The organism is Mucilaginibacter arboris, from assembly GCF_009754915.1.
Classification (GTDB): Bacteria; Bacteroidota; Bacteroidia; order Sphingobacteriales; family Sphingobacteriaceae; genus Mucilaginibacter_A; species Mucilaginibacter_A arboris.
Genome location: NZ_WPIK01000018.1, coordinates 1 through 57671, shown reverse-complemented (window position 1 = coordinate 57671; position 57671 = coordinate 1). Strand labels below are relative to the sequence as shown.

The 57671-nt window shown below is 38.9% G+C and carries 51 protein-coding genes, 1 tRNA gene, 1 pseudogene and 1 riboswitch; of the genes and pseudogenes, 29 read left to right on the top strand and 24 right to left on the bottom strand.

Annotated elements, in window-relative coordinates; translation table 11 throughout:
* Positions 1–94: 94 nt before the first annotated feature.
* From moeB to gloA2, 3 genes are all read left to right on the top strand, one after another.
* Entirely contained in the window at positions 95–1147 is a 1053-nt protein-coding gene (moeB, locus tag GO621_RS16555; protein ID WP_157569074.1) for a molybdopterin-synthase adenylyltransferase MoeB, read from the top strand.
* Between the two features lie 230 nt (positions 1148–1377).
* Positions 1378–3600 (top strand): phosphoribosylformylglycinamidine synthase subunit PurL, encoded by a 2223-nt coding sequence (gene purL, locus GO621_RS16550; RefSeq protein ID WP_157569072.1) that lies wholly within the window; start codon positions 1378–1380, stop codon positions 3598–3600.
* Between the two features lie 279 nt (positions 3601–3879).
* Complete coding sequence (gene gloA2, locus GO621_RS16545) at positions 3880–4269, top strand: SMU1112c/YaeR family gloxylase I-like metalloprotein (RefSeq protein ID WP_157569070.1); 390 nt, start codon at positions 3880–3882, stop codon at positions 4267–4269.
* An 83-nt stretch (positions 4270–4352) separates the two neighbouring features.
* Here the strand turns inward: gloA2 and GO621_RS16540 are convergent, their stop codons facing one another.
* On the bottom strand, positions 4353–5456 hold the full coding sequence (locus tag GO621_RS16540; RefSeq protein WP_157569068.1) for a glycosyl hydrolase: 1104 nt from the start codon (positions 5454–5456) through the stop codon (positions 4353–4355).
* A gap of 199 nt (positions 5457–5655) precedes the next feature.
* On the opposite strand from GO621_RS16540, the gene GO621_RS16535 reads away from it, so the two are divergent.
* The 3 genes from GO621_RS16535 (at position 5656) to fbp (ending at position 7947) form a co-directional block, all read left to right on the top strand.
* Positions 5656–6312 (top strand): tRNA1(Val) (adenine(37)-N6)-methyltransferase, encoded by a 657-nt coding sequence (locus GO621_RS16535; protein ID WP_232335689.1) that lies wholly within the window; start codon positions 5656–5658, stop codon positions 6310–6312.
* Positions 6313–6381: 69 nt separating this feature from the next.
* Positions 6382–6876: a metallophosphoesterase family protein gene (locus GO621_RS16530; RefSeq protein ID WP_157569064.1), complete on the top strand. Its 495-nt coding sequence runs from the start codon at positions 6382–6384 to the stop codon at positions 6874–6876.
* 21 nt (positions 6877–6897) lie between these two features.
* On the top strand, positions 6898–7947 hold the full coding sequence (fbp, locus tag GO621_RS16525) for a class 1 fructose-bisphosphatase (protein WP_157569062.1): 1050 nt from the start codon (positions 6898–6900) through the stop codon (positions 7945–7947).
* Between the two features lie 45 nt (positions 7948–7992).
* Here fbp and rnhA read toward each other — a convergent pair whose 3' ends face one another.
* A complete protein-coding gene (rnhA, locus tag GO621_RS16520) occupies positions 7993–8463 on the bottom strand; it encodes a ribonuclease HI (RefSeq protein ID WP_157569060.1) in 471 nt (156 codons plus the stop codon).
* Between the two features lie 115 nt (positions 8464–8578).
* On the opposite strand from rnhA, the gene GO621_RS16515 reads away from it, so the two are divergent.
* Positions 8579–8652, top strand: a tRNA-His gene (locus GO621_RS16515).
* 188 nt (positions 8653–8840) lie between these two features.
* Here the strand turns inward: GO621_RS16515 and GO621_RS16510 are convergent.
* From GO621_RS16510 to GO621_RS16500, 3 genes are all read right to left on the bottom strand, one after another.
* Positions 8841–12173 (bottom strand): TonB-dependent receptor, encoded by a 3333-nt coding sequence (locus GO621_RS16510; RefSeq protein ID WP_157569058.1) that lies wholly within the window; start codon positions 12171–12173, stop codon positions 8841–8843.
* A 315-nt stretch (positions 12174–12488) separates the two neighbouring features.
* The gene (locus GO621_RS16505; RefSeq protein ID WP_157569055.1) at positions 12489–13520 is read right to left on the bottom strand and encodes a PorP/SprF family type IX secretion system membrane protein; all 1032 of its coding nucleotides are present in this window, start codon (positions 13518–13520) and stop codon (positions 12489–12491) included.
* 101 nt (positions 13521–13621) lie between these two features.
* Complete coding sequence (locus tag GO621_RS16500) at positions 13622–14860, bottom strand: nucleoside recognition domain-containing protein (protein ID WP_157569053.1); 1239 nt, start codon at positions 14858–14860, stop codon at positions 13622–13624.
* 312 nt (positions 14861–15172) lie between these two features.
* Here GO621_RS16500 and GO621_RS16495 point away from each other — a divergent pair, with 312 nt between their 5' ends.
* Genes GO621_RS16495 through GO621_RS16485 form a run of 3 tightly spaced genes read left to right on the top strand, consistent with a single transcriptional unit; the run spans position 15173 to position 18975 of the window.
* Positions 15173–16537: a 3-keto-disaccharide hydrolase gene (locus tag GO621_RS16495; RefSeq protein WP_157569051.1), complete on the top strand. Its 1365-nt coding sequence runs from the start codon at positions 15173–15175 to the stop codon at positions 16535–16537.
* 14 nt (positions 16538–16551) lie between these two features.
* Complete coding sequence (locus tag GO621_RS16490) at positions 16552–17907, top strand: Gfo/Idh/MocA family protein (protein WP_157569049.1); 1356 nt, start codon at positions 16552–16554, stop codon at positions 17905–17907.
* Positions 17908–17925: 18 nt separating this feature from the next.
* Positions 17926–18975, top strand: a complete 1050-nt coding sequence (locus tag GO621_RS16485; RefSeq protein ID WP_157569047.1) for a DUF6807 domain-containing protein — start codon at positions 17926–17928, stop codon at positions 18973–18975.
* A 34-nt stretch (positions 18976–19009) separates the two neighbouring features.
* On the opposite strand, the gene GO621_RS16480 is transcribed toward GO621_RS16485, so the two are convergent.
* The gene (locus tag GO621_RS16480) at positions 19010–19471 is read right to left on the bottom strand and encodes a cupin domain-containing protein (protein ID WP_157569045.1); all 462 of its coding nucleotides are present in this window, start codon (positions 19469–19471) and stop codon (positions 19010–19012) included.
* Positions 19472–19718: 247 nt separating this feature from the next.
* Between GO621_RS16480 and GO621_RS16475 the strand changes: the two genes are divergently transcribed.
* Genes GO621_RS16475 through GO621_RS16465 form a run of 3 tightly spaced genes read left to right on the top strand, consistent with a single transcriptional unit; the run spans position 19719 to position 21419 of the window.
* A complete protein-coding gene (locus GO621_RS16475) occupies positions 19719–19973 on the top strand; it encodes a hypothetical protein (protein WP_157569043.1) in 255 nt (84 codons plus the stop codon).
* A 47-nt stretch (positions 19974–20020) separates the two neighbouring features.
* A complete protein-coding gene (locus GO621_RS16470) occupies positions 20021–20722 on the top strand; it encodes a DUF421 domain-containing protein (protein WP_157569041.1) in 702 nt (233 codons plus the stop codon).
* Between the two features lie 7 nt (positions 20723–20729).
* Entirely contained in the window at positions 20730–21419 is a 690-nt protein-coding gene (locus GO621_RS16465; RefSeq protein WP_157569039.1) for a YetF domain-containing protein, read from the top strand.
* A gap of 114 nt (positions 21420–21533) precedes the next feature.
* Here the strand turns inward: GO621_RS16465 and guaB are convergent, their stop codons facing one another.
* Entirely contained in the window at positions 21534–23003 is a 1470-nt protein-coding gene (guaB, locus tag GO621_RS16460) for an IMP dehydrogenase (RefSeq protein WP_157569037.1), read from the bottom strand.
* A gap of 722 nt (positions 23004–23725) precedes the next feature.
* On the opposite strand from guaB, the gene GO621_RS16455 reads away from it, so the two are divergent.
* The 14 genes from GO621_RS16455 to GO621_RS16390 all read left to right on the top strand — a co-directional run bounded on the left by GO621_RS16455 (position 23726) and on the right by GO621_RS16390 (position 42285).
* Positions 23726–24376, top strand: coding sequence for a PAS domain-containing protein (locus tag GO621_RS16455; protein ID WP_157569035.1), 651 nt, complete (start codon positions 23726–23728; stop codon positions 24374–24376).
* Between the two features lie 42 nt (positions 24377–24418).
* Positions 24419–24796: an SRPBCC domain-containing protein gene (locus GO621_RS16450; protein WP_157569033.1), complete on the top strand. Its 378-nt coding sequence runs from the start codon at positions 24419–24421 to the stop codon at positions 24794–24796.
* A gap of 74 nt (positions 24797–24870) precedes the next feature.
* On the top strand, positions 24871–26118 hold the full coding sequence (locus GO621_RS16445; protein ID WP_157569031.1) for a BamA/TamA family outer membrane protein: 1248 nt from the start codon (positions 24871–24873) through the stop codon (positions 26116–26118).
* Between the two features lie 166 nt (positions 26119–26284).
* Positions 26285–27535: a diaminopimelate decarboxylase gene (gene lysA / locus GO621_RS16440; RefSeq protein ID WP_157569029.1), complete on the top strand. Its 1251-nt coding sequence runs from the start codon at positions 26285–26287 to the stop codon at positions 27533–27535.
* 107 nt (positions 27536–27642) lie between these two features.
* Positions 27643–28746: an AAA family ATPase gene (locus GO621_RS16435; protein ID WP_157569027.1), complete on the top strand. Its 1104-nt coding sequence runs from the start codon at positions 27643–27645 to the stop codon at positions 28744–28746.
* A 130-nt stretch (positions 28747–28876) separates the two neighbouring features.
* Positions 28877–29422, top strand: coding sequence for a DUF4276 family protein (locus GO621_RS16430; protein ID WP_394350191.1), 546 nt, complete (start codon positions 28877–28879; stop codon positions 29420–29422).
* 66 nt (positions 29423–29488) lie between these two features.
* Positions 29489–29848, top strand: coding sequence for a dihydroneopterin aldolase (folB, locus tag GO621_RS16425; RefSeq protein ID WP_157569025.1), 360 nt, complete (start codon positions 29489–29491; stop codon positions 29846–29848).
* Positions 29845–31242 carry an FAD-binding oxidoreductase gene (locus tag GO621_RS16420; protein WP_157569023.1) on the top strand — a complete coding sequence of 466 codons (1398 nt, stop codon included), beginning with the start codon at positions 29845–29847 and terminating at the stop codon, positions 31240–31242. Before folB ends, GO621_RS16420 begins: the two co-directional genes overlap by 4 nt.
* A 40-nt stretch (positions 31243–31282) precedes the next feature.
* Complete coding sequence (locus GO621_RS16415) at positions 31283–31813, top strand: O-acetyl-ADP-ribose deacetylase (protein WP_198170290.1); 531 nt, start codon at positions 31283–31285, stop codon at positions 31811–31813.
* 845 nt (positions 31814–32658) lie between these two features.
* Positions 32659–34008 (top strand): TolC family protein, encoded by a 1350-nt coding sequence (locus GO621_RS16410; RefSeq protein WP_157569021.1) that lies wholly within the window; start codon positions 32659–32661, stop codon positions 34006–34008.
* Between the two features lie 14 nt (positions 34009–34022).
* Positions 34023–35159, top strand: coding sequence for an efflux RND transporter periplasmic adaptor subunit (locus GO621_RS16405; protein WP_157569019.1), 1137 nt, complete (start codon positions 34023–34025; stop codon positions 35157–35159).
* Positions 35160–35187: 28 nt separating this feature from the next.
* Positions 35188–38373 carry an efflux RND transporter permease subunit gene (locus tag GO621_RS16400; RefSeq protein ID WP_157569017.1) on the top strand — a complete coding sequence of 1062 codons (3186 nt, stop codon included), beginning with the start codon at positions 35188–35190 and terminating at the stop codon, positions 38371–38373.
* Positions 38374–38538: 165 nt separating this feature from the next.
* Complete coding sequence (locus tag GO621_RS16395; RefSeq protein ID WP_157569015.1) at positions 38539–40701, top strand: gliding motility-associated C-terminal domain-containing protein; 2163 nt, start codon at positions 38539–38541, stop codon at positions 40699–40701.
* A 195-nt stretch (positions 40702–40896) separates the two neighbouring features.
* A riboswitch (Fluoride riboswitch) is annotated at positions 40897–40963 on the top strand.
* A gap of 35 nt (positions 40964–40998) precedes the next feature.
* Positions 40999–42285 carry a voltage-gated chloride channel family protein gene (locus tag GO621_RS16390; protein ID WP_157569013.1) on the top strand — a complete coding sequence of 429 codons (1287 nt, stop codon included), beginning with the start codon at positions 40999–41001 and terminating at the stop codon, positions 42283–42285.
* A gap of 24 nt (positions 42286–42309) precedes the next feature.
* Here the strand turns inward: GO621_RS16390 and GO621_RS18930 are convergent, their stop codons facing one another.
* The 6 genes and pseudogenes from GO621_RS18930 to GO621_RS16365 form a co-directional block, all read right to left on the bottom strand.
* Entirely contained in the window at positions 42310–42465 is a 156-nt protein-coding gene (locus GO621_RS18930) for a hypothetical protein (RefSeq protein WP_198170289.1), read from the bottom strand.
* Positions 42429–42590: a HepT-like ribonuclease domain-containing protein gene (locus tag GO621_RS19440; protein ID WP_394350190.1), complete on the bottom strand. Its 162-nt coding sequence runs from the start codon at positions 42588–42590 to the stop codon at positions 42429–42431. The genes GO621_RS18930 and GO621_RS19440 overlap by 37 nt, the downstream gene beginning before the upstream one ends.
* A gap of 73 nt (positions 42591–42663) precedes the next feature.
* Positions 42664–42849, bottom strand: a pseudogene (locus GO621_RS19435) (nucleotidyltransferase family protein); the annotation flags it as partial.
* 155 nt (positions 42850–43004) lie between these two features.
* Entirely contained in the window at positions 43005–44024 is a 1020-nt protein-coding gene (locus GO621_RS16375; protein ID WP_157569009.1) for an endonuclease NucS domain-containing protein, read from the bottom strand.
* Positions 44025–44110: 86 nt separating this feature from the next.
* On the bottom strand, positions 44111–44929 hold the full coding sequence (locus GO621_RS16370) for an SGNH/GDSL hydrolase family protein (protein WP_232335687.1): 819 nt from the start codon (positions 44927–44929) through the stop codon (positions 44111–44113).
* 105 nt (positions 44930–45034) lie between these two features.
* Positions 45035–46111, bottom strand: coding sequence for an SGNH/GDSL hydrolase family protein (locus GO621_RS16365; protein WP_157569007.1), 1077 nt, complete (start codon positions 46109–46111; stop codon positions 45035–45037).
* Between the two features lie 251 nt (positions 46112–46362).
* Between GO621_RS16365 and GO621_RS16360 the strand changes: the two genes are divergently transcribed.
* Positions 46363–47109, top strand: coding sequence for an acyl-CoA desaturase (locus GO621_RS16360; protein WP_157569005.1), 747 nt, complete (start codon positions 46363–46365; stop codon positions 47107–47109).
* A gap of 122 nt (positions 47110–47231) precedes the next feature.
* Here GO621_RS16360 and GO621_RS16355 read toward each other — a convergent pair whose 3' ends face one another.
* The 6 genes from GO621_RS16355 to GO621_RS16330 are packed head-to-tail and all read right to left on the bottom strand — an operon-like array spanning position 47232 to position 51020.
* Complete coding sequence (locus GO621_RS16355; RefSeq protein ID WP_157569003.1) at positions 47232–48242, bottom strand: YihY/virulence factor BrkB family protein; 1011 nt, start codon at positions 48240–48242, stop codon at positions 47232–47234.
* Between the two features lie 9 nt (positions 48243–48251).
* Complete coding sequence (locus tag GO621_RS16350) at positions 48252–48659, bottom strand: acyl-CoA thioesterase (RefSeq protein ID WP_157569001.1); 408 nt, start codon at positions 48657–48659, stop codon at positions 48252–48254.
* A gap of 1 nt (position 48660) precedes the next feature.
* Positions 48661–49725: an endolytic transglycosylase MltG gene (gene mltG, locus GO621_RS16345; protein WP_157568999.1), complete on the bottom strand. Its 1065-nt coding sequence runs from the start codon at positions 49723–49725 to the stop codon at positions 48661–48663.
* A 12-nt stretch (positions 49726–49737) separates the two neighbouring features.
* Entirely contained in the window at positions 49738–50043 is a 306-nt protein-coding gene (locus tag GO621_RS16340; RefSeq protein ID WP_157568996.1) for a rhodanese-like domain-containing protein, read from the bottom strand.
* A gap of 2 nt (positions 50044–50045) precedes the next feature.
* Positions 50046–50831: a PASTA domain-containing protein gene (locus GO621_RS16335; RefSeq protein ID WP_157568994.1), complete on the bottom strand. Its 786-nt coding sequence runs from the start codon at positions 50829–50831 to the stop codon at positions 50046–50048.
* A gap of 42 nt (positions 50832–50873) precedes the next feature.
* The gene (locus GO621_RS16330; protein WP_157568992.1) at positions 50874–51020 is read right to left on the bottom strand and encodes a hypothetical protein; all 147 of its coding nucleotides are present in this window, start codon (positions 51018–51020) and stop codon (positions 50874–50876) included.
* Between the two features lie 14 nt (positions 51021–51034).
* Here GO621_RS16330 and GO621_RS16325 point away from each other — a divergent pair, with 14 nt between their 5' ends.
* Positions 51035–52039, top strand: coding sequence for a D-alanine--D-alanine ligase (locus GO621_RS16325; protein ID WP_157568990.1), 1005 nt, complete (start codon positions 51035–51037; stop codon positions 52037–52039).
* 81 nt (positions 52040–52120) lie between these two features.
* Here the strand turns inward: GO621_RS16325 and GO621_RS16320 are convergent, their stop codons facing one another.
* From GO621_RS16320 to GO621_RS16300, 5 genes are all read right to left on the bottom strand, one after another.
* A complete protein-coding gene (locus GO621_RS16320; protein WP_157568988.1) occupies positions 52121–52537 on the bottom strand; it encodes an acyl-CoA thioesterase in 417 nt (138 codons plus the stop codon).
* Positions 52538–52675: 138 nt separating this feature from the next.
* Positions 52676–54118 (bottom strand): capsule assembly Wzi family protein, encoded by a 1443-nt coding sequence (locus tag GO621_RS16315; RefSeq protein WP_157568986.1) that lies wholly within the window; start codon positions 54116–54118, stop codon positions 52676–52678.
* Positions 54119–54338: 220 nt separating this feature from the next.
* The gene (locus tag GO621_RS16310; protein WP_157568984.1) at positions 54339–54770 is read right to left on the bottom strand and encodes a DUF1810 domain-containing protein; all 432 of its coding nucleotides are present in this window, start codon (positions 54768–54770) and stop codon (positions 54339–54341) included.
* Positions 54771–55105: 335 nt separating this feature from the next.
* Positions 55106–56296 (bottom strand): glycine C-acetyltransferase, encoded by a 1191-nt coding sequence (kbl, locus tag GO621_RS16305; protein WP_157568982.1) that lies wholly within the window; start codon positions 56294–56296, stop codon positions 55106–55108.
* A gap of 171 nt (positions 56297–56467) precedes the next feature.
* A complete protein-coding gene (locus GO621_RS16300) occupies positions 56468–57427 on the bottom strand; it encodes an NAD-dependent epimerase/dehydratase family protein (RefSeq protein ID WP_157568980.1) in 960 nt (319 codons plus the stop codon).
* Positions 57428–57671 lie beyond the last annotated feature (244 nt).

Below are 57671 nucleotides of genomic sequence, written 5' to 3'. Positions count from 1 at the left end.
ACCCTAAAAGACAGCTTTAAGCAAATTGTATTAAAGCTGTTTTTTTATGTTCAGTTTTTATCCTAAACTTTGCTTATCAAGCATAATCAACAGGATGTTAACACGCGAAGAATTGAAACGGTATCACCGCCAGATGATCTTACCGGAAATAGGATTATCAGGCCAGCAAAAGCTAAAAGCAGCCAAAGTGCTGATGATTGGCGCAGGCGGCTTAGGCTGTCCGGTTTTGCAATATCTGGCTGCTGCAGGCGTAAGCGAAATTGGAGTTGTAGATGACGATGTGGTAGATGAAAGCAATTTGCACCGGCAAGTTTTGTATTCCCCAGCAGATGTTGGAAAAGCCAAAGCAATGGTTGCGGCTGAAAAGCTAAGGATCATGAACCCTTTTGTTGAATTAAAGGCATATCATGAACGTTTAAAACCAGAAAATGCAGAAATGTTAATCGGGGCATATCATTTAATTATTGATGGTTCTGATAATTTCCCAACACGTTATCTCGTAAACGATACTTGTGTTCAGCTAAACAAACCCTTGGTTTTTGGTTCGATTTTTAAGTTTGAAGGAAACGTTTCCGTTTTTAACTATCAAAACGGGCCTCAATACCGCGATATTTTCCCCGAAGCTCCTGCTGATAACGATGTTCCTAATTGCGCTGAGATTGGCGTTTTAGGCGTTCTTCCCGGAATAGTGGGTTTATATATGGCAAACGAAGCCATCAAAATTATTTGTGAAACCGGAGAAATACTTTCAGGAAAACTGATGACGGTTAATGCTTTGGATAACTCCGTCAGTGTATTTAAGTTCGGAAAACAAGCTCATGCAAAACCAGTAACAGAAAAACAAAAGGTTCAGGTTAAAGAAGATAATAATCAGGAAATCAGCCTAAAAGAATTAGAAAACTGGCTGGAAAAAACACCGGAAGAAGTTTATTTGGTTGATGTTCGGGAAGAGTACGAGTTTGAGGATTATAACATCGGCGGCATCAATATCCCGTTTGATGAACTCGCTGATAAGTTAGATGCCCTTCCTCAAAATAAAAAAATAGTGTTTTGCTGCCGCAGCGGCCAGCGGAGCAAAATGGCAGTAGCCTTATTACAACCGGCTTTTAAAGGAGCAATGTATAACCTCAAAAACGGTATTTACTAATGCTTCTTTTACCGGCATAAAATCATTACCCGGAAAAAAGGTAAAGTAAACACCAATTTTTACCTGGTAAAAGAAGCATCGTTTTATTAAAGCCTCTTTTTTATGCTGATAAAAACAGCAATTTTTAAAAATAGGATACGTTATAAATCATATTTGCCTTTCAATTCATATTAACTTCGCCAGCTTCCCTATAAATTTATAATTTTGGGCTTCCATCAAACTCAAAAAAATTGGAGCCGCAAAATTTAACCACCGTACAAACTGCCAAAGATTTAGGCTTACTACCCGAAGAATTTGAACGCATTAAAGAAATATTAGGCCGCACACCTAACTTTACCGAACTTTCTATTTTTTCGGTGATGTGGAGCGAGCACTGTTCTTACAAAAATTCCATCACCTGGCTGAAAAAACTTCCGAAAGATGGTCCGCGGATGCTCGCCAAAGCCGGAGAGGAAAATGCCGGATTAGTAGATTTAGGCGACGGAATCGGTTGTGCTTTCAAAATAGAATCGCATAATCACCCGTCAGCTTTAGAACCTTATCAGGGCGCGGCAACAGGCGTTGGCGGCATTAACCGCGATATTTTTACAATGGGCGCACGTCCGATTGCGCAGTTAAATTCGCTTCGTTTTGGTGATTTAAAAAATGACCGGACAAAATGGCTGATCAAAGGCGTAGTAAAAGGTATCGGCGATTATGGCAATGCTTTTGGTATTCCAACCGTTGGCGGCGAGTTGTTTTTTGACGAATGTTTCCAGGTAAACCCGCTGGTTAATGCTTTCTCCGCAGGAATTGTAAAAGCCGGCGAAACCGTTTCTGCAACTTCTTACGGCGTAGGCAACCCGGTTTACATTGTCGGTTCTTCAACCGGTAAGGATGGTATTCATGGCGCTGCTTTTGCCTCTAAAAATATTACAGAAGATTCTGTGAATGATCTGCCTGCCGTTCAGGTTGGCGATCCTTTTCAGGAAAAATTATTGTTAGAAGCTTCGCTGGAAGTGATTAAAACCGGAGCCGTAATCGGAATGCAGGATATGGGCGCGGCAGGAATTATTTGTTCCAATTCAGAAATGTCGGCAAAAGGCGAACACGGAATGATCATCGATCTGGATAAAGTTCCTACACGCCAGGAAAACATGCAGCCTTTTGAAATCCTTTTATCAGAATCACAGGAACGGATGCTGATCGTAGTTGAAAAAGGCCGGGAAAAAGAAGTGCAGGCTGTTTTTGATAAATGGGATTTAAACTGCGTACAAATTGGCGAGGTAACGGATACCAAACGCCTGGTTTATTACCGTCACGGAGAAATGGTAGCCGACGTTCCTGCCGACGATCTGGTTTTAGGCGGAGGTGCGCCGGTTTACCAGCGTGAATACCGGGAGCCAGCTTATTTTGCTGAAAACAAAAAATTTAAGATTGAGCAAGTTGCGGAACCGGAAGATTTAAAAGCAGTTGCAGATCATTTAATTTCGCATCCGAACATTGCTTCTAAACGTTGGGTTACCGATCAATATGATTCTATGGTTGGTACTTCAACCGTAACCACAAATCAACCAAGCGATGCTGCCGTTGTTGCCGTAAAAGGAACTGATAAAGCAATCGTTTTAACGTTAGATTGCAACTCCAGATATGTTTATGCTGATCCGGAAATAGGTTGCGAAATTGCAGTTGCAGAAGCTGCACGAAACATTACCTGTGCCGGCGGCGAGCCGGTTGCTATTACCAATTGTTTAAACTTTGGTAATCCTTATGTTCCTGAAGTTTACTGGCAATTTGTTGGCGCGATTAAAGGAATGACTTTAGCTTGCGAAAAATTTCAGACACCTGTTACCGGTGGAAATGTGAGCTTTTACAATCAATCCAGCGATGAAGGCCCGGTTTTTCCAACGCCAACCATTGGCATGTTAGGCGTAATGGATGATCTTTCAACTTTAACCCGTTCTGATTTCCGTAATGAAGGCGACTTGATCTATCTCATCGGCGAATCTAAAAATGATATTGCTTCTTCTCAGTATCTGGCTTCTTTCCACAAAATTTCTGCTTCTCCAGCACCGTATTTCGATCTGGAAAAAGAGTATGCTCTGCATCAGGTAATCAAACAATTAATTAAAGAAAAGCTGCTGGTTTCTGCACATGATGTTTCGGATGGCGGTTTATACATTGCTTTATTAGAATCAGCAATGCCAAACGAGTTGGGTTTTGCGATAGAAAGCGATGCAGAAATCCGCAAAGATGCTTTCCTGTTTGGCGAAGCGCAAGGCAGGGTAGTGGTTTCCATCAAACCGGAAAACCAGGAAGCTTTGGTAGAATTGATGGCAACTTCTGAAACGGAATTTAGCTTTTTAGGAACGGTAACTTCTGGAAGTTTGCAGGTTGATGATACTGATTTTGGGTCGATAAAAGAAGCATCATCCGTTTACGATAATGTGCTGCATGATATTTTAGGCGATTAAAATTCAAAAAAACATTTTGGCTAAAGCCAATAGCTATATTTTTATCAACCCACGGCCTATAGGCCGTTGCAATTGAAATATTTTTTATCGAAACTTTTAAGTTTATTGGCTTTAATTAGAACAAATTGAATGGCCGTTAGTAATTGAATTGCCACGGCCTGAAGGCCGTGGACAAAGGACAACAAGCAACAGGCTTTAGCCAAAAACCAAATGCAAAATTTTAGGGCATAAAAGTAGCATTCAAGTCAGGTTCAAATGAAATTAAAAGAGTTTTAATTTATGCTGAAAATAAATAGCATCCATCATGTAGCCATCATTTGTTCCGATTACCAGGTTTCCAAACAATTCTACACAGAAGTTTTAGGTTTTGAAGTAGAACATGAAGTTTTTAGAGAAGCCAGGAATTCCTGGAAGCTGGATTTAAAAGTTGCCGGGAAATACCAGATCGAGCTTTTCTCTTTTCCTGATCCTGCAGCTCGTCCTTCGCGGCCCGAAGCGGCTGGTTTGCGGCATCTGGCTTTTGAAGTAACAAATATAGAGGGAGCGATACTGTTTTTATCGGCAAAAAATGTACAAACAGAACCGATCCGGGTAGATGAATTTACCGGAAAACGTTTTACTTTTTTTGCTGATCCGGATGGTTTGCCGTTGGAATTGTATGAAATATAGGCGATAAAAACAGTATCAGTAAACTAAAAAGGCTTGGCCGGTTTTTCTCCAGTCAAGCCTTTTTCTAATTCATCCAACAAGTTTTACTGTTTCAACGAAGGCATTTTATCCAAAGTAATTACATAATCACTTGCAAAAGTTTTCTTCCATAAATCAAGCGAATTGTATTTACTGTTCCGGGTATAATCGCCATACCAGGGCATAAACCAGGACCAGGAAGCCTTATCTTTAACTAAATTATCAGGATCAGGAAAAGAGCCAGTTTCGCTAAGCGTGATCATTTTTTTAGTGCCATACAAAGCATTTAAAGTAGTAAATTCTGAGATTTGGGAAGTGTGATCGCCATCTTTATAAATATCGCGTCCTACAATATCAACATAAGCATCTCCCGGATAAAAAGCATCGTCGTTTGGTTCCCGGGTCCAAACCCAGATGATGTTTTTTAATCCCCAGTAATTCACTAGTCTATCAAACATAATCTGATATAATTTTTTGCAGGAGGCAGCATCTTTTCCCCACCAAAACCAGCCTCCTGCAGCTTCGTGCAAAGGGCGAAATAAAACCGGAACTTTCTGATCTTGTAAAACTTTAAACTGGGTAGCTACAAAATCAATGTCGCTCAACATTGCTTTGTAACCTGCAGAATTTGGATCGTTTATCTGGGTAATATCAAAAGTAGTCCCATCGGTATGGTCGGTTGTGTTTTTGGTATAAAAAGATTCTGTTGCGCGGGAAGGGTCGCGCCAATGCCAAACAAAAATCGGAATGCCGTTTTTTGCCCACCAGGTTTTGGCATCATTAGCTGGCTGGCTATTGTTGTACCAGGTATAACCACGGTTGCAATGCATAAAGTCCAATCCAACTATGGCAGGTTGCTTTCCAGTATTTTGTAACAGCCAGTCTGTTTCATCAAAACTATTTAAAGTCATCACGCCAGAGATGATTTTCTTACCGTAATTGTTTCGTATAAATTGATACAAAGCATTAGCTTCAAAAGTAGGGTTAGCCGTAACTAAGGATGTGTTGATGTTAAAACTGCTTTGCGTAGTAGTTGTGGTTGTTGTGGTAGTAGTAGTGGTTGTGGTAGTAGTTGGAGCAACAGTTGAATCTGCTCCTTTTCCGCAACCGAAAAATGTAAGCAGCGACGTGAAGCATAAAACTCCGATTTTTAAAGTATTAAAATTCATATAATGGTTTATAAATTAGGTTATAATTGTTGCTGAATGAAAACAGCAATTGGCTTTTTTAAAGGTAAAGGTATTACAGGATTGGCAATTGACTTTATTTATCGTTTAATAATGCAAAATTGATGTTGTTTTATCCTAAAAAATAATGGGTCCTGTTTTTCGGTTTAAGCAGTTCTTGGTTGATCAGTCAGATTGTGCCATGAAGATCAATACCGATGGCGTTTTATTGGGCGCAACTGCATCTGCAGAAAATCCCAAAACAATTTTAGACATCGGAACCGGAACTGGTGTAATTGCTTTAATGTTAGCGCAACGTTTTCCTGATGCTCAAATTGACGCGGTAGAAATTGATCTGCCTTCAGCCAGAACTGCTGAAAAAAATTTTAGAAATTCAAATTTTTCAGGCCGGCTTACTTTACATCAAACTTCTATAGAAGATTTTTGGCAGCAAAAGAAGCATCAGCAATACGATCTGATTGTTTCTAATCCGCCTTTTTATCTGGATACTTTAACTTCCCCGAAGGAAAACAAAACGCTGTCCAAACATGCTGTTCCTGAATTTTTTGAAAATCTGATCAAAACCATTCCTAAATTTCTTGCATCAACTGGCAGCTTTTGGCTCATCCTTCCTCCAAAAACGGCTTCTGTTGTTAAAGGATTAGCACAAAATAGTTTATTTCTGCAGAAGGAAATTGCAGTTTCTTCATTTGCAAACGATCTTCCGCATCGTTACCTGCTTTCTTTCGGCTTAAAACAAACTAAAACAGAACAGGCTTCTTTTATCATTTATCAGGATCAAAAAGTTTATAGTTTAGCTTATCAAAACCTGTTAAAAGATTTCTTAACAATCTTTTGATTTGGTTTTGGTTTTAAGCTATGAACTATAAACCATCATCCATTAACTTCAACCCATACTTCTTTTACCATGAAAAAAATCGGATTGATTTCTGATACACACGGCTACTTAGACCCTGCCGTTTTTAAACATTTTGATTCTGTTGATGAGATCTGGCACGCGGGGGATTTTGGCAATATCGAACTGGCCGATCAGCTTGCTGCTTTTAAACCTTTGCGTGGTGTTTATGGCAATATTGATGGAAAAGACGTGCGGATTGTTTACCCGAAAAACCTTCGTTTTTTTTGTGAAGAAGTGGATGTTTGGATGACGCATATTGGCGGGTATCCGGGAAAATACAATCTTGCCATAAAACCAGAAATTTACACTAATCCTCCTGCATTATTTATCTGCGGCCATTCGCATATTTTAAAAGTGATGTTCGATAAAAAGATCAATTGTTTGCACCTAAACCCCGGAGCAGCAGGCAAACAAGGATGGCACAGGATACAAACTTTACTTAGATTTTGTATTTCTGAAAAAAAAATTTATAATTTAGAGGCAATCGAAATTATAAACCCTTAACGTACTAAATACACTAAGCCTATGTCAAAAATTAAAACTTTAGGACAGTTCATCATTGAGAAGCAAGCAGATTTTCCTTACGCAAAAGGAGAGCTTTCCCGTTTGCTGCGCGATATTGGTATCGCTGCCAAAATTGTAAACCGCGAAGTAAATAAAGCAGGTTTAGTTAATATTTTGGGGGAAGCCGGAACCACAAATGTTCAGGGCGAAGGGCAGAAGCTGCTCGATGTTTACGCTAATGACCAGTTTATTGGTGCTTTGCAAAGTGGCGGCGAGTGTTGCACGGTAATTTCAGAAGAAAATGATGAATATATTACCATCAATTCTGACATTTCTAAAAACGCAAAGTATATTGTGGCCATTGATCCTTTGGATGGTTCTTCCAACATAGATGTAAATGTAGCTGTAGGAACGATTTTCTCTATTTACAGGCGAAAATCAACTGATGGAAATGCAACAATTGATGATATTTTACAAGGCGGAACAGAACAGGTTGCCGCAGGTTATATTATTTACGGTTCATCCACGATGCTGGTTTATACTACGGGAAAAGGTGTGAACGGATTTACTTTGGACCCTTCTATCGGCGAGTTTTGTTTGTCGCACCCGGAAATGAAGATCCCAAAAGACGGAACCATTTATTCTATCAATGAAGGTTACTATACGCACTTTCCCGATGGTGTGAAAAAGTTCATCAAATACTGCCAGGTAGAAGATAAAACCACCAACCGTCCATACACCTCACGTTATATTGGTTCGATGGTGGGCGATCTGCACCGCAACATGATCAAAGGTGGAATTTTTATTTATCCGGTTACGGCACAGGCGCCAAACGGAAAGCTGCGTTTGGTTTACGAGTGCAACCCTATGGCTTTTATTATTGAGCAGGCAGGCGGAAAGGCAACAAACGGTTACGAACGTATTTTAACTTTAGATGTAAAAGAGCTTCACCAGCGTTCTGCGATCTTTATCGGATCGGAAAATATGGTAAAAAAAGCAGAAGAAATGATGCAGATGTTTTCTCCGCAGAAAACAAAAAAATCTGCTGAAGGCGTGGTGCATATTCAATAACCAGTAATTTTAGGTGGGTAAAAACAGCATGCTTCTTTTATCCGCCTAAAATAGTTTTTCTCTGGCAGCTTCGGCCTCAAAAAATAAATCGGCCGGTAAAGCCGGTTGTTTTGCTGCGGCTACGGCAAGTTCATCACAACGTTCGTTTTCCGGATGCCCGGCATGTCCTTTTACCCAGACCAAACGGATTTGATGCAGCTTAAAATATTCCATCAGTTGCAGCCATAAATCTTTGTTTTTTTTGTCTTTAAAACCTTTTTTAATCCAGCCATACACCCATTTTTTCTCAATGGCATCAATAATGTACTTTGAATCAGAATAAATGGTAATAGTTTGATTAGGCTTTTTAATCGCTTCCAGAGCTTTTATCACCGCTAACAGTTCCATTCGGTTGTTAGTTGTTTTTCTAAAACCACCCGAAAGTTCTTTGTAATGGCTGCCTGCCTTTAATATTGCACCATACCCGCCGGGACCAGGGTTTCCGCTGGAAGCACCATCTGTAAAAATTTCAATCATACTCAACAAAAGTAGATTTTACTGAAGTTTTTAGTGTTAAAAACAGCATGAAAATTTTCAGCATAAAATCACTTGACAATTACCAGAAGATTTATACTTTTGTACCAGCAAAACGGTGGGCGTAGCTCAGTTGGTTAGAGTATTGGTTTGTGGTGCCGAGGGTCGTGGGTTCGAGCCCCATCGCCCACCCGAAAAAAATCCCTTAACAGAAATGTTAAGGGATTTTTGCTTTTAGAGCTTTTTTACTATCCTTTTTAAAATAGCATACTTTGTAAGATTTTTCTACTTCGTTCAATATAACTTTAAAAGCCTTCACTTTCAAAACAAAAAATCCGGCAGAGTTAATCTGCCGGATTTTTTATGCCGTAAAAGTAGCATTAGAAGCTGTAGCGTAAGCCGAACTGCATTTGCCAACGGGATAGAAAAGGATCAACAGCATAAGGTACACCGGGATCTTTAAAAGTATAAGTTGGATAAGTAGTTGCAGCCGTTGCATAAGTTGGCGTAGTGGCTTTAGATAAACCAACACTGGATGTTGAATTGAACGTGTTTGGAGAGAAGTAATAATGTCCCCAGTTTTTGTTCAGCAAAGCAGTGAGGTTAATGATATCATAAGTGAAAGTAATGGTTTGTTTGTGTTTCGTTCCGAAATTAAAATCCTGGGCAAAACGAAAATCTGCTTGTGTATTCCATGGTGTACGTGCTGCGTTACGTTCTGTAAACTGACCACGGCGTGAACTTAAATAATCATTACTGTTGATAAAAGCATCAAAAGCATTTGCCTGTGCTAACTGTGTAGCAGTAGGATTGGCAGGCGTAGCACTGAAGAAATTAATGGTTTCGCCAACGTTAGGAATGTAAGCTAAGTTAACCTGCTGACCTGTTCCGTTGATGGCCGTATTGTAAAAACCAAAAGTATAAGGCGTTCCGGACTGTGCGCTAAAGAAGATGGAAAAGTTAGAAACAAAGTTTTTAGCAGCACCAGAAACCAAACGGTAATTTAAAGTAGAAACAATATGTTGGCGGATATCAAAGTTAGAATAAGCAGCCTGCGGATTGTTCGGGTTTAAAGCCTGGTTTAACTGCCAGTTGGATTCCATCGAATTACGTATGCCGTTGGTTACATCTTTCGATTTTCCGTAAGTATAAGCCACATTAGCTGTGAAACCAAAAGGGAAAGATTTTTCAATCTGACCAGTTAAACTGTAACGGAAACCCTGGCTGGTGTTTGATAATTCGTAAGCATTAGTATATAAAGGATTAATAGCTTGTGTTCTGTTAGCCGGATTTGTAGTTGTTGGCGCAGGAGCAGATTCAAAAATTGGTTGCTGATGTTGTGTATCGTAAGGATAGTAAGCTACATTATCAACAATATTTACCTGTTTAAATACCAGGTCATGAATTACTTTGGTGTAAATACCTTCTACCGTAAATTTCCACTGGTCATCCGTTTTGTAATCCAAAGCCAAACTGCTTCTCCAAACCTGCGGCATTTTAAAATTATTGTCAATTAAGTCCACTTGTGTTGGCCCACTTGCTGTTGTGTTAGGAGGATTTCCGTTAGCGTCTTTCTGTTGATTTACAAAACCTAAACCACCATTTGCAGGAGCCTGAGTTGGATTTGTTCCGGGTGTAATTTCATTGGTTGAAGTGTTGATGTTGTTTTTATCGTAAGCACCGTAAGTAACACCGTTATTATAAAAAGCATAACCAAACCAGGCAAAAGGAATACGGCCGGTAAACGTACCGCTGCCGCCTCTTAAAATTAAACTTTGGTCGCCTTTGATATCATAATTAAAAGATAAACGCGGGTTAAACTCCACATTGTTCAAATATTGGTTTTTAATATCTTTAGGCTTGGTATAAGTATAAGTGGTGCCATAATTTGGATCAACCGGTGCATTGGTGGTTTTATCGCTTAAAGGCTGTTTATTAGGAACACCGGCATAATCTAAACGAACACCTGCAGTCAGTTTAAAATTATCTGTTAAATTGATTTCATCCTGTCCGTACAAACTCAATAAATTCACATTAAATTTTGCTGAAGGATTAGCTAAAATGTAATCGCGTGTATTATCAGTATAATTATAATTATTACGGACACGTGTTGGCTGATTGGCTAAGAAATTAGCAATACTGCTGTAACTGTCACGGCCGTTCCAGGAGTTTACAAAGTTGTAAGTAATGTTGTAAAATTCGTTGTGCGTACCAAAAGTGAAAGTGTTTTTTCCGGTAGTTAATGTAAAGTTATCGGTAAACTCTGTTGTTTTTTGTTGCATATCAAAAATAGCAGCTTCTCTGTCTGTTCCCATAAAAATGGTTGTGCCAGGCGAATTGCCGGCAATTTCAATTTGCGGAAGGGCAGGATTAGAGTTCGGGTCACGGTAATCATGCACACTGGAATAACCGAAAACCAAGCTGTTATTGGCAAAAGTTGAAATCTTGGATTTTAACTCGGCAACAGTAGAAGAGGAGTTATTGTGCGAAGTATAATCAATCCCACCAAAACGAAAATTAAAGTTATCGCGCTCTAAATTGGTTGCAACCGAAGTGATAAAATTATTGCGGATGGTTAACTGATTATTATCGTTGATGTTCCAGTCTAAACGGTTAAAGAATTTGTTTGAACGGGAATAGATGGAGGTGTTATCATAAGTTCCCGGACTAATACCGCCCGTATATTTTGTAAAGGCAGCAGTAAGGTTTTGCGCATCCTGTAAAGAAAGAATATTGGACGAACCAGCACTCCCGGCACCAAAAATTACAGGGTCCTGGCGACGGGTAATTTCTTCGTTAGTAAAGAAGAACAATTTATTTTTGATGATGGGAAAACCAACACGGAAACCAGTTTGATATTCATGGAAGTCGCCTGGTTCTTTTGCACCGTCTCCGCCAACATTAGCCGGAATATTATTTTTACCGATTAAAGAAGCATTTCTGCCAAAACCATAAACAGAACCTGTAACAGTATTGGTTCCACTGCGCGTAACCGCATTGATACTTCCGCCTAGAACGTTGCCAATTTTAATATCGTAAGGGGCAACATAAACCTGAATATCCTGAATGGCATCAATAGAAACCGGATTGGTTCGGGTAGAGCTTCCAACTTGTCCGGATTGATTGGTTTGTCCACCTAAAGAAGGACTAAAACCGATCGCATCATTATTGATCGCGCCATCAATCGTTACGTTATTATACCGAAAGTTTGTTCCCTGGAAAGAGTTGTTGCTGCTTTGCGGCGTAGTACGCGTTAAATCCTGCAAACTCCGGCTTACTGTAGGTAAATTACGGATCTGGCTCTGGCTGATCCTTGTTCCTGCACCTGTTTTTGGTGCGCCTGCAGTTGATCTTACGGTTACTTCTTTTAAGGTGGTAGCTTCATCAGCCATCGTAAAATTATAAGTAGCATTACCGAGGCTTAGGGTGAGGCCGGTACGTTCGGTTTTCTTAAACCCGATGTAAGTTAATGTAATGGTGTAAGGGCCGCCAGCATTTATGTTAGGTAAAGTGTAACGGCCATCCGGATTAGTTTGCGTTCCGTAACGTGTTCCGGTACTGGTATTTACAGCAATTACAGAAACGCCGGGCAAAGTAACGCCTTTCGGATCGGTAACTTTACCACTGATCTGGGCACTGGTAATTTGTGCATGTATTTTTCCTGCGGAGAAGAGTAAGTAGCAGGAAAAAAAGAGTAGGTACAATTTTTTCATTGTGTCTGTGTTTTGACACAAAGGTTGCTTTATAACATTACTTGAATGTTATTATTAGGTTACATTGAGGTTATGAGGATGTTAATTTAATGTGAAGGAACTTAGATAAACAAACGGCAAATGCTTCTTTTACAACGTAAAAATTTAGGTGATAAAAGAAGCATTTAGTTTAAAAAGAAAGGGGATAGTAGTGATAAAAAGATAAGTTTATCCTTAATATCTTACAAAAACATTATCTAAATCTTCTTCAGGAGAGAACTTGATGATTATATCTGTCTTGCTCCCTCTCCTTTTGGAGAGGGTTTTGGGGTGAGGCTAATAAAAATCGTAACACCTGCGGGCTCCCGGAAATTTTTTGGAACCCTGATCGCGGGAAGGAACCGTTGTTTCATAACCAATACTTCCTTCGGTTGTACCTGCCGAATTGGTGTAATTGGTTTTAGAATAATTGGCGTCATGGCTCACACCAAAACGGACTTTCTCGCCACCTTCCCGGTTAATAAACAAATCGAAAATCAAAGTCAGCACAAAGGCTTCCTGGCCGGTACTTCCGCTGGAACGATACCAAAGCCCGGCATTGATATTACGCCTTTTATATTGGATCCCGGCATTGTACGAACTCACTTTTGCCTGGTTGTAAACGACAACAGAAGGAATAATGTACGAACCATCCTGATCATCATCATTGCCATAACTGTCTAAAGGCAAACGATAGCTAATGTGCATATCGGTACGCATGGGCAAAATAGCTTTTGAGCCGGTCAGCGATTCGTTTGGCCGGTTAATATGCTGCAAAGCGGCACCCACCAATAAGCGGTTTAAAGTTAAAGAAACACCAGCGCCAGAATCAAAATAATACTTGTTGTTAAAGGCTGGTGCTTCGGCAGAAGTACTTTGGCCGGGGATAATACCAATATTCTGATCAAGCTGATCATCAAAAATAAGCTTGCTCCAGTCAATCACCCGGTTAGTTATACCTCCTTGTAAACCAAACGATAACACAAAATTATCTGATCCAACACTGTAAGAATATAAACCGGAAACATTGTTTTTGGTGAGATAAGCAGAACCTTCCGCAGAACGGGTAAACATCAAACCCAAACCGCCGCCAAAACGTGGCACATTATAATCAAGCGAAGCAGTTAAATAAGATAAGGTTCCCGGAAGCGAAGCCCACTGGTTACGATAAATCAGGTTCATCCTGAAATCGCCCTCCATTTGCCCTGTTAACGCTGGGTTTAAGTACAACGGCGAGTTGAAAAACTCGGAATACATGTGATCTTGTGCATTGGTTTTTAAGTGATTTAAAAAAATACACAGTAAAAGAAGTATTCCTGTCTTTTTCATTTTTCTTACTGAGGAACAAAAAAACCAGTTATGGCTGGCATTATTTTGTACGACAGAAGGAAAGAATGGTTACCTAAATTACAGGGATAAAAACAGCATCATCAACCAAAAAATAAATAGGAAAGTAGGATTGCGGCTACCACACCTGCAAAATCTGCAATCAATCCGGCTGGTATGGCGTAGCGTGTTTTTTTGATCCCGACAGAGCCAAAATACAAAGCGACAATGTAAAAAGTAGTATCGGCAGAACCATATAAAACGCTGGATAAGTGGCCAATAAAACTATCTGTACCAAAATGCCTCATGTTGTCCAGCATCATTGCCCGCGAACCTGCGCCGCTTAAAGGCCGCATAAAACCGATAGGCAGCACTTCGGTAAAACTGGTATCCATGTTCAGATGGCCAAACCCCCATTTAAAAACATCAACCAGATAACCCAAAGCGCCCGAAGCACGAAAAACACTGATAGCAGCCAGCATGGCAACCAGGTAAGGGATGATCCGAAAGGAAGTTTCCAACCCGCCTTTTGCGCCTTCAATAAAAACTTCAAATACATTGATTTTTTTTCGGAGCGCGCCCAGAATAAACAGCACCGGGATGGCCAGCAGAATAAGGTTACTGGCTACTTTTGATACTTCGCTGATTTGCTGTTTATCGAGATAAAGCTTAAAATAAGCCACCAAAGCAGCTAAAACCAGGGTAATCCCGCCCAGCCAGCCAATCACAACCGGATCTAAAAGTTTCAGTTTCTGTTTATACGCAACCGTAAGTAAACCAGCAAGTGTGGCAACATAAGTTGCTAATATACAAGGAATAAAAATATCGGTAGGGTCATGGGCGCCCAAAATTGCTCGTTGCGCGATAATCGAAATCGGCAAAATAGTTAAACCGGAAGCGTGCAAAACCAGGAACATAATTTCGGCATTGGAAGCTGTATCTTTTTGCGGGTTTAGTTCGTGCAAACTTTCCATTGCTTTTAAACCAAGTGGCGTTGCTGCATTATCCAGGCCTAATAAATTGGCAGAAAAATTCATCATCATGGCTCCGTTTGCCGGATGATTTTTAGGAACTTCAGGAAAAAGACGATGAAAAAACGGACCAACCAAACGTGATAAAAAGTTGATTGCTCCTGCTTTTTCTCCGATATTCATAATGCCCAGCCAAAAAGCCATTGTACCAATCAACGGCAAAGCAATATCCATTACGGAAGATTTGGTAGAATCAAAAATGCCATCAACCAAAAGTTTAAAAATTTCGGTATCACCAAAAAAAATCAGCTTAACTAAAGCGATGAAAAAAGCAATGATAAAAAAAGCAACCCAAACGTAATTCAGCGCCATAAGCAGATGATGGAATTTAACGGGTTCAAGATAAACTAATTTGAAAGATTTTAACGGAATAACCTGAAATCTATTCTCAGATTTTTAGTTGGTAAAAGAAGCATGGCCGGCAGCAAAAATTAAAATAAATTTTTTCTTTCTATAAGCAATAAAAATTGTTAGCATTGTTTTGTAATTTATTTTGCCAAACCAATTATAAACCTAAAAGGCAAATTAACCTTTTGCCAATGCCGTTTTGTTTAGCCTTAATTTTAATAACAGAATAACCTCTGCATGAATAGAGGCTAAACAAAGGGCTGTTGCTTTACTGTGATGAGAAAATGTATTTTGATAACTTTGTTAATTTTGGTTGCTGTTTTTATCATACCAAAACCTTTAAAAGCGCAAACCATTAGTCTTTTTGATGGCAAAACTTTAAACGGCTGGAAAAGAACTGCCGGAACTGCTGATTTTAAAGTTGAAAACGGTGCAATCGTTGGTACAAGCGTTGCCAATTCAGGTAACAGTTTTTTGGTGACAAAAGAAGCATATAAAGATTTTATACTGGAGCTTGACGCAAAAATTGAAAGCACCGAAAGCAATTCGGGCATTCAGGTCAGAAGTCATTTTGATACAGAAGGCCACAAGGGAAAAGTTTTTGGCAAACAGGTAGAAATTGATCCTTCCGCCAGAGGCTGGTCGGGTGGAATTTATGATGAAGACAGGCGGGGATGGCTGTATCCGTTAGATTTAAACCCAAAAGCTAAAACAGTTTTTAAAATCGGGCAATACAATCACTTTAAAGTAGAGTGTATTGGCAACGAAACAAAAACCTGGATCAATAATATTCCGGTTGCTTATGTTGTTGATACTTTGGACCGCGAAGGTTTTATCGGCTTGCAGGTGCACGCCGTTACTTCCAAAGAAAACGCGGGTAAAAAAGTGTATTTTAAAAATATCCGCATCCAGGCTTCTAACCTTAAACCAAGTGCTTTTCCAGCGGATATTTATGTAGCAAACCTTGTACCTAATTTTTTAACTGCTTATGAGCAGCAGCACGGGTGGAAACTCTTGTTTGATGGAAAAACTTCTGCCGGATGGGAAAGTGCAAAAGGCGGCTATTTTCCAACAAAAGGCTGGAAAATAGCAAACGGGTTAATCACAGTTTTATCTTCCGAAGGAAAAGAAGCCGCAAACGGAGGTGATATTGTTACCCATAAAGAATATGCTGCTTTTGATCTTTCTTTCGAATTTAATTTAACGCCCGGTGCTAACAGCGGTGTAAAGTATTTTGTAACGCTGGATGAAAAAACAGAAGGTTCTGCCATCGGTCTGGAGTACCAGGTTTTGGATGATGAACTTCATCCCGATGCAAAACTTGGGAGAAACGGAGACCGGACTTTAGCTTCTTTATATGACCTGATTCCGGCAAATAAACAAAAACGTTTTATCCATCCCATCGGTGCCTGGAATATTGGCCGCGTTGTGGTTTATCCTGATAACCGTGTTGAACATTATTTAAACGGCCTAAAAGTGCTGGAATATGTACGCGGGTCAAAAGAGTTTAAAGATTTAGTAGCGATGAGCAAATATAAAGTTTGGCCAAACTTTGGCGAGGCAAAAGCCGGACATTTGCTTTTACAGGACCACGGCAACCAGGTTTCTTTCCGCAGTATTAAAATCAAAGAATTACTATAAACCAAATCTATTACATGAAAAATTCACGACGTACTTTTATTAAACAAGCGGCGCTGGCCGGTGCTGGTGTTATGGTTTCTAAAGTTAGTTGGAGTGCAAAAAGCTACAAAAGGATTATCGGTGCCAATGATCGGGTAAGGGTTGGCGTGGTTGGTTTTTCCGACAGGCACAGAAGTTCGCATGTGCCCAGCTTTATGAACCATTATAAAGAACTGAATTTTGATTTGGTTGCGGTATCCGATATCTGGAATAAAAGGAGAGAAGCAGGCGCTGCGCTGTGGAAAGAGAAAATGGGGCATGACGTGATAGCCTGCCGGAACAATGAGGAAATGTATGATAAAAAACTGGTGGATGCTGTTTTTGTAAGCACAGCCGATTTTCAGCATGCATTACATGCGATAGAAGCCGTAAAAGCTGGCTGTGATGTTTATTGCGAAAAACCATTTGCGGAAACGATGGAAGATAACCGCGCGGCTTTAAAAGCAATTAAAGCATCGAATAAAATTGTACAGATTGGTTCGCAAAGAAGAAGCGGAAGTAACTACCAGGCAGCAGAAAATTTTATAAAATCCGGGAAATTCGGTCCGATAACGATGGTAGAATTAACCTGGAACGTAAACCAGCCGGGAAGATGGCGGCGGCCAAAAGATGTGCCTTTGTTAAAAGAAGAAGATACAGACTGGAAGCGTTATTTAATGAACCGTCCGCACGATACTTTCGATGCCAGAAAGTATCTGGAGTTTCGTTTGTTCTGGCCGTACTCTTCAGGTTTGCCTGGACAATGGATGAGCCATCAGATTGATACGGTGCATTGGTTCAGCGGTTTGCAGCATCCAAGAAGTGTGGTTGCTAATGGCGGAATTTATGCCTGGAAAGATGGACGGAAAAACTGGGACACGATTTCTGCCGTTTTTGATTATGGCCCGATGAATGATCCTGCAACTGGTTTTCAGGTTACTTTCTCTTCCAGAATGCATAATGGAGATGAAAATCCTGCCGAAATTTATTATTCCAATGGTGGCGAACTCAATCTAAATACCAACAAAGTTTCTCCAAAAGGCGGATTAACCAAAGCACACGCAGCAGAAATGGGAATGCAGGCAAACTTACTACCAGAATTAAGTTTATCTGAAGCAGAACCTGTGATCGCTTCGGCAAATACTGGCGGCGATAAACTTACTTCTGCACACGTTAGAAACTGGATGGAATGCGTACGAAGCCGTAAACAACCTCATGCGCCTGTTGAAGCTGGTTATAGCCATTCTATCGCTACCATCATGACAAATGCTGCTGTTCATACGGGACAAAAAGTTACTTTCGACGAAAAAACGCAGGAAGTAATGGCCGGAGGCAAAGTGTTTAAATTTTAACCGGTAAAAGAAGTATTCATGAAAAATTCATTTAAGTTTGTTACCGTTTTTGTATTGAGTATGATGGGCTCTTCTGCATCTTTTGCACAAACTTATGATGTGGTTAAAGTTGTAAAAGAAGTTGGCAAAAATAAGATTGATGTTTTTATCGGCTCAAAGCCTTTTACCAGTTTTTTATATCCCGATACTTTAGAAAAACCAGTTTTGTATCCGGTTTATACAGTAGAAGGAACAGATGTTACAAGAGGTTTTCCGTTAAATCCTAAACCCGGAGATCCTACAGATCATCCGCACCATATCGGTATCTGGTTTAATTATGAAAATGTAAACGGACTTGATTTCTGGAACAATTCTTACGCTATCCCAAAGGAGAAAAAAAGCCAGTACGGCTGGGTTAAAACCGATAAAATCCTCAACATAAAAAGTGGTGCAAAAGGAGTATTAACTTATCATGCCAATTGGGTGAACCAGAAAAATGATATTCTGCTGGAAGAAATAACACAGTTTGAATTTAGCCAGGTTGGACACAAACGAATTATTGACCGCACCACGACTTTAAAAGCAAAAACCGAAGTTAATTTTAACGATGCAAAAGATGGTTTATTAGGATTGAGGCTGGCGCATCAACTGCAAATGCCAAATCCGGAAGACCAGAAATTTACTGATGATAAAGGAAATGTAACCATTGTAAAAGGCGGAACAGACCAGGTTGCAAACGGAAATTACATCACCAGCGAAGGGAAAACCGGAAACGATGCCTGGAGCACGAGAGGTAACTGGTGTAAAGTTTATGGTAAAATGGGCAGTGATTCGGTAAGTATCGTAATGATCGATCATCCGCAGAATCCAAATTATCCAACTTTTTGGCACGCCCGCGGATATGGATTATTTGCGGCAAACCCTTTGGGCGAAAAGATTTTTACAAATGGAAAATCTGCAAAAAACCTAAAGCTTAACAAAGGTGAAAGTATTACTTTTCGTTACCGGATTGTGGTAGATGAAGGCGTTCGTTCCATTTCCAACGATCAAATTAAAAAGTTTGCTGCGGATTTCGCACAAAAAAAGTAGTGGTAAAAGAAGCATCAACAGAAATTAAACGCCGTTAATTAGTTTTAACGGCGTTTGTTGTTTTAGCCGATTTCCATTTAATAGCATAATAAGTTGCAGGCGTTGTGCCTGCATTTTTAATATTGTGCAATTGGTTTGCTGCCGAAAATATGATAGAACCTGTTCCAACTTTTTTCAACTCGCCGTTAACCAAAACTTCAACAGTACCTTCTTTTACAATCGTTAATTCTTCTTCGGGATGCTGATGCGGCGGATGAGCAGTTTCGCCGGGATTTAAGGTAGAAACATGGCATTCCAAGTTATCCAAGGTAGCAGTTGGCGAATCGAAAAACTGCCGCTTTTCCCCGGTTTTTGTTTTAACTGCTTTGATGGAGTTCCAATCAAAAACTGAAGAAGGCAAATTGCTGAACTGTTTGGATTGATAAGCTAAAATGGACATTGGGATGCACATTACTAAAACTGTAGCTACAACCAAGTAAATTTCTCTTTTTGTCATCGGTTTAAAATAATATTGCTTTTGTTAAATAAGTAGTTAATCTTTAAAAGGAAGTCCCGCCGGTTTGAGTAACAATTGTATATCAAACAAAGATTCTGATAAAAATACAAAACATTACTTCTTGTGGATTTTTTATTGAATCGGCAGAAAAAGCATAATTTGCAACTTTTGTCATTTATTTACAAAGTCAACCGACAATAGCATTAAATCAATTATCAAAAACATCAACACAAATTTTGTAAAGCAGATGGAATTAGGTAATGAAATTTTGAAGGTACTGAATAAAACTTATGAACCGTTAACAATGGTAGAAACCAGGTTTAAGCGTTACGACCTGGTGTTTAAAACAGATGAAGCCGGCCGTCCAATTTTATTATTTATGGGACAAAAAGACGAAAACGGAAAAATAAAGGGAGAACGTTTTGCCAGGAGATTAAAAGAGGGCAGCAGTGGCGAAATACTAAAAGACCATTGGGACAATAAAGGCAAAGCCAGTTATTAAAAAACAATATTTGTATGATTTTTTTAAAATCAGTAGTGTAAAAATTTATGAAAAAGGATGAAATCCACCTGGAGGATATAAAACGGATTTTGTTTGGCCTGGCGCCTCCTGAATTTTTAATCGAAGTTTTTTTTCGCACCATTATCATTTACATCGGTTTGCTTTTTATCGTAAGATGGATGGGCAAGCGGATGAGCGGACAGCTAACTTTAATGGAAATGGCCGTAATGCTAACAATTGGTGCAATTGTATCTGTGCCGATGCAAGTGCCAGACCGTGGACTTTTGCAAGGCGGCATATTGTTAATTTGCATTGCTTTTTTTCAGAGAGGTATTAGTTTGCTGGGTTTTAAAAGTGGTAAGATTGAAGATTTAACGCAGGGAAAGGCAAGTATGCTGGTAAAAGATGGGATTTTGCAGTTAACAGAAATGAAAAAAGTAAGGGTGTCGCACCAACAGCTTTATGCAGAGTTAAGGCAGGAAAATGTATTTAACTTAGGTATAGTAGATCGGGTTTATCTGGAAGCTTGCGGTATCTTTAGTATTTTTCAATCAGCAACGCCTAAACCCGGTTTGCCTATTTATCCGCCTGATGATAAAGAAATTGTGGCGGCGCAAAAGCCTGCTATCAAGAGTAAAGAACCTATAGAATTATTAGCATGTATTAATTGTGGTTATGTTAAGCCCAATAACAATAACGAACCCTGTGCAGATTGCGGACATAAAGAGTGGATAAACGCTATAAACTAAAAAACTGATGAAACCAAGTGAAATGCACTTAACCGATTGGGCAAGGATATTGGTAGGCGATGTACCGGGAAGTTTTTATGTTGAGGTAGTAATCAGGGCAATTGTATTTTACTTGTTATTGCTCGTTGCCATACGTTTAATGGGCAAACGGATGTCATCGCAATTAAGTCGTAATGATTTGGCTGCAATGGTTTCGCTTGCTGCGGCGATTGGTGTTCCATTGCAGGCGCCAGACAGAGGTATTTTACCGGCAGTAATTATTGCTTTGATAGTAGTAGTTGTGGCACGCTGGATTGCAGCAAAATCTTTTAAAGACCAGAAATTTGAAAAGTTTTCTCAGGGAAATGTTGGTATGCTGGTTAAAGATTCGGTGATGGATTTGGAAACGATGAAAAAATCCAGATTAACACGCGAGCGTTTGGTAGCCCAGCTTCGATCAAAAAACATTAAGCAGTTGGGCAGTGTAAAGCGTTTTTATATGGAAGCCAGCGGTTCTTTTACTTTGATAGAAGAAGAAAAACCAAAACCCGGTTTATCGATCATTCCACATTGGGATAAAGATTTTCAATCACAGTTTAAAAAACATGATGAGATACAAGTTTGTCAGACTTGTGGGCTTACACAAGGTTCAGGTTTCGATGTCAAAAATAAATGCCCGAATTGCGGAGATAAAAACTGGACGGAAGCTGTAGAATAATATTATATTCAAGATTACAACAACTTTTAAAATCTTGCATGCTTCTTTTACCACCTAAAAAATTATACCAAAAATAAAGGCACATATTTTTACCTGATAAAAGAAGCATTATAGTTAACGCGTATAATTAGGCGCTTCTTTGGTAATGGTAATATCGTGCGGATGCGATTCGCGGATACCGGCAGAAGTGATCCGTACAAATTTTGCTTTTTGCAAAGCTTCAATATTAGCAGCGCCGCAATAACCCATACTTGCACGTAAGCCGCCAACATACTGGTACATTACTTCGGCAAGCGTTCCTTTTACAGGCACTCGGCCAACAATTCCTTCGGGTACTAATTTTTTAATATCATCTTCCACATCCTGAAAATAACGGTCTTTTGAGCCTTGTTCCATCGCTTCAATAGAACCCATTCCGCGGTAGGATTTAAAACGGCGGCCTTCATAAATAATAATTTCTCCCGGAGATTCTTCTACGCCAGCAAACAAAGAACCAGCCATGATAGAACTTGCACCTGCAGCAATTGCTTTCGGGATATCGCCGGTATGTTTAATGCCACCATCTGCAATAACCGGAACGCCGCTTCCTTCTAAAGCTTTTGCACATTCGTAAACGGCATACAATTGAGGAACGCCAACACCAGCAATAATGCGTGTTGTACAGATTGAACCCGGGCCAATGCCTACTTTTACAGCATCAGCTCCGGCAGTTGCTAACGCGATTGCTGCTTCGCCGGTTGCCACGTTTCCTACGATTACCTGCAAATCCGGAAATTTTGCTTTTACTTCTTTTAAGCGGTCAATTACACCTTTTGAGTGGCCGTGCGCCGTATCAATCGTAATTACATCCACACCTGCTTTTACCAGCGCATCTACACGTTCCAAAGTATCGGCAGTAACGCCAACGGCAGCACCAACACGTAAACGGCCATGCTCATCCTTACAAGCATCCGGAAAGTTTTTAAATTTTTGAATATCCTTAAAAGTGATCAAGCCAGATAAACAGCCTTCTGCATCAACTACCGGAAGTTTTTCTATTTTATGTTGCTGTAAAATTTCTTCTGCTTCTAAAAGAGTTGTACCAAGCGGCGCGGTAATCAGGTTTTCTTTCGTCATTACTTCGCGTACCGGCTTTCCCATTTCTTTTTGAAAACGAAGGTCGCGGTTGGTAATAATGCCGGTTAGCCGATGGCCCGCATCTACAACCGGAATCCCGCCAATGCGAAACTCCTTCATAATTTTTACAGCATCTGCTATTACGGCATCATTCTTTAAAGTAACTGGGTCCTGGATCATGCCGCTTTCAGATCGTTTTACTTTACGCACTTCATCAGCCTGGAGCTGTATGCTGAGGTTTTTGTGTAACATACCAATTCCGCCTGCCTGTGCAATAGCAATTGCCAAAGCAGCTTCGGTAACGGTGTCCATCGCAGCAGAAACAATGGGAACGTTTAACTTTATTTTACGCGTTAAAAAAGACCTGGTATCAACTTCGCGGGGCAGAACTTCGGAGTATGCCGGTACCAGCAATACATCATCATAAGTTAAACCTTCAGCAACAAACTTGGCGGGATCAAATTGCATAGCAAACAATTTATAGGTTAATTATTTGCCGGGCAAAGGTAATATTTTTAATCGTAATAACTTTAGCCGTTTTTATATTTACATCTTTTCTACAAAATGGGGTATTTTATACGCTCTTTTTCCTGGTTCTGTTTTTAAATAATTTTTTTTGTTAGCGAAAAGATAAAATACTAAAAACGAAGTTGTTTAAACTTTTTTTCTGGCCCTCTTTTTTTGGGCCGATGCTTCTTTTATCGCCTAAAAATGTTGGTCGTTAGGTTTGTTTTTTGGTGCCCATGCTTCTTTTATCAGCTAAAAAATATTAACCAATCACTAAAGACCTATAAGGTTTTCAAAACCTTATAGGTCTTTAGTGATTAAATACAAACACCAATTTTACCCGGTAAAAGAAGCATGGGCACCAAACCTGGGCATATTGGAGGACCAAATTGAAATTGGTACCAAAAAGTTTAAACAACCTCAACTTTTAATATTCAATGTTTTAAAAATTTGTTGAAAACCGGCTAATAGCTATTGGCGCGGAAATTGTAAAGATGTTATCAGTTATAAATAATCAGGATAATTTGTATTACTATTGGTGTATAGTTTTAAGCTGTAAAAATAGTAAGTAGGGCATTAAGTAAACTACTAATAACCGAAACAATAATTTTTTAACCGGAATATTTATTATAAAAATTGAACGTTGTTTAAGATAAATTTCTAATTTTTGTAAAAATTTCAGCATGTTGATAACACCTTTATTAAATTTTAAAGATAAAAGCCTGAAAAATTTTTTCTTTTACAGTAATCAGTTCATGTGGATAACTGATATAGAATTAAAGGCTATACTGGAAGTTAATGATGCAGCAGTTAGAGCTTTTGGCTATAGCAGAGAAGAGGTTACGGCACAATCTATACAGGAATTTATACCTCAAAAAGAGCATCAGAAATTACTAAAATTAATATCAGAAAGCAGTTTTGCACAGCAACCGCTAAAAAAAGAAATCAGTTTAGTAAGCCGTACAGGGAAAATAATTTATGTGGAGGCCTGTGTATCGGCTATTATTTATCAAGGTAAAGAAGCAAGGATTTTTACCATGACAGACATAACAGAAAAAAAGCTTTACCGTTCAATGCTGGAAGATGCGATGGAGGAAGAGATCGGCCTGAAATCAAAAAACAAACAACTTAAAAATTTAGCTTATTTTAATTTTCATCTGGCCAGAAAACCACTTGCTAATATCTTAGGGCTGGTAAATGTTTTAGACCAATCTGTATTGGATCAATCTATCAGTCCTGACCAGACTTTATCAGAAGCGATAGAGTTTTTAAGGGAATGCAGCAACGAACTGGACGAGTTGATTAAAAATACTGACCCTGAGCTGTTAACTTAAAAAATAATTAAACAAATAGTTAGGTCCGGATTATAAAACTAAATGAAAGATTACAAAAAGTATTATTTGCTCCCGGCAGAACCTGAAGATGTTTATATGGCCTTAACTAATCCGGTTAGTATTGAAATCTGGACTGGCGAACAGGCAGAAATGACGGCCAAACCAGATTCTGAATTTTCTTTATGGGAAGGCAGCATACAAGGAAGAAATATAGAATTTATAGAAGGAAAAAAGATTGTTCAACAATGGTATTTTGGCGATCAGGAAGCAGAATCTATTGTAACCATTAAGCTTCATCCTGATAAACACGGTACTTCGGCAGAGTTAAAACATACCAACATTCCAGATGAGGATTATGAAGATATTGTAGAAGGCTGGAATACAGCATATTTTGGTTCGCTGGAAGAATTTTTCTCCTGATTAGAATTATATTAAACTTTTTTTGTTGTTTTTTCGTCTTACTGAAATGCTTCTTTTAATCAACAAAAATCAGGATGACGAATAAAAATAAATTTATCCTGTATTGTATTTTTCTTTTCAGTTTCTCAGCAAAACTATTTGCACAATCAGAGCAAGCTCTTCCTGCAAATCCTGCCGTTTCAGATACGCTTCGTAAACAGCAGGACAGCCTTGCATCTCAACGAGATATAATTGATTATCTTCATAAATTATTTCATAAAAAGGGCTCGCAACCTATAAATCCAATTACAAAACGGTTTAATTATTCCGTTGTTCCATCCGCTGGTTATACACTTTCTACCGGTTTAGCAGCAAGTTTAACCGGTAATGTTGCCTGGTTTGCAGAACCATTACAGCATGAGAATTTATCGTCTGTAATTTCTATTTTATCCTATAATCAAAAGAGTCAGCTTACTTTCCGGATTATTTCCAACGTTTGGTCTAAAGACAATGATTACAATTTTGTAGGAGATTTTCGCTTGTATAAATTTCCTGAGAACACTTATGGTTTAGGCAGTTTAACTTCTTTGGATGAGTTAAACCCCATGAAATATAATTTTGTCCGGTTTTATGAAACTGTTTTAAAGAAGCTGGAAAAAAACTTTTACGGTGGTTTAGGTTACAACCTGGATTATCATTATGATATTATGGAAAACGGAAAACCAAATCAGTCCGTTACAGATTACCAGATTTATGGTAAAACAACTACATCTGTATCATCAGGTATCGCTTTTAATTTATTGTATGATAACCGCAAAAATTCTATCAATGCACGTAACGGCACTTATGTAAACCTGATTTATCGCCCTGATTTAAAATTACTTGGCAGCGATACTAACTGGCAATTGTTATCTTTCGATTTCAGAAAATACATTCCGCTAACCACATCCGGTAAAAGCGTTCTGGCTTTTTGGACACTGGAAAACTTTACTTTAAGCGGCCAGCCGCCTTATTTTGATTTACCAAGTACGGGTTGGGATATGGCGGGAAACACAGGAAGAGGTTACGCACAAGGCAGGTTTCGAGGGAAAAACATGTTATATGCTGAAACTGAGTATAGGTTTGATTTAACAAATAATGGATTTTTCGGAGGAGTTTTATTTGTAAACGGAGAAACTTTTTCTGATTATCCAAACAATCGTTTTCAAAAAGTAATACCTGGGTACGGGCCAGGTTTACGGATCAAATTTAACAAACGCTCTGCTACAAATATTTGTATCGATTATGGTTTCGGCATTAATGGTTCACATGGTTTATTTGTAAACTTAGGCGAGGTTTTTTAATCGAAACGGCTAATGCTTCTTTTAGCAAGTAAAAATCATTTTCTCTTGTTTTAAGTTTGAAATATTATTTCCTGAACAACAATTACAAGCTTAAAATTTTATTTTTGCCGTCCGGTTTTCTGTCAGAATAAAAAATACTGCTTCAACTGCCGGATAAAATACTGTTATGTTCAATTCTGCGCTTGTAAACCGTTTCCATCAATTAGAAACACCTTTTTATTATTACGATCTGCAAAGCTTAAAAGCTACTTTAAAAGCTTGTGCCGATGCTTCTTTTAAGTACCATTTTCAGGTGCATTATGCCATGAAAGCAAACTTTAACCCTCGCGTTTTAGATACCATTCAAAGCTTTGGTTTTGGTGCCGATTGCGTAAGCGGAAACGAAGTGCTTGCTGCCGTAAATCATGGTTTTAAACGGGAAAAGATAGTTTTTGCAGGCGTTGGCAAATCCGATAAAGAAATTAACCTGGCATTAGACCAAAATATTTTTTGTTTCAATGTTGAGTCTGTTCAGGAATTGCAGGTAATAAACGATCTGGCTGCTGCAAAAAATAAAACTGCAAGCATTGCTATCCGCATCAATCCAAATGTAGATGCACACACACATCATTTTATTACAACCGGGTTGGAGGAAAACAAGTTTGGCATCAATACGTGGGAATTGCCTGCCGTTGCAGAAAAATTACGCCAATGTAAAAACCTGAAATTTCTGGGCATTCATTTTCATGTTGGTTCTCAAATTAACGATCTCAGCGTTTTCCAAAACCTGTGTTTAAAAGTGAACGAGATGCAATTGTGGTTTCAGGAAGAAGGATTTGAAGTTAAAGTTTTAAATGTTGGCGGCGGTTTAGGCGTAGATTATTTTTTGCCCGATAAAAACAGCATTGTTGATTTTGAAAGTTACTTTAAAGTTTTTAAAGATTTTCTGCATGTTAATCCAAATCAGGAAGTGCATTTTGAATTGGGCCGCGCTTTGGTTGCACAATGTGCATCTTTAATTTCAAGGGTTTTATATGTTAAAAACGGCATCAAAAAAAACTTTCTCATTCTGGATGCCGGCATGACCGAACTGATCCGGCCAATGTTGTACCAGGCATATCATCAGATAGAAAATCTGAGCTGGGAGCAAGGAGCGGAGAACGAAGAAGCAATTAGCAATCAGCAGTCAGGTAGTAGCAATCAGCTATCAGGCAGCAGCAATTCGCACCTCGCAACTCAAACCCCGCACCTTATTACTTCCTACGACGTTGTGGGCCCCATTTGTGAAAGCACAGATTGTTTCCGGACAGATGTAGAACTACCGGAATCAAAAAGAGGTGATTTAATTGCCATCCGTACAGCCGGCGCTTATGGCGAAGTAATGGCTTCGGGTTATAACCTGCGCGACCGGGTACAATCGGTTTATTCGGAAGAGTGATGCTGTTTTTACCGGCAAAAATTAAGTATAAGCCAATTAGAGGATGGATTTAAATTTGTAAGAATATCACTAACAGCTTAATTAGCTAAAATGTCATAAATTTAATTATGATTGGATATATTGAAATAGAAGGTTTTAAATCCATCAAAAAAATGGAGATGGAACTAAAATCAATTAATATTTTAATTGGCAGCAACGGAAGTGGTAAAAGTAATTTTATCTCATTTTTTAAACTGATTAATGCCATTTTTAATAAACGTTTGCAAAAGTTTGTATTGGAAGAAAAGGTTGATAATTTACTATATTTTGGAAGAAAAACAACTAAAAATCTCTTTGGTAAATTGATTTTCGACAGTGGAAAAGGAAATAATAACGCTTACTATTTTCAACTTGAGCAAACAGTAAATGGCGAGATATATATTGAAAGAGAAGGTTCTGGGTACAATGTAAACAGAGAAAGTGAGTCAAGTAATTATTTTATTGATTACAATTTATTAGAAAGTAACATATTCAAATATAGCTCATTTAGAAATAATTATCTTAGAAAACATCTAAAAAATCTTCAAATTTTTCATTTTCATGATACCTCTTCTACTTCGCTTTTAAGAAGAGAATGTGATTTGAACGATAATTTATATTTAAAACAGGATGGAAGAAATTTACCTGCTTTCTTATATATATTAAAAATAAAACATCCAAAAGTTTTCAACCGGATAGAAAAAACAATTCAATCTGTTGCACCATATATTGATAAGTTCATTTTAGAACCAAACCGGCTAAACGAAAAAGAAATAGAATTACGTTGGATAGATTATGGCGATCCCGAATCTAATTTTTCTGCCTATCAGCTTTCTGATGGAACATTGCGTTTTATTGCTTTGGCTACATTATTAATGCAGCCGGAACCTCCCGCAGTTATAATTATTGATGAACCGGAATTAGGTTTGCATCCTTTTGCAATTGGAAAATTGGCCGGAATGATTCAAAGTGCTTCCGGTAAATCTCAGATTATTGCAGCTACCCAATCCCCAGGGCTTATCAGCAATTTTTCTCCCGAAGATATTATTGTAATCGATAAAAGTGAGGAACAAAAACAAACTGTTTTTAACCGGCTAAATTCAGAATCTTTAAATATATGGCTTCAAGAATTTACACTTGGCGACTTGTGGGAAAGAAACATAATCAATTCGGCCCAACCTTTTACCAAATAACATGAAAAGAATAATTGTTATTGGAGAAGGGCAAACAGAGCAATCCTTTTGTAATGATGTTTTGCAGCCATACTTTAGTTCGAAAGGGATTTACATACAAAATCCTGTAATTAGGAAAACCTGAGGAGGAATTGTTAATTGGCAAGCCTTAAAACATCAGATTGAAATGCATCTGATGCAAGATAAAACTGCTTTTGTAACTACACTAATCGATTATTATGGTTTGTACAGTTATCATCAATATCCGGATTGGGAAGAAGCAGAAAAATTAGTTGATAAAAACAGTAGAATGAAAAAGCTGGAAGATACCATGCTTCTGGATATTGAAGCTGGTTTACAAAAAAGATTTATACCCTATATTCAATTGCATGAGTTTGAAGCATTATTATTTAGTGAAATAGAAGTGTTTGATAACAGCTTTGAAAAACAAGAATTTCTGGATTATGATTATCTGGTGGAAACCATCAGCAAAAACAGTAATCCGGAAATGATTAACAATGGTTTAGAAACAGCACCATCTAAAAGGTTAGAAAAAATTATTAAGGGTTATTATTCTGATAAAGAAAATAATAAGGCATTTTATGGTTCAACGATAGCACATGATATTGGCCTGCAAAAAATAAGAAGTAAATGTCCGCGCTTTAATGATTGGATTGCAAGATTAGAAAATATTTAATGCTAATTAAAGTCAGCAGCAAAGTCATAAAATTAAAAATTCTATTAATTCCATAACTTTATCCGCATGATTAAAGTTGCCCTCCACGAAGTTAAATTCTTTGCTTACCACGGTTTTTATCCGGAAGAACAAATTTTGGGAAACCAATTTTTAGTAGATGCGGAAGTAGGGTTTAGAAGTGAAAGTATTGGAGATGATGAAATTGCCAACACCGTAAATTATGAAAAACTGCATTCTATTTTGGCGGATGAAATGAAAAAGCCAAGAAAATTGTTAGAAACGCTGGTACAGGAAATGATCGTAAAAATTCGTTCTGAGTTTCGATTTTTAGAAACAGTTAAAGTTGGTATTAAAAAACTAAATCCGCCATTGCCCGGCGAAGTAAAATATTCGCTTGTAGAAATTACCTGGATAAAAGAAGTATGAGTTTTAATTTAATTAACGAAGATATCCTGCAGCAAATCAAAGTTATTGCTGGCACTGATGCTGTTTTTACCGATCAAAATGATCTGGAAAATTACAGTCACGATGAAACGGAAGACTTGCATTTTTATCCGCAGGTAGTAGTAAAGCCGCAAACGCCGGAGCAGGTTTCTGAATTGTTGAAACTGGCTAATCAAAATCAAATTCCGGTTACGCCCCGCGGCGCAGGTACTGGTTTAAGTGGTGGTGCTTTACCGGTAAATGGTGGTTTGCTGCTGGCAATGGAAAAATTTAACCACATCCTGGAAATTGATGAAGATAACTTGCAGGCTACAGTAGAACCCGGTGTAATTACCGAAGTTTTTATGGATGCAGCGGCAGAGAAAGGGCTGCTTTATCCGGTTGATCCGGCCAGTAAAGGTTCTTGTTTTATTGGCGGAAATGTTTCGCACGGTTCCGGTGGACCAAGAGTTGTAAAATACGGAACAATACGGGAATATATTTTAAATCTGCAAGTGGTTTTGCCAACAGGAGAAATCATCTGGACGGGTGCTAATACTTTGAAATTTGCTTCCGGTTATAACCTTACGCAACTGATGATCGGTTCGGAAGGGACATTGGGTATCATCACTAAAATTGTAGTTAAATTAGTGCCAAAACCAACACAAGATATGCTGTTGCTGGCTTCTTTTCAAACGGATGAAGATGCCTGTTCTGCTGTTTCTGCAATTTTCCGTGCCGGTGTAATTCCTTCGGCATTAGAATTTATGGAACGGAAAGGGGTAGAGTGGGTAATGGAACATGATGCCATCAGCTTTGACCTAAAACCCGAAGTTTCTTCTTTTTTGTTGATTGAAGTAGATGGTAATAATCAGGATGTTTTATTTTCTGATTGTGAAAAGATCAACGAAGTTTTAGAACAGCATCATTGTACAGAGGTATTGTTTGCAGGTTCATCGGCACAAAAAGAAGAACTTTGGCGTTTACGCCGAACAATGGCTGTATCGGTCAAATCAAATTCAGTTTATAAAGAAGAAGATACGGTAGTCCCGCGTGCAGCTTTACCGCAACTGATGAAAGGTATTAAAGCAATTGGTGCAAAATATGGTTTTGAATCGGTTTGCTACGGACACGCGGGCGATGGCAATTTGCATGTAAACATCATCAAAGCAAATATGAGCGATGACGACTGGAACAATAATCTTAAAAACGGTATCCGCGAAATTTTTGAATTAACCATTTCTTTAGGCGGAACTTTATCTGGCGAACATGGAATTGGCTTGGTGCAGAAGGGTTACATGCCGCTTAAATTTTCTGAAATCCATTTAAACCTGATGCGCGGTATTAAAAAAGTTTTCGACCCAAACGGCATTTTAAATCCGGGCAAGATTTTTTAGTGCATAAAAACAGTATGCTGCTTTGGCTGCTTAATATATTATGCCAGATAAGCAAGACATGCAAGTTGTTCAGGGCGATATTACAAAAATTGCGGCAGATGCAATTATAAATGCCGCTAATTCATCGTTATTAGGCGGAGGAGGAGTTGATGGCGCAATCCATCGTGCTGGTGGTAAAACAATTCTGGAAGAGTGTAAAGCAATTGTAGCCAGGCTAGGCCGTTGCCCAACCGGTGAAGCTGTAATTACCACTGGTGGCAATCTTCCTGCAAAATATGTTATCCATACGGTTGGGCCTGTTTGGAATGGCGGCAAAAAACAGGAGGAAGAAAAATTAGCAGATTGTTACACCAATTCTTTAAAATTAGCAGCGGCACATCGGTTAACCAGCATTGCTTTTCCCAATATCAGTACGGGCGTTTATCGTTTTCCAAAAGAAAAAGCCTCACGTATTGCTGTACAAGCAGTTCGAAATTTCATGCAAGGCAGTAATGAAATTATGCAAGTAATTTTTGTTTGTTATGATGAGGAAAACTTTAATCTGATAAGAAAGTACCTGGATTATTTTTAGCAATGTACTTGTTTAAACTTTTCCCGATCAACAATCAATTAGTTAATGCTTCTTTTACCGGGTAAAAACTGGTGTTGCGTTTATTTAAACAGATCAAAAAAAACGATGTTCAAATTTTTAGCAATGTACTTGTTTAAACTTTTCCCGATCAACAATCAATTAATGCTTCTTTTACCGGGTAAAAACTGGTGTTGCATTTATTTAAACAGATCAAAAAGAACGATGTTCAAATTTTTAGGTGATAAAAGAAGCATCCGCCTAAAAAAAGAAAGCCAGAAAAAAAAGTTTAAACCACTTCTAAATCAAAAAAAACGATGCTTAAATTTTTAGGTGATAAAAGAAGCATCGGCCCAAAAAAGAAAACCAGGAAAAAAAGTTTAAACCATTTCTAAATCAAAAGAAACGATGGTCAAATTTTTTAGGTGATAAAAGAAGCATCGACCCAAAAAAGAAAACCAGGAAAAAAGTTTAAACCATTTCTAAATCAAAAGATACGGTGATCAAGTTTTTTAGGTGATAAAAGAAGTATCAGCCTAAAAAAGAAAACCAGAAAAAAGTTTAAACCATTTCTAAATCAAAAGAAACGATGCTTAAATTTTTAGGTGATAAAAGAAGCATTAGCCTAAAAAAAGAAAACCAGGAAAAAAGTTTAAACAACTTCAATAAAAATGCTATTTATACCACTATTTTCCTCAGCATAAATTTTTGTTTATGTAAAAATTAAATTACAAAAATTCTTAATGACCTGATTTTTAGCCTCCTACGGTAATATGTTAATCAAATGATTAACTTTTGTAAAACATATAGGTTATTTTGTAGATTAATATAAGCAACATCAAAATTCTATGTGTTTTAGTTACATTAAAATTTACTACGTTATATTCTTCCTGTTCTGTTGTCCGTTTTTTCTGCACGCACAAGCTTCCAGAGATTCCCTTCCACCCGTTGTTTCTTTACAGGAATGTATCCGTTATGCATTAAAAAACCAGCCGGTTTTAAAACAGGCAACACTTGATGAAGAAATTAATGAGCGGAACATCAGCATTGCTTTATCAGCGTGGCTCCCGCAAGTAGGCGCTACAGGCTCTTATCAGCATTATTTTCAACTTCCGTCGCAAACAGTTATTAATGGTGCAGGCGCGCCTATTATTACCCAGGTTGGTGTAAACAATACGTCGGCTATTGGTTTCTCCGGCAATCAAACAATTTATAATAATGATGTTTTATTAGCTTCCCGTACAGCAAGGTTTTCGCGGCAGTATTACAAGCAAAATACGTTAAGCAGCCAGATTAATGTTGTATCTGATGTTAGCAAAGCATTTTATAGTTTATTGCTTTCAGAAAAGCAACTGGAAATTATTAATGCCAATATTGTAAGGTTACGGCGGGCTTTAAAAGATGCTTACCAGCAATATCAGGCAGGGGTTGTAGATAAAATTGATTATAAGCAGGCAACTATTGCCTTAAACAATGAATTGGCATCGCATAAGCAAACACAGGAAACTGTTAAAGCAAATACGGCAACTTTAAAAGAATTAATGGGCAATGCAGATAACCGCCCCATCAATCCGGTTTATGATAGTATAGCTTTATCAAGGGAAATTGCTATCGATACCAATGTGGTTGCCAATGCAGGAAACAGGATAGAATATCAATTGCTGGAAACTACAAAATCTTTACAAAACCTAAACGTCAGTTATTATCGTTATGGTTATCTTCCTTCCGTTTCTGCCTTTGGTAACTATAATCTTTCTTATTTAAGCAATCAGTTTTCCACGCTATATAATCAAAGTTATCCTAATGCTTATGCAGGACTTACTTTAACTATCCCAATTTTTCAGGGAAACAGGCGGTTGCAAAATTTAAGAAGGGCGAAACTGGTAGTAGACCGTGCCGACCTTGATTTGGTTAACAGCCGGAATGTTATCAGTACAGAGGTAACGCAGGCTTTGGCCAGTTACAAAAGCAATTATGTAGAATTGACTACGCAGAAAGAAAATGTTGATCTGGCCAATGAAGTTTACAATGTGGTTTTTCTTCAATATAGAGAAGGTATTAAAACTTATCTGGATGTAATTGTGGCGCAGTCAGACCTTCGTACTTCCCAAATTAATTATAACAATGCTTTGTTTATGGTGCTTTCCAGTAAAGTAGATCTGCAAAGAGCGTTAGGTTCCCTTCCGGTTAATTATTAAATTTTAAACACAATATGAAATATAAATATATTCCTCTTATTCTTTTCATAAGTTCTGCAACCTGGGTGTCTTGTTCAAAATCTCAAAAAAAGAATACAGCCTTACCTCCAACACCGGTAAATGTACAGGCAGTTGAAAAAACGGATGCAACCTATTATGACCAGTTTCCGGGCACTGTGGTTGCCCTGAACAGTGTTGAACTTCGCTCACAAGTTACCGGTTTTATAACCGGTATTTATTTTAAGGAAGGAGAAGTGGTCCCGAAAGGAAAAGTTTTATATGAAATTGACCGAAGGCTTTATGAAGCCACTTACCAGCAGGCTAAGGCAAACTTAGCGAGTTCACAGGCTAGTCTTGTTCGTGCTCAAAAAGATGCTGATCGTTATACACAGTTGTTAAAACAAGATGCGGTTGCACGTCAAATTGTAGATAACGCTATAGCCACGTTAGAAACCAGCAGGAGCCAGGTGGCAGCTTCTGCCGCTGCTGTCAAATCCGCACAGGCAAATTTAAGTTATGCAATTATTAAAGCACCTTTTACCGGCCGTATTGGTATTTCACAGGTAAGGTTAGGCGCTCAAGTTACCCCCGGCAGTACCTTGTTAAACACTATTTCCTCAGAAAACCCTATTGCGGTTGATTTTGTGGTAGATGAAAGCAATATAGACCGATTTGTTAAACTGCAAAACAAAGCCCTAAAGCAAGATTCAACTTTTAAATTACAGCTATCAGATGGACAAGCGTATAATCATCCTGGAAAAATAGCAGTTATTGACAGGGGGGTAAATAATCAAACTGGAACAATGAGGGTAAGAATTCGGTTTCCAAACCCTCAAAACGAATTGGTTGATGGAATGAGCTGTGTATTGAATGTTTTAAATACTGCTTCCGGAAACCAATTAGTTATCCCATATAAAGCAGTGGTTGAGCAGATGGGTGAATTCTTTGTTTTTGTGGCGCAAGATACAATTGCCAAACAGCACAAGATAAAAATAGGCCCCAAGGTAAAAAGCAATGTAGTTGTTTTAGGTGGCATAAAAGAAGGCGATCAAATCATTACAGAAGGTTTACAGAAGCTTCGTGATGGCGGACATATTACTTTAGGTGCCCCAAAACAAGCACCGCAAAGTCAGCAACAAGCAGGAAAATAATTTTTTAAGACATAAGGAAAGCATCAATATGATTGCAGAAACTTTTATACGCAGGCCGGTTACCGCTATCGTTATCTCATTGGTTATCGTAATAGTTGGTTTATTGGCCATGAGTTCTTTATCTATCGGGCAATATCCCGAAATTACACCGCCTACCGTAAATATTACCAGTACTTATACCGGAGCAGACGCCCAAACAGTTGAGCAAACCGTAGCGACACCTGTGGAAGTGCAGGTTAACGGAACACCGGGCATGACTTATCTGACCAGCAACAGTACCAGTAACGGACAAATGAGCATGACTGCAAATTTTGAAGTCGGTACTAATATTGACATTGCTACCTTAGACGTGCAAAACAGGGTAAGTATTGCTACACCTACTTTGCCGCAGGAAGTGCAGCGTTTAGGCATTACCGTACGTAAAAGAAACCCGAGCATCCTGATGCTGGTTGCTTTGTATTCTCCAAAAGGAACGCATAACGTTACTTTTTTAGATAATTATACCAATATCTATGTTAAAGATGCATTAGGCAGGACTAAGGGCGTAGGTGATATTTTTACCCGTGCGGATGATTTTAGTATGCGTGTCTGGCTTAAACCGGATAAATTAGCGGAACTGCGTATTACACCGGCACAGGTTACAGCAGCTTTACAGGAGCAGAATGTACAGGTAGCAGCCGGAACAGTAGGTGCGCCTCCGCAGAAAAATTCTCAAGTATTTGAATATACCGTATTTGTAAAAGGCCGATTGGTTGAACCTGAAGAATTTGGAAAAGTAATCGTTAAAACCGATCCGACAACAGGTTCAATCACTTATTTAAAAGATGTTGCCCGTATTGAACTTGGTAAATTTAACTATACCGGTAATTCGTTTGTTGACGGTAAAAGGGCATCATACCTGTTAGTTTATCAGGCACCCGGAAGTAATGCGCTTTCTACAGCAGAAGGTGTTTATAACATGATGGACCAGTTGAAAAAGCAGTTTCCTGCCGATGTTGATTATGTTGTACCATTTGAATCTGTAACCGTTGTACAAGTATCAGTTCACGAAGTAGTTGAAACACTTGTTATTGCATTACTCCTGGTAATTGTTGTTGTGTACTTGTTTCTGCAAAGCTGGCGTGCAACTTTAATTCCGGTGCTGGCTATCCCGGTATCCATTATTGGTACATTTATATTTTTCATTCCGCTCGGGTTTACTATTAACACCTTAACCTTATTTGGCTTTGTATTAGCGATAGGTATTGTGGTGGATGATGCCATTGTAGTGGTAGAGGCTGTACAGCATTATATGGACGAGCAGGGCATGTCGCCGAAAGATGCTACTATGCATGCCATGAGTGATATCTCTGCTCCGGTAATTGCTATTGCTTTAATTTTGGCAGCGGTATTTGTTCCGGTTGGCTTTATTCCGGGTATTGTAGGCCGATTGTATCAGCAGTTTGCTATTACGATTGCCATATCCGTACTAATCTCTGCTTTTGTGGCTTTATCTTTAACACCTGCGTTATGTACACTAATTTTAAAGCCTACAGAAAAAGATAAAGAAGGAAAAAAACCGCACTCTTTATTAGATCGATTTTTCGCCTGGTTTAATAGCAGGTTTGAAAAGATCACCAATAAATACCGTAACGGTGTAGACAAAGGTATTCATCACGCTAAATTCATAGTCATAATATTGGTTTGCATAATTGTCGGAACCATTCTGTTGTTTAAAAATAAACCTTCTGGTTTTATTCCTACGGAAGATGAAGGAAGGCTTTACATCACTTTTGATTTGCCTGAAGCCTCTTCAACAACAAGGGCAGTCACTGTGTTAAAGCAAATGATGGGGATTCTGGACAGCATTCCCGGCGTAGGGCATTATGCGGCGCTTGGAGGATTGAACGCGGTTACTTTTGCCAATAAATCAAACAGCGGTACTATTTTTTGTTCGCTGAAGCCTTGGGACCAGCGGAAAGACAAATCGCTGCAGTTGCAGGCAATGATCGGTACGATACAAAAAAAATTATCGGTGATAAAAGAAGCAAGTATCGTTGTTATTCCGCCGCCGGCTATTCCGGGATTGGGTAATACGGCCGGTTTCTCCTTTATTATCGAACAAAGAGAGCCCAGTACAGATATTAAAGGTTTTGAAAATGTTATCCAGAATTTTGTAGCAGCAGCTAACAAACGGCCGGAAATTTCAAGGGCATTTACCTTTTTTACAGCTCGTACACCAAGTTATCAGTTAGAGGTTGACCGTGAAAAAGCTAAAAAATTAGGTGTACTGGTGTCTGATGTTTTCAGTGCTTTAGGAACTTACCTCGGAAGTACTTATGTAAATGATTTTACCATTTATGGCCGCAACTTCCGCGTATTAGAACAGGCTGATTCTTCTTATCGTACCGACATTAAAAATTTGGGACAATATTATGTAAGAAACCAGGCCGGTACCATGGTGCCTTTAAGTACGCTTACTTCTTATAAAGTTATAGAAAGTGCGCCGCTTATTTCTCACTATAATTTGTTTAGGTCATCAGAAATTGATGGTGGCCAGGCGCCGGGTTATAGTAGCGGCGATGCTTTAAATGCCTTAAAAGAAGTAGCGGCACAAACGTTGCCTCAGGGTTACGGCTATGAGTTCTCGGGTTTAAGCCGGGAAGAGCTGGCATCTGGTTCTAAAACAATTTACATTTTTGGTTTATCCATCATGTTTGTGTTTTTGTTCCTGGCTGCATTATACGAAAGTTGGTCTGTTCCTTTCTCTGTGCTTTTGGCTGTACCGATCGGTGCGTTTGGTGCGATCCTGTTTTTAACCTTTGTGCCACATATTGATAATAATATTTATGCCCAGATCGGATTGATAACGCTGATTGGCCTGGCAGCCAAAAATGCTATTCTGATTGTAGAGTTTGCCAAAGAAAGGGTGGATAAAGGAATGGACGTAGAAAAATCAACACTAGAAGCAGTAAGGCTTCGTTTACGGCCAATTGTAATGACGTCTATGGCTTTTATGCTGGGTGTTTTACCGCTGGTGTTTGCATCAGGTGCAGGTGCACAATCAAGGCAAACCATTGGTTTTACGGTTTTGGGAGGAATGCTTGCTGCAACATTACTAGCAATTTTTATTGTTCCTGTACTATATGTAATCATCACCAAGTTTGCTTATGGCAAAAAGAAGCTGGAAGAAATGAAAGCCAATTACAAACCTGATGCCGAGGGGCAACACTGATAGTTAATGATTTTAAGTGCATAAAAGGAGTATCAGAAATGGTGCTCCTTTTATCATTTATAAAAATAAATTTAGTTTCATTTTCCAGTAAATACTGTTAGATTTATCAGTACACTTAACCTATTTAAGACTAGCCTCCTTTAGCGCAATATACCTCTTATATAAATGAAATTTTATAGTGCTTTTATAGGGTGTTTAATTTTGTTTTTGACTAATCATGTGTTTGGTCAGGCTTCTCAATGTCCGCAAAATATTGGTTTTGAAACTGGAGACCTGCAAAACTGGCAATGTTATATTGGTAATATTGACAGAGCAGGTAATATTACAGTTAATCCTTCTTCACCTGTTCCCGGAAGGCATACTGTGTTGAAATATCAGAACAACCAACTCGATCCTTACGGACAATTTCCGGTTACCTGCCCAAATGGAAGTTTGTATTCGTTAAAATTAGGTAATGATCAAACAGGTGCCCAGGCAGAAAGAGTAAGTTATACGTTTACCGTTCCCAATAATCAGGCAAACTATAGTATTATTTACAACTATGCTGTTGTATTTCAAAACCCAAATCATGCAAGTTATGAGCAACCTAAATTTACTGCCCGTGTTTTTGATGTTGCATCTAATCAATATGTAAATTGTGGTTCTTTTGAATTTGTTGCATCTTCCGGCTTGCCAGGATTTCAGCAATCCAGTTTTGGAAACGGCGTTGTTTACAAACCTTGGGCGCCTATTACAATCAATTTATTCGGATACTCAGGCAAAACTTTACGCCTTGAATTTACTACCAATGATTGTACTCTCGGCGGCCATTTTGGTTATGCTTATGTAGATGTGAACGAAAATTGTGCATCGCCCATTACAGGTAATACTTATTGTGCCGGTAATTCCTTTTTAAAAATGAGTGCGCCGGCCGGTTTCAAAGAATATTACTGGTACAATGACGATTTTTCTAAAGTGCTGGGCACAAGCAATACTTTAACTATTTCGCCTGCACCGCCAGATCAAACACATTATGCTTTAAGGATTGTCCCTTTTCCGGGTTTAGGCTGTGAAGATACTTTATATACCACCGTAAATGCATCTCCGGATATTTTAACACTTAACGTGCAGGATTCTATTTCGGGATGCGAATCAGGCGTTAGTTTGAAAGGGAAGGATATAACTGCCGGAAGCAGTTCAAACTTAACCTATTCCTATTTTACAGATCCTGATGCACAAAATTACGTCCCGGATGCAGAACATGTAATTGTCAGTGGTACTTATTATATCCAGGCTGTTAATGCAGCAGGCTGTTCTGATATTAAACCCATCAAAGTCATCCTAAATAAAGCACCTTCTATCCTCATCACTAATCCCGGTCCGGTTTGTGCGCCGGATAAAGTTGATCTTACCCAAAGTAAAATTACTGCCGGAAGCAATTCTGCATTAACTTATACTTATTGGAAGGATAAAAATGCAACTGTACCTTTAACATCTCCGCAAGCGATAGATTCGGCAGGAACGTATTATATTAAAGGCGTAAATACAATAGGTTGCTCTACGGTTGTACCGGTAAACGTGGTTATCGGGCAAAAACCAGTGTTAGTTGTAAACAATGTTTCAAGCTGTGCAGTCCTTAGCTTAACTTCGGCTTCTGTAACAACAGGAAGCGATCCTAATTTAACTTATTCTTATTGGACAGACGCGGCTGCAACTAACCCTTTACCTTCGCCAGATCAAATTACAACAAGCGGTACTTATTATATTAAAGCTGCCAATGCTGCAGGCTGTTCTTCCATTTCCCCTGTAGTGGCGCAAATATTTCCACTTCCTGCGTTTAAAATTACCAATCCTTTGCCTGTTGTTTTCCCGGCTACAGTAGATTTAACAGTTACCTACACCGGCAGCAATAACTTAACTTATACCTATTGGAAAGACACTGCAGCAAAGATGGCTGTAGATAATCCGGATGCAGTTCAAAAAAGCGGTATTTATTATATTAAAGCTGCAACTGCTGCCGGGTGTACACTTATTTTGCCTGTTTCGGTAATAATTAATCCACCTCCGGTAGTTAAAATTATTGCACCGAATGTGTTCACGCCTAATGGAGATGGTACAAATGATTTTTTTAAATTCAGTTTTGAAGGTGTTTTGCAATTGAATTATCTGAAAATTTACAACCGGTACGGGCAACAGGTTTTTGAAACCAAACAGCTTACCGATTATTGGGACGGTACTTTTAACGGAAGCAAAGCACCGGTAGGCGCGTATTACTGGGTTTTGGAAGGGTCGGACAGCTACCGGAAAGAAAGGGTTGTAAAATCAGGCTCTATTACTTTGATCAGGTAAAAATTAGTTTAGGTTGAAACAGGTAGCAAGCGGTAAATTCCTTCTGAAAATGGCAATGCTTCTTTTATGCCTGTAAAATTGGCATTGTATTTTAATGGATAAGCCAAACAAAAAAGTAAGGTTTTTGCCTGATAAAAGAAGCATCAAAAAAATCTGATAAAATTAATTTTAAAAACTTTCTTTTATATTTGTGCAAATCAAACAGGAAATGGTGTCTTCCTGAACACAACCGCCAATAGTGGCTGATGGCGCCTGCAAACAATGCTTCTTTTATGGGGCAAAAATTGATATGCAGGCATGTTTACGTTTAAAAAAATTACTTCTCCGTATTTTATCTTTCGCCATTTATTAAAATGGACTTTGTGGATTGTACCCTTAGCTGTTGTCATCGGTTCTGTAATTGCGCTATTTTTATGGCTGTTAGATTGGGCAACAAAATTTCGTTTCCTGCATCCCTGGATACTGTTTTTACTGCCATTTTCTGGCGTGCTCATTTATTTTTTGTATAAATTATCAGGAAAAAATGCTTCTGCCGGAAACAACCTCATTATAGATGAAATACACGAACCAGGCGGAGGCGTGCCTTTGCGTATGGCACCGTTGGTATTACTTACCACCATCATTACCCATTTATTTGGCGGTTCAGCCGGAAGGGAAGGCACAGCCGTACAAATTGGCGGAAGCTTTGCCGGGTTATTAGCCAAAAAAGCAAAATTTAACGAAGAAGACATCAGCGTAATTTTAACCGCCGGAATTGCAGCCGGTTTTGGTGCCGTATTTGGTACGCCTTTAACCGGTGCTGTTTTTGCCATGGAAGTTTTGGCAATCGGTCAGGTAAAATACAATGCTTTGCTGCCTTGTTTAATGGCCAGTATTATTGCAGATGTAACTTGTGCAGCCTGGGGAATTCATCATACGCAATACCGGATTGCTAATTTGCCGGAAGCGCATAAAATTCCTTTTTTTAAGGTTGATATTTTATTAATTATCAAAGTAATTATAGCCGGAATTGCATTCGGGTTGGCCAGCAGGTTATTTGCAACGCTTACAGAACAGGTAAAGCATTTAGGTTTTAAGCTGATAAAAACAGCATGGCTGGTTCCGGTTGCGGGCGGCATTCTCATTATTGCGCTCACTTATTTATTAGGAACAAGAGATTATCTCGGTATTGGAATTGTATCAGATCATCCAAACGGTGTTTCCTTAGTTGCCGCTTTTCATGCCGGAGGCGCAACCAACTGGAGCTGGTTCTGGAAAATATTGTTCACAGCCGTTACCTTGGGCACTGGTTTTAAAGGCGGAGAAGTAACACCTTTGTTTTTTATCGGCGCAACTTTAGGCAACATTATAGCAGTTCTTTTTGGTGTCCCGGTTGATCTGCTGGCTGGTTTAGGTTTTATTGCCGTTTTTGCCGGCGCAACCAACACACCTTTAGCCTGCACTTTAATGGGCGTGGAGCTTTTTGGGGGCGGAAACTTGTTGTATTATGCCATTGCTTGTTTTACGGCGTATTATTTTAGTGGGAAAAGTGGAATTTATTCTTCGCAGCGTAAAGCGGTTTTTAAGGCGGGAGTGGAGGCTTGAGCTGAATCATAAGCAGTACGTTTGCTATAAACCTTTATCCTTTTCTGTTTTTATAATTTTTATTATTTCATTATGAAATTTTGGAATGATTTCTTCGATTACGCCCAAGATACCATAAAGATTAACACCAATATAGTCATAAATTAATTTGTCTCTCTCATACAAGCTATCTTTTTCCATTCAATTTCCGGATATTTTAATCTAAATTCCTGATCTAATTGTTTGGTTGCTTTACCAATAATTTCCAGGTTTCTAATTACAGCATTTTGTATAAGTGATTTGTTTAGAAATTCATCTTTATCAATACCAGAAGTGTAATCCTGAATTTTATCAATACATCTAAAATATGGTTTATATAAATAATTGGATTTTTCCTCATTATTTCAGAACACCAGGTTGTAATAAAGTTAAATCTTTTTCTACATATTCTTTAAGCCGTGGATTTAAAGATTTTAAAGTGATTAAATCCACTTGGATGCCAAGTATTTCTGTTAGCTCTTGTTCCAAACCAATGATTTCTAAAAGGTTTAATTCTTGTTCAAAATCAATTAAAATATCTAAATCGCTGTTTTGATTGTTTTATCCACGTGCATAAGAACCAAAAATGCCAATTAGTTTAGGATTGAATTTTGATGCAATATCAATGATTTGGTTTTGTTTTTTTGAAGAAATCATATTTAAAACTTAATCAGTTTTTATTCTTATATAAACTTTCATAATTAATTTATTACCTCACTTTGCACTTTATTAGTTTTTAATTTTTGAAGCACTTCTTTTACTAATTCTAAATATCTTTCCCCAATTTTAAAATTGTCCTTTTCCCAATCATTATTAGGAAAGTCATAACTTATAATTTGTCTCAAATAATCATTTCTTTTAAGACCAAGTTGTACAGATATTAGCGATAAATAATAACCAGCCAAGCTTTCATCTGCAGCTGCTCCCAATTTAACAAATTCTTTTCTCATTTGTACGCGTGATACCATACCTTTGGTTATTAGCGTTGGAAGAAAAAAATCACGCATTCTTTGACGAGAAATATTTGGTTTTGATAAATAAAACATAAGTTGATTTTTTAAAGTTTCTATGTCATAATTCCCTTGTTCATTTGACATCTCAATAGTGAACTTCTTTTTGTTTGATTTTTCTCTTTCAACTTCTTCTGGAATAATAACTGTACGTGAAAGAAGTTCATCACCGCTTGATGTTATTACATAATTTAGAATAATTGCATTAATACCTAAATTATAATTTGTAGAAAGCCATTCAAGCATTCTACTTAAAGGTTCTTCAACTGCAAATCCAACTAAAATTAATCTTTGAGATTGATTTATTGCTAAATCCTCAATCTGTTTTATGGGAAACTTTCCAGTAAAATAGTCTATTAGAGATTGGCCTGAAAACTTATCACAAATTTCATTTAAGCGATTAACATCCCAAGAAGCAGCATCAGAAGCATAATCAATAGCTTGTGCTAATACTTCTCTCGCTAATTTGTCTCTTTTAAGTTCTATAATTACAATGTTTCCATTCTCGTCAATTCCTAAGAAATCTAATGGTCCGGATTTTGTTTGAACCTGTTCGCCAATTATTGCAATATCAGAGCCAAGAATTTCTGGATTACTTTTGATCCATACTTCTAAATGCTCACGCTCTTTCCTATTGTTTTCTGTTAAGCTTGTTTTTACATGTGTTAATGTACCGTTTACTATTTGCCAAGTTTTAATTTCAGTAGCCATATTATCATTAATGGAGGTTTATATCTTCCTTTCGCCCTTCACACTTTCACCTTTATCCTTTCATCCTTCATCCTTTCACCTCAAACCTATCCCTTCACCACCTCCATCCAAGCCTGGGCCATTAACTGCGCGCCTGCCAAAGTTGGGTGTACGCCATCAGGTGTCCAGTAACTGCCTGGGGCAGATTTAACCGCTTTATCAAAAACAGATTGATAGGGGATAAAAGCAGCATCAAACTGGTTGGCCATATCGCGTGCGGCTTTTTGGTATTCGGGGAATTCGGGGTACCAGGTTTTGTCCACCGCTTTTACCTCAGGCACGGCAAAAGGTTCGGCAATAATCAGTTTGACGTTAGGCAAAGCTTTTTTAGTGCGTTCCAACAAAGCCTGGTAATCTTTCCGGTAAACTTCTATGGTACCGTTGTACTTGCCATCGTGCTTGTGCCAGTAATCGTTCACGCCGATCAGAATGCTTAAAACATCAGGTTTTAAATCCAGGCAATCTGCGTCCCAGCGTTCTGCCAACTGGTAAACTTTGTTGCCGCTGATGCCTTTGTTGTAAACTTTCAGGTTTTTTTCGGGATACTTAAACAACAATTCGGAGCCGGCAATCATGGCATAACCCGAACCTAAAGCACTTGGATTATTCGGGTTCATATTTTCTTTGTTCCTTCCGGCATCTGTGATCGAATCTCCCTGAAAAAGAACAGTGTTGTTTTGTCCGATACTAATTTTGCCCACTTTAGCTTCTGCAAAAGCAGTTGTAATAATTTCGGTAATAGACAGCGCAGAAACGCCAGCGATAGAGCCTGCTTTAATAAAATTTCTTCTTGAAGTGAGGTGGTTCATCATTCGGTTTTTAATTTGGTTTATCTTTTTGTTCATGGTTGATGGTTCATGGTTCATGGTTCATGGTTATTGGTTCATGGTAGTTGGTTATTGGTTCGTTGTTCATGGTTTGTTGCGGTTTTCTATCAACTATGAACCATCAACTATAAACCAACTACTAATCTACCATTTAATAGTTTTATCAATATAAGCAATCAGGTCATTTGCCATTTTTTGTTGTTCGGGCACCTTTGGATGGCCGGGCGTATTTTTGTAAGGGAAAAAGTGTGTGTAAATGGCTTTATCGTTTAATTGTTTAACCGCTTTTTCTATATATCCTGGCCATGGCGAACCTTCCCTTGTAGCATCCATACTTCCTAAAGCACAAATAATTTTTGCTTTTGGATATTTATCTCTGATATTTTGAACCAGGTTTTTATAAGCCACAACAATGTCATCCGCAGAAGGTGCTTTCGTACCAAAACGGTGCTTAAATTCGGGATTGTTTGGTTGAAGCGTTATCCAGGCATCATTTTGAAAAAGATTAATCACAACCAGATCAGGCGTATATTTAGAAAAATCCCATTTACTGGTAGAATCTGTTGGGTCTAAACGATCGTACATTTCGGGCATAATCAGCGGAAACCAACTTACTAAAACGCCAATCCCGCTTTTTGCAATGCAGGAATATTGGGCATTAAAATGTCGGGCGGTAATTGCTGCATAACTAACATAGTTGTTTTCAAAATAGCCAATCGGCGAATCTCCTTTTAAATCTTCTGTTGCATAACCGCAAGTAATAGAATTACCATAGAACTCAATTTTTCTTTTTGGCAAAGCCGGTGCCGGTAAAACCGATGCTTCTTTTACCGGCAAAAAACCGTAGAACCAGGTTTTGCCTTTGTCCCATTCGGTCCGTTTAAATAATTCTAAAGTGTGTTTTCCGTTGGATAAGCCAGCAGCAAGCTGATAAACTTTTTTAGAAGTATCAGGATGGATTTTGCTGATGATATTTTCATCCACAATTACCTGATAATAATTGGATGTATCCTGGTCTTTTAAAACAGCCGCAATTCCGCTTCCGGTAAAATTGATCTTAACGGAAGCGCCCGGCCAGTATAATTCTGCCGCACCTGCTTTAAACCCTGTTCTCCCGGAATAGGTGATCCGCGGATCATCAAAAGAAATTAGTTTGTCCTGCGCCTTAGCATACAAAAAAAAGGTTGATAAAAACAGTATGCCTGTTAAAAATTTAATCATCGGTAGAAATAGTTATTATAGGTTTTGCTTACAATTTTACAGAAATGTTTTTTAAGTAAGATTATCTTCATTTTGTTAAAACTTAAATCTTTGATTATCCGTTAATCAGTTAATATAAAGGTTAGCAATAACGTTATATTGTTTTTCTGATCCTCCAGCCATCAATATTTTTCCTGCCTGCAGCTTCCGATTTACTACTTCTACAATAATTTATACTGCTTTTACTTGTTATTTACTCAGCTCTTCACCTCATGGCTATCCTCATCTTTTTTGTCCTGCACTGGTATTTTTCGTTGTTTTTTCAATCCTTTTTTCATCATCGTTACGCTGCCCACGGTATGTTTACCATGAGTAAAGGCTGGGAAAAAGTATTTTATGTATGTTGTTTTATTACGCAAGGCTCGTCCTACATCAGCGCTACAGCTTATGGCATGATGCACCGTTTGCACCATGCGCATACCGATACGGAACAGGATCCGCATTCGCCGCATTACTCAGAAAATGTTTGGTTGTTATTATTAAAAACCAGAAACAATTATAACGGGATTTTTAAAGGAAATACGGAAGTTCAAAATAAATACAAAAAAGACCTGCCAGTTTGGGATTCTTTTGATAAATATGCACACAATTGGTTTACGCGTGTACTTTGGGGCGCCATTTACCTTACCATTTATTGTTTTTTAGCTACGGCCTGGTGGCAGTTTCTTTTCCTGCCGTTAACATTTGCAATGGGCGCTTTGCAAGGGTTAGCCGTAAACTGGTGGGCACACCGTTTTGGTTATGAAAACTTTCATGGAAAAGATACTTCAAAAAATATCCTTCCGGTTGATTTTTTGTTCTGGGGAGAAGCGTACCACAACAACCACCACAAATTTCCGGGAAGGGCAAATAACGCCATCAAATGGTTTGAGTTTGATTCGGGTTTTCAGATGATGCGTTTGCTTAATTTCGTGCATATTATCAAACTAAAACCAACTTTAGCATTTGCTAAGATTTAGGCGATAAAAGAAGCATTGATTTTTTTGCGCTGCTGTCCCGACCAACGGGAGAGATCTTATTTGGATATGCGGATCATACTGCTTTGATGAAGATTCCTCCTATCGTCGGAATGACAGGGAACTCATTCCCTGCGATAATTCATACCTGATTTTGGTGCTTCTTTTACCACCTCTTTTTTAGGTTTTAAAGTATTGAAACTCGGCTGTACGATTTTGATGCTTTGTTTAGACAGATCGATACTGGCATTCAGTTCAAACCCCAACAAAACAATCAAGGAGTTAAGGTAAAGCCAAATCATGGTTACAATTAAAGTGCCGATAGAGCCATAAACTTTATTGTAGGAAGAAAAGTGGTTGATGTAATAACTGAAACCAAGCGAAGTAAGCACTGCCAAAGCGGTTGCCATAATAGAACCTGCGCTTAAAAACTTCCATCTCCGGGCGTGTGTTGGCGCGTAACGATATAAGATTGAAACGGTTACAAAAAAAAGCAGGATAACCATGACCCAACGGGTTACGGTGATCAGAAAGATCCAGATACCGCCGCTACCATGTAAATGATGCCGGATGATGCTGATAAATTTCTGTCCTAAAATCATAATGCTGATCCCTCCGATAAAAGCAGAAATAATCATCACCGTTAAAACCAGTGCAACTAAGCGCCTGCGCAAATATGGCCGGGTTTCTGTTGCTAATGCTGATTTGTTAAAAGCTTTCATCAGCGTAATTACACCGTTTGTAGCAAAATAAACTGCCGATAAAAAGCCGAACGATAGCAATTGCCCGTTTTGGTTATTCAAAATATCCTCGATGGTGCCTTTAAAAGCAATAAAAGCATTGGTTGGCATTACGGTTGCCAGAACGGACAACAATTTGTCTTGAAAATGTTTAATTGGAATGTAAGGAATTAGCGTGAACAGAAATATAATTCCGGGAAAAATAGCCAGCATCAGGTTATAAGCTAATCCGGATGCTTTGTTTACCAGTGATTCTTTCTTGACTTCCTTTAGGAAAAAAACGGCAATTGTATATAGCGGCAGCGAATTGAAACCCGGCAGGATCAATACTTTCGTCCAGTTCAAAAAATATTCGTAAAATTTAAAGCGAAGCAGAAAATGATGCAGCCAAAACATGAAGTAAAGCTATACGAAAAAAGGCTTTAAACGTTCCAGAAATTCGTTGGAAGGCAAACACGGGCGGTTGGTTTTTCGGTTTACAAAAACAAGCAGTGTTTCGCCAATATGGATCAGTTCTTCCTTTTCATTATATAATTCGTATTTAAAGTGGATGCGGATGCCTGGCATCTTCTCCATAATTACTTTAATGCTGATTTCTTCATCATACAAAGCCGGTTTCAGGTATTTGCAATGCAACTCTAACACAGGCATAATTATGCCCGATCCTTCCATTCCACTGTAAGTCATGCCTAAACTTCGCAGCATTTCCACTCGTCCAACCTCAAAAAACTCCGCGTAATTGCCGTAATACATGTAACCCATCTGGTCGGTTTCGCCGTAACGGACACGTATTTTTGTAGTGTGGGTAAACATATCAGCGTTTGATGTTTCTTTGGTTTAGCGCCTGCTGAAATTTACGTGCATTTACTAAATGGTCTGCCATGTTGGTAGCAAAATTATGATAGCCGGAAAAATCTTCTTTTGCGCACATGTAAATGTAATTATGCTTTTTGTAATTTAAAACGGCATTAACCGCATTAACAGAAGGCATCATGATTGGGCCTGGAGGCAAACCAACATTTAAATAAGTATTATAAGGAGAATTGAAAGTCAGATATTTATTAAGCACCCTTCTTATTGTAAAATCCTGTAAAGCAAAAATTATAGTTGGGTCTGCTTCCAGTTTCATGCCCCGGTTTAAACGGTTAAGATATAAGCCTGCAATGGTTGGCATTTCATCATCGTGCAAAGCTTCCGCATCAACAATCGAAGCCAGAATGCTTACCTGTATCGGCGTTAATCCGGCCGCCTTGGCTTTTTCTTTTCGCTCCGGTGTCCAGAATTTTTGGTACTCCTCATTCATCCTGTTGAAAAACTTTTCGGCAGAAGTATTCCAGAACATTTTATAGGTGTTTGGCAAAAACATGGTATATACGTTATCGGGCGTAAAACCATATTTTGTTAAATAACTGGTTGAATCCAGCAAAGCAAGGAGCGAAGCAGAGTCAGGTTCTATTTTTTTAGCAACATATCCGGCAAACTGAGATTTTAGCCTTAATCTGCTGGAAGAATGAAAGGCTAAATCAACAGGTTCCTGTTCGCCCAAAAACAGCATCCGGATGAATTTTTTATTGCCCATGCCTTTGTACAGGCGGTATTTACCAGGTTTTACGCGGTTTTCATACTTCATACTGTAGGCAACCTGCATAAAAGAAGTTGTATCTTTTACAATGCCTTCGTTTTCAATAGTTTTTAAAACGTCATTAAAATTAGAACCTGTATGAATATATAAATATTCCTGGTTATCGGTTACGTTTGGCCCGTAATATTTAAAGTAATAATTAAAGCCGGTAAAAGCCAGCAATAGCAACAGCAGGATGCCAAGTGCAATCAAAAACTTTTTAAGAAGATGTGGTTTCTGGTTATTTTGTTCGGACATGTCAGAATATATTTAACGGATTTTGTACAAAGCTAACAGGCCGCCTTCCAGGTTCCGCACATTTTTAAAGCCGTGCTGCTGTAAAATATGCTGACCGGTTTCGCTGCGCAAACCCATTTTACAAATAACAATAATTTCTTCGTTTTGATGATAACCCAGCTTATTTAGGGCAGTTTCAAGTTTACTTAACGGAATATTTGTCCCGCCGATATTATGTGCTGAAAATTCGACAGGTTCCCGTACATCCAACAAATTCAGTTGCTCACCCTTTTGCAATCGGTCAAGCAATTCATCTGCCTGTATATCTTTAACTTTCATTATTAAGGATTTCCAGGTGTAGCTGATCCCTGTGTAACGGTTATGTTGATCCGGGTCCCGATGCTTGTTTTAGCCGTAGAATCAGTGCGCATGGGCATTTGCGATTTAACCACCACTTTCGTAGAATCAGTAATGGTGCCTTCGTAAGTAACCGTTCCTAAAGTTAAACCTGATTGGCTGATTACAAATTTTGCTGCATCCAGTTCCTGGTTGGTTAAATCTGGAATATCAACTTCGCTTGCGCCTTTTCCATCGCCCAGAACCAAATCAATCCGCGATCCTTTTGGCAGTTTTGTGCCTGGTTTAATTATTTCTCCTGCAAAACGGACTTCTAACACGCGGTTGCGGGCAATATCAGAACGGTAAGTGGTATCGCCCAGTTTCAGGCCCGAATTAGAAATGGTAGCAATTGCTTCGCGGAAAGTGATATTTTCCAGATCCGGTAAATTGATATTTGGGGCGAGTTTGGTAATTACCGTTAAGTAAATAGTACGGTTTTCTTTTACGTTAGTTGCCGGGTCCGGGTCTTGCTGTACAACTGTTCCAGGATCTTTATCCGGAAGGTAAACAGAGTCAATTTTATATTGAAACCCTTGCTGATCGAGCAGGGCAGAAGCATGGTCAATCTGCATCCCGATAAGTTTTGGGACCGGGATACCGCTACCGTGGCGGGTGTAATAATTTAAGCTGAAAACAGCGGCTAATACCACAAATAATACAGCTAAAGCTGCCAGCAGCAGGTTTTGGAAAAAGCTTTTACTTTTAAGGTAGGCGAAAAAAGAACTCATTTACAGGCTGTTGTAAGCATCCGATTATTTTTGTTAACTCTTTCAAACATACTCAAAACTGCTTAAAATTTTGTGCATTGCATAAAATTCCGGGCAATTACTGCTGATCGGGAAATTTCCGTTTTCAAATTCAAAAAATTCCGGTAAAACTATTCCTGCCGATGCTTCTTTTACCAATCCTTTTTTCAATTATCTTTGGCTTTATGACTGCCAGAAACATTGCCCTGATGGCCGGAGGTTATACCGGAGAATATGAAGTATCTATCAACAGCGCACGTAATATTGCTGCAAATTTAGACAAGGAAAAATATCAGGTTTATACTATTTTGGTAAACCGGAATAATTGGTTTTACACATCCCCAGAGGGAGAAAATATTGAAGTTGATAAAAACGATTTCAGCCTGACGTTAAACGGAGAAAAAATAAAGTTTGATGCTGCTTTTATCACCATTCACGGTACGCCCGGCGAAGACGGAAAATTGCAGGGTTATTTTGATATGATCGGCATTCCTTATAATAATTGTGATGCGGCAACATCGGCTTTAACCATGAACAAAGCTTATACCAAAGCAATTGTAAAAGATATTCTGGGTTTGCATGTTGCAGGTTCTGTCCAGGTTTTTCGCGGACAAAAGGAAGCTGTTCCAGAACGTATCCAGCAGTTAAAGTTTCCGTTGTTTACCAAACCCAATAATGGAGGAAGCAGTGTTGGCATGTCAAAAGTAAGCGTAAAAGAAGCATTGCCCGAAGCATTGGAAAAAGCTTTTGCAGAAGACGAACAGGTTTTGGTGGAAGAATTTATAAAAGGCCGCGAATTTAGCATCGGCATTGTGAAGTTTGATGAAGAAATAATGGTTTTGCCGGCAACAGAAATTATCAGCTCTAAAGAATTTTTTGATTACGAAGCGAAATATACGCCAGGCGTATCACAAGAAATTACACCGGCAGATTTAAGCGAAGCCCAAAACACACGCATAAAAAGTATTGTAAAAGAAGCATACCGCGTTTTAAACTGTAAAGGCATGACGCGTATTGATTTTATTTTGCAGGAAGAAACGGATGATTTTTATTTTATCGAGATCAACACCACGCCGGGCCAATCGGCAAACAGCTTAATCCCTCAGCAGGTCCGCGCAGCAGGAATGAACCTTGGCGAATTTTATGGGAGATTGATAGAAGAAGGGTTGAAGGAGCGGGGAGCGAAGTAAAATTGCCGAAAGGAGCGGGGAGCGTACCATCAGAAGCGCAGCAAGATTTGCACTCTCCGCTCATCTCACCCCGCTCTTTCCTCAAATCGTATATCTCGCAACCATCTCTTCGCTCACTTTTACGCCCCGGCCGGTTTTGGTATCAATTAAAGTGTAATCGAACCAGCCATCGCAGCAAACCTTTTTTGTTTTTTTGTTGATGATCTCAAATTGCACGCGGCAGCCTTTATCGGCAAAACTTTCGATGCCGGTACGAACCGTAAATTCATCGCTCATGGTTAAAGCACGTTTATAATCTACATAAGCCGTGCGCACTACCCAGCCGTAACCCTGGCTCATAAATTCTTCCATCGGCATTCCGTAAAAACGCTCCATCTGGTCGTAACGGGCAGCCAGTACATAATCGAAATATTTGCTGTTGTGCACGTGCTGAAACATATCGATATCGTCTGGCCTTACCTTAAAATCTGTTTCGAAAATGCTGTAAGGAATATTCATGCTCTTTGAATAAACAGCAAATATGACCGAAAAATATTAGCCCTGATAGCGAAGCTGCGTTTATGATGCTTCTTTTACAAAGTAAAAATTTAGAAGGTTGACTACTGGCTTGTTTTTGGCAAGTTTTAAACCTGATTTTTAATCCCTTCCAAAATCTCTAAATTGCCAGTGTACACCTACCAATCCTCCGAAATTATTGGTAAAATCACCGGCATCCAATGCAAATCCTGCTGAAAGCTTTAAATTGTTGGAAACGCTGTAATACAATTCCTGTAGAGTATAAAGCTGGCCCAGCCCCGCACCGCTGTTCTGGTACTTTCCGTTGGTATAAGTAACCATTGTTTTGCCCCCTAACTTATCATTAAACTGAAGCAGCAAACCAATATTGCCACCGATAATTTGGTTGTAAATGATATTGGAATTACCCGGGATGTTGCTGCTGTTCCAATTAAAAGGCGCAATACCTCTTTGCTGAAAATAAGGATAGAACTGCGCCCTGTACCGGTTGATGAACAGCGGTGTGCCAATTATCCGGTTATCATATTCCCAGCCTGTTTTGTAATACCCGTTGTTATAATAAGCCTGGCGCTGCTGCTGCGGGGCGTAATTCTCGGCCTGTTTGGTGTATATAAACTCAACCAGTAGTTTTTTAAGCACTGCATTTTCTTTTTTAGGAACGATGCTGATACCAGAGAGATTATCTATATTTCTTATATCCACACCCCAGGGCCCATCGAAAGGCGTCTGGTGATAAAAATGGATGATGTTGTTATTAGTTTCTAAATCAAACCCCAATTCAATTACGCCGCGCTGGTCGCCGGCATAGTAATTCCCGTAAGTAAGAATACTTTGCGGGTCGATGCCAGAACCATCATTAACATTACTGCGGAAGAAAAGCACATTCGTAAATCCCTTAAAAGACCGGTCTAACTGGATGCTGTCTCTCCGGCCGCCCCATTCTGCGTAATGCTGTGCGCCCACAAAAAACTTAAACTTTTTTTTACCAGCCCGCAGGTACAAGGTTTTTTCGTGATAATAAGAATTCAAATAACGGTTGTTGCCCAGCCAGCCGTGGCTCAGCTGCCCTTTTATTTGTAACCAGCCGTTTGTAAAAGGCACATCTACATAATCAGTCAAGGCAATGCTTAATTTGGGAATAGGCAGTGCATTGCCGCTAACGCCTAATGAGCCGCTGGAAAGCTCTTTATCTGATTCTCCCGGAATATCCTTGAAACGCCCGTATCTTATTTCAAGTTTTTTAAAACCTGCTTTGATATAGCCTTCCTGAAAAATCACATCCTGGAAATGGTTGTTGTTAATTACATTGATCCCGTATTTTACATAAAGGTCATTTTGTTTTTTACCAATCCAATTGGTGTTGGTAAACCCAACATAAGTTGAAGCATCGTATTGCTGATTGGTAATAGCTCCCCAACGGTTAGACACCAGCCATAAAGGCTGATAACCTTTTGTTGCAACTGTACCGATAGAACCTGCCTTTACCTGTAAAGAATCCAGCAACTGGCAATAGCTATTAGCTGCAATTGAAACAAAAAGAAAAAAAGGTAGAAGTATCTTCATATTAGATGGGAAATGCTTTTATGCAAAAACATACATTTTTAATTGCAGCAAAATACTATTTTTTATGGGCATTTTTACGCATAAAAATGGTATTTAAAATGCTTCTTTTACCGGGTTAAAATGTGTGTTGTATTTGAGGGATGGTTAAAAATCCTAATTCAAACAAATCCTTTGGTGCTTTTCTTTCTGTTTACGAAAGCTAATTTCAGTAAAAATATATTCACTTGTTACCTGAAGTTATCTGCAGGGTTTTATGGTCCTTCGACCCGTTAAAAAATTTCTCTAAAACGGCCTGAAAAACCGGATTGGTGCTTTGTAAAGAAGCAAACAAGGTCATGCAGGATTTTAATTTCAGGTCATCCGGGCTCCCGAATATTTGGCTTGCATTGTTAGTATTAAGTTTAAGTAATTCTTTGGAAATGCTAATTAACCTATCTCCTAAAACCGGATGTTTTAAAAATTCTTCCGCTTCGGCTACATCTTTTATCGCATAAAACCTTGAAGTTTCGCTAAAACCTAAACCTTGTATCTGCGGAAAAATATACCACATCCAATGGCTTCGTTTACGGCCATTTTTAATTTCTGTTAAGGCCGTTTGATAATCGGTTTGTTGCGCATCAATAAATCTTTTCAGGCTGGTTTCTTTAGGCATACTGGTTTTGATTCTACTTTAAGTAATATTAAAATGGATATATAGCTTATAATGAGATTAAAAATCTTTAGCTCAAAAGCACCGGATTGCAAATCCGGACTAACAAGTTGCTGATGCTTCTTTTATCAGGTAAAAATTGGCATCGTATTTTTTATACTATTGGCTTGGAATTGTAATCTATAAAAGACAAAAAGCAACAACATTTTTAGGGCATAAAAGAAGTATCAAAAATTCCTGTAAGTTTTAAATTGGATTTACAAGATCAAGCCAAACTCTTATCAATCCAATTTAAGTATTAAGTTTTAAAAAGACAATTCAAAAATTATTATTGCTTATCATTCAATCACCTTTAATGCTTTGCCAACTTTGGTAAATGCGGCAATGGCTTTATCTAAATGTTCGGTATCATGTGCTGCGGATATCTGTACGCGTATCCGTGCTTTTCCCTGCGGAACTACCGGGTAATAAAAACCGATCACATAAATACCTTCTTCCAGCATCCGGGCTGCAAAATCCTGTGCAAGCTTTGCATCGTACAGCATTACCGGCACGATCGGGTGTATGCCCGGTTTAATGTCAAACCCTGCGGCAGTCATCTTCTCCCTAAAATATTTCGTGTTGTTTTCCAGCTTGTCTCTAAGTTCGGTTGTTTCACTCAGCATATCCAATACTTTGATGGAAGCGCCGGTAATGGCCGGGGCAAGTGTATTAGAGAAAAGATAAGGCCTGGAACGCTGGCGCAACAGATCAATAATCTCCTTGTGCCCGGACGTAAAACCGCCCGAGGCGCCACCCAATGCTTTACCTAAAGTGCCGGTAATAATATCAATGCGGCCCATCACGTTGCGGTATTCGTGCGTTCCCCTGCCCGTTTTACCCATAAAACCAGAGCAATGGCTGTCATCGATCATCACTAAGGCCTGGTATTGACCGGCCAGGTCGCATATTTTATCCAGCTGGGCGATGGTGCCATCCATCGAAAACGCACCGTCGGTAACAATAATACGATGCCTTAAATTCTGCGTGGCTTTCAGTTTTTCTTCCAGGTCGGCCATATCATCGTGCTTGTAACGATAACGCTGGGCCTTACACAACCGTACGCCGTCAATAATTGAAGCATGGTTCAGTTCGTCCGAAATAATCGCGTCCTGCTCATTAAACAAAGGTTCAAATACGCCGCCGTTGGCATCAAAAGCGGCTGCATATAAAATGGTATCTTCAGTACCTAAAAAAGCCGACAGTTTTTTTTCGAGTTCCTTGTGGATATCCTGTGTACCGCAAATAAAACGCACAGAAGCCATGCCGTAACCATGTTTGTCAACTGCTTGTTTTGCAGCCTCGATCACCTCTGGGTGCGAAGACAGGCCGAGGTAATTATTGGCACAAAAATTAATCACCTGCCTGCCGCCCTGCACCGTAATGTCGGCACCCTGCGGCGATGTGATGATCCTTTCCTTTTTATATAAACCTGCTTTTTCAATTTCGGCAAGTTCTTTTTCTAATGCCTGTTTTAATGTTTGATACATCTTAAATTTTGATTTATGTTCTTTGAATTGATGCTGAAAACTTCATTCTTGCCGTTATAAAACCCGTTCCGTTCTAATATTTTATATCCAATCAATGCTTCTTTTATGGCATAAAAAACTTCGAATTTTAGTTGAAAACCGGATCGCGATTTTATAGCGGTAAAAGAAGTATTAATGGTTTGCATGCGAAATATATTGCCTTGTTAAATGGGCAATCATTTCGGTTGTGATTTGTGCCAGGTCGAAATCAGGTTTCCAATTCCAGTCTTTTCGGGCTAAGGTATCATCAATAGATTCGGGCCATGACTCAGCGATGGACTGCCTGAAATCCGGGGTAAAGGTACAATCAAAAGCAGGAACCTGTTCTTGTATATTTTTAAAAAGCTCGGCAGGGGTAAAGCTGATCCCGGTCAGGTTATAAGAAGTTCTAACGCTTAGCTGACCGGCAGGCGCTTCCATCAGTTCTGTAGTGGCGCGCAAAGCATCTTCAATATACATCATGGGCAAGCGGGCATCTTCCTGCAGGTAGCAGTCGTAATTTTGGCCGGCTACGGCTTTGTGATACATTTCTACCGCATAGTCTGTTGTGCCGCCGCCAGGTATCGATTGGTAGCTGATGACGCCGGGATAACGCAGCGAGCGCACATCAACCTGATAGCGGGAGTGGTAATATTGGCACCAGTTTTCGGCTGCAACTTTGCTCATGCCATAAACGGTTGCCGGGTCTAAATAGGTGTTTTGCGGCGTAAACCTGCGCGGCGCGCTTTTGCCAAAAACAGCAATAGAACTCGGCACAAACACCTTTTTTAAATGCAGTTCTTTTGCAGCTTCCAGTACATTCAGCAAGGTTTGCATGTTAATGTTCCAGGAACTTAAGGGATTGCTTTCGCCTTTGGCTGATAAAACGGCGGCGAGATGATAGATCTGTGTAATGCCATGCTTCTTTATTACCTTTTGTAAGGTATCCGACTGCTTGGCATCCAATATTTCAAAAACAGCTGTTGGATGAATAGCTGGCTGTAAATCAGAAGCGATAACCTGGCCTTCCCCGTATATTTTCTGTAATTTGGGTAGCAAGGCCGTACCGATTTGTCCGTTAGCGCCGATAATCAGGATTTTATCTTTATTCATATTGTCGGATGAAAATTTAGTCGAAGATAAAAACAAGAAGTGGAATTACGGATGTTGTGGCACGAATTGCCTGGCGCTTAGAATGCTTCTTTTACCTACCGGGTAAAAATAGGATTTTGTTTTATGGTGGGATTAAAAATCTAAAGTTCAAAACACCGGATTACAAATTCGGAATAGCAGATTGTTTGTTTTCTTTTGGCATGTATTTTGGTTTTTAGGTTTGAAAAGATTTAAAATATAAAGA

Coding starts and splice junctions, on each gene's coding strand:
- GO621_RS16325 (WP_157568990.1), top strand. CDS start 51,035: ATGACTGCCAGAAACATTGCCCTGATGGCCGGAGGTTATACCGGAGAA.
- GO621_RS16540 (WP_157569068.1), bottom strand. CDS start 5,456: ATGAATTTTAATACTTTAAAAATCGGAGTTTTATGCTTCACGTCGCTG.
- GO621_RS16415 (WP_198170290.1), top strand. CDS start 31,283: ATGCCAGATAAGCAAGACATGCAAGTTGTTCAGGGCGATATTACAAAA.
- GO621_RS16310 (WP_157568984.1), bottom strand. CDS start 54,770: ATGCCTAAAGAAACCAGCCTGAAAAGATTTATTGATGCGCAACAAACC.
- GO621_RS16320 (WP_157568988.1), bottom strand. CDS start 52,537: ATGAATATTCCTTACAGCATTTTCGAAACAGATTTTAAGGTAAGGCCA.
- gloA2 (WP_157569070.1), top strand. CDS start 3,880: ATGCTGAAAATAAATAGCATCCATCATGTAGCCATCATTTGTTCCGAT.
- GO621_RS16335 (WP_157568994.1), bottom strand. CDS start 50,831: ATGAGTTCTTTTTTCGCCTACCTTAAAAGTAAAAGCTTTTTCCAAAAC.
- GO621_RS16500 (WP_157569053.1), bottom strand. CDS start 14,860: ATGGCGCTGAATTACGTTTGGGTTGCTTTTTTTATCATTGCTTTTTTC.
- GO621_RS16340 (WP_157568996.1), bottom strand. CDS start 50,043: ATGAAAGTTAAAGATATACAGGCAGATGAATTGCTTGACCGATTGCAA.
- GO621_RS16350 (WP_157569001.1), bottom strand. CDS start 48,659: ATGTTTACCCACACTACAAAAATACGTGTCCGTTACGGCGAAACCGAC.
- GO621_RS16510 (WP_157569058.1), bottom strand. CDS start 12,173: ATGAAAAAATTGTACCTACTCTTTTTTTCCTGCTACTTACTCTTCTCC.
- GO621_RS16370 (WP_232335687.1), bottom strand. CDS start 44,929: ATGAACCATGAACCATCAACCATGAACAAAAAGATAAACCAAATTAAA.
- GO621_RS16490 (WP_157569049.1), top strand. CDS start 16,552: ATGAAAAATTCACGACGTACTTTTATTAAACAAGCGGCGCTGGCCGGT.
- lysA (WP_157569029.1), top strand. CDS start 26,285: ATGTTCAATTCTGCGCTTGTAAACCGTTTCCATCAATTAGAAACACCT.
- GO621_RS16485 (WP_157569047.1), top strand. CDS start 17,926: ATGAAAAATTCATTTAAGTTTGTTACCGTTTTTGTATTGAGTATGATG.
- GO621_RS16390 (WP_157569013.1), top strand. CDS start 40,999: ATGTTTACGTTTAAAAAAATTACTTCTCCGTATTTTATCTTTCGCCAT.
- GO621_RS16300 (WP_157568980.1), bottom strand. CDS start 57,427: ATGAATAAAGATAAAATCCTGATTATCGGCGCTAACGGACAAATCGGT.
- GO621_RS16405 (WP_157569019.1), top strand. CDS start 34,023: ATGAAATATAAATATATTCCTCTTATTCTTTTCATAAGTTCTGCAACC.
- GO621_RS16475 (WP_157569043.1), top strand. CDS start 19,719: ATGGAATTAGGTAATGAAATTTTGAAGGTACTGAATAAAACTTATGAA.
- GO621_RS16505 (WP_157569055.1), bottom strand. CDS start 13,520: ATGAAAAAGACAGGAATACTTCTTTTACTGTGTATTTTTTTAAATCAC.
- guaB (WP_157569037.1), bottom strand. CDS start 23,003: ATGCAATTTGATCCCGCCAAGTTTGTTGCTGAAGGTTTAACTTATGAT.
- GO621_RS16445 (WP_157569031.1), top strand. CDS start 24,871: ATGACGAATAAAAATAAATTTATCCTGTATTGTATTTTTCTTTTCAGT.
- GO621_RS16315 (WP_157568986.1), bottom strand. CDS start 54,118: ATGAAGATACTTCTACCTTTTTTTCTTTTTGTTTCAATTGCAGCTAAT.
- GO621_RS16435 (WP_157569027.1), top strand. CDS start 27,643: ATGATTGGATATATTGAAATAGAAGGTTTTAAATCCATCAAAAAAATG.
- GO621_RS16410 (WP_157569021.1), top strand. CDS start 32,659: ATGTGTTTTAGTTACATTAAAATTTACTACGTTATATTCTTCCTGTTC.
- GO621_RS16535 (WP_232335689.1), top strand. CDS start 5,656: ATGAAGATCAATACCGATGGCGTTTTATTGGGCGCAACTGCATCTGCA.
- folB (WP_157569025.1), top strand. CDS start 29,489: ATGATTAAAGTTGCCCTCCACGAAGTTAAATTCTTTGCTTACCACGGT.
- GO621_RS16355 (WP_157569003.1), bottom strand. CDS start 48,242: ATGTTTTGGCTGCATCATTTTCTGCTTCGCTTTAAATTTTACGAATAT.
- GO621_RS16465 (WP_157569039.1), top strand. CDS start 20,730: ATGAAACCAAGTGAAATGCACTTAACCGATTGGGCAAGGATATTGGTA.
- rnhA (WP_157569060.1), bottom strand. CDS start 8,463: ATGATTGAAATTTTTACAGATGGTGCTTCCAGCGGAAACCCTGGTCCC.
- GO621_RS16530 (WP_157569064.1), top strand. CDS start 6,382: ATGAAAAAAATCGGATTGATTTCTGATACACACGGCTACTTAGACCCT.
- moeB (WP_157569074.1), top strand. CDS start 95: ATGTTAACACGCGAAGAATTGAAACGGTATCACCGCCAGATGATCTTA.
- GO621_RS16365 (WP_157569007.1), bottom strand. CDS start 46,111: ATGATTAAATTTTTAACAGGCATACTGTTTTTATCAACCTTTTTTTTG.
- kbl (WP_157568982.1), bottom strand. CDS start 56,296: ATGTATCAAACATTAAAACAGGCATTAGAAAAAGAACTTGCCGAAATT.
- GO621_RS18930 (WP_198170289.1), bottom strand. CDS start 42,465: ATGGAAAAAGATAGCTTGTATGAGAGAGACAAATTAATTTATGACTAT.
- GO621_RS16455 (WP_157569035.1), top strand. CDS start 23,726: ATGTTGATAACACCTTTATTAAATTTTAAAGATAAAAGCCTGAAAAAT.
- GO621_RS16360 (WP_157569005.1), top strand. CDS start 46,363: ATGGCTATCCTCATCTTTTTTGTCCTGCACTGGTATTTTTCGTTGTTT.
- GO621_RS16375 (WP_157569009.1), bottom strand. CDS start 44,024: ATGGCTACTGAAATTAAAACTTGGCAAATAGTAAACGGTACATTAACA.
- GO621_RS16495 (WP_157569051.1), top strand. CDS start 15,173: ATGAGAAAATGTATTTTGATAACTTTGTTAATTTTGGTTGCTGTTTTT.
- GO621_RS16420 (WP_157569023.1), top strand. CDS start 29,845: ATGAGTTTTAATTTAATTAACGAAGATATCCTGCAGCAAATCAAAGTT.
- GO621_RS16470 (WP_157569041.1), top strand. CDS start 20,021: ATGAAAAAGGATGAAATCCACCTGGAGGATATAAAACGGATTTTGTTT.
- GO621_RS16450 (WP_157569033.1), top strand. CDS start 24,419: ATGAAAGATTACAAAAAGTATTATTTGCTCCCGGCAGAACCTGAAGAT.
- GO621_RS16400 (WP_157569017.1), top strand. CDS start 35,188: ATGATTGCAGAAACTTTTATACGCAGGCCGGTTACCGCTATCGTTATC.
- GO621_RS16480 (WP_157569045.1), bottom strand. CDS start 19,471: ATGACAAAAAGAGAAATTTACTTGGTTGTAGCTACAGTTTTAGTAATG.
- mltG (WP_157568999.1), bottom strand. CDS start 49,725: ATGTCCGAACAAAATAACCAGAAACCACATCTTCTTAAAAAGTTTTTG.
- GO621_RS16395 (WP_157569015.1), top strand. CDS start 38,539: ATGAAATTTTATAGTGCTTTTATAGGGTGTTTAATTTTGTTTTTGACT.
- fbp (WP_157569062.1), top strand. CDS start 6,898: ATGTCAAAAATTAAAACTTTAGGACAGTTCATCATTGAGAAGCAAGCA.